Source organism: Allobacillus salarius (genome assembly GCF_007559425.1).
GTDB classification, from domain to species: domain Bacteria; phylum Bacillota; class Bacilli; order Bacillales; family Alkalibacillaceae; genus Allobacillus; species Allobacillus salarius.
In genome coordinates this window covers 1-57,011 of sequence record NZ_VMHE01000014.1, presented here as the reverse complement: position 1 = coordinate 57,011, position 57,011 = coordinate 1, and the positions used below count along the sequence as shown (strand labels likewise).

The following is a 57,011-nucleotide window of genomic DNA, read 5'->3' as shown; positions in this document are numbered from 1 at the left end:
GTCGAACCGCCCGTCAATCGGTTGCAGCCGCCCGACAAACGCGTCGAACCACCCGACAACCGGTTCTAGCCGCTCGACAAGCGAATCAAACCGCCAAACGAGCAGGCCAATCTGCCCCGTAGATCCGTTAAACATGACTCATTTCAAAACTACTCGCCAATTGGCGGGTTTTTTTGGATCATGCTAAAAATTCCTCGCTACGATCGATACGTGTTAAAAGCTTCAGAGTGTGGAAAGTAAGCATATAAGATCATCGACAGGAAAACACTTTAAATAGATTTGTTTTTCACATAAAAAAATAATTTTGATTATTAGGTATTCACCACATATTGTGGTAAAATAGAAAAGTTGAAAAGAACTAGGAGGAATGATATGCAAGTCTCAAAAGATATCCGCAATATCGCAATTATTGCACACGTCGATCACGGAAAGACGACGTTAGTTGACCAATTACTACATTACTCAGGAACATTTAAAGAACATGAGCACATCGATGAACGTGCCATGGACTCCGATGACATTGAAAAAGAGCGTGGAATTACAATTTTAGCTAAGAACACAGCTATTAATTATAAAGATACTCGAATCAACATTATGGATACACCTGGACACGCCGATTTCGGTGGCGAGGTCGAACGGATCATGAAAATGGTTGATGGGGTGCTTCTAGTGGTTGATGCCTATGAAGGCTGTATGCCACAGACGCGCTTTGTGTTAAAGAAAGCATTGGAGCAAAAGCTTCAACCAGTTGTCGTATTGAATAAAATAGATCGCCCGAACGCTCGTCCAGACGAAGTCGTTGATGAGGTTCTTGATTTGTTCATCGAACTAGGTGCAGACGATGAACAATTGGAGTTTCCGGTTGTTTACGCTTCAGCTCTACAAGGTACATCTGGAAAAGAAGCAGGAGAACAACAGGAGACAATGGACCCTGTGTTTGAAACGATTATGGACCATATTCCTGCACCGAAACAGGATGTGGACGGTCCACTTCAGTACCAGATTACGTTACTTGATTACAATGATTATGTCGGGCGAATTGGTATTGGACGAATTTTCCGAGGACGAATTAAAGTAGGCGACAGCGTTTCATTAATTAAAAAAGACGACACAGTGAAAAACTTCCGTGTCACCAAATTATTTGGTTTTCTCGGTTTGAAGCGTACAGAGATTCAAGAAGCACAAGCAGGTGACATCGTTGCAATCGCAGGTGTAGAAGATCTTAACGTTGGGGAAACAGTCTGTGATCAAAATCATCACGACCCACTTCCTGTTCCACGTATTGATGAGCCGACATTGCAGATGACCTTTGTTGTAAACAACAGTCCGTTTGTCGGAAAAGAAGGCAAGAAAGTCACTTCTCGTAAAATTGAAGAACGTCTTTTGACACAGTTAGAGACGGACGTCAGCTTACGAGTAGAGCCTACAGATTCACCGGATGCATGGAAGGTTTCCGGGCGTGGAGAATTGCATTTGTCAATTTTAATTGAGAATATGCGACGTGAAGGGTACGAACTGCAAATTTCCAAGCCTGAAGTTATCATTAAAGAAATTGATGGTGTGAAATGTGAGCCGATGGAACGAGTTCAAATCGATGTACCGGAAGAATATACCGGAGCGGTTATGGAGTCGTTAGGTGAGCGTAAAGGTGAAATGCGCAATATGGAAAACCAAGGAAATGGTCAAGTTCGTTTAGAGTTTAACGTACCATCCCGTGGTTTAATTGGATATTCCACTGAATTTATGACGCAAACACATGGTTACGGAATCATTAACCATTCATTTGATCAGTACGCACCATTTATTTCCGGACGCGTAGGCGGACGACGTTCAGGTGTTCTCGTTGCACAAGAACGTGGAAAAGTAACGAACTACAGTATCTTAGCTTTGGAAGATCGTGGTACGATTTTTGTCGAGCCAGGAACCGAAGTTTATGAGGGTATGATTGTAGGCGAACATAACCGTGAAAATGATTTGACGGTTAATATTACAAAAGAAAAAGCACTCACAAACGTTCGTTCAGCGAACAAAGATAATACGGTAAATATTCGTAGTACACGTACGTTAACATTAGAAGAAGCAATTCAGTTTCTAAATGAAGATGAGTATTGTGAAGTCACTCCAGAATCGGTACGACTTCGTAAGAAAATCTTGAATAAGAGTGAACGTGAACGTGATCAGAAACGTGCCAAAAAAGCATAAACAAACTGGAAAATCTCTTGCTGCATAAGCAAGGGATTTTTTTGTTCAAAAAGAATCAATTTCACACAAATGAAACCATGCCGTTAAATAACGTAAGTCTTTAGTCAGTATAGAGGAGAAAATGTTTTAGTAAAGAGTGAGAGAGGGAAGGGACGTTTGTCCTAATAGACGGTCTCACAACAAGCCTGATGAGGTTTAACTTTTACTGAAAACGAGTACATAGATAAAACAAGTTGAAATACAAAGCCATAAGAAGGTGATACAACATGAACATTCTTATTTGTTCAACAGGATCTAGAGTAAAAATGACTCAATATATAAAAGAAGCTGTCAAATCATCTGGAGGAAAAGTGATTGCAGGTGATTCAGACCCATACTCACCAGCATTGTTTGCTGCTGATGATTATGTATTATTAAAACCAGTTGACGATGATGAATACATGTCGTCCATCATACAAGCGTGTAATCAAAAAGAGATTGATGCCATTATTCCATTGATTGAAGAAGAAGTTCCAAAGCTCGTAAAAAACCAATCTGTTTTAGGTAACATCGGTGTGAAGTTAGCGACGAGTGATCAAGACTTAGTTGATGTGTGTACGGATAAATTAAAAACCTATCAATACATCGATCAGCTAGGGTTTCCTGGAGTGCCGACATTTTCAACGATCGCAGAAACATTAACGTTGCTTAATGAACGAGATTTTGATTATCCACTGGAATATGGATGATGAAGTATTCAGAAGTCATGTTACGTAAAATCGACTCGTCTAAATAAAAATAATAAACCAGCTAGCGCATATGGCTAGCTGGTTTAATGATTAAGATGCTTGTTTTTCCATCCGTTTGAAGAGCTTTTCGATTTCGTGACCAATTTTCTTATAATGCGAATCTTTACCGTTGTTCTGGTATTTGATCATTGCTTTCTCAATATGCTTTATGGCCGACTTGATATGTTGTTCCGTATTACCGTTCGTTTGAATATGCGTAGTTAACTCTTCTTTAAGCTGACTTAATGCTGTTTGCATATCTTTTTCAGAAGCCATCTCGAGAAGAGAGTCAGTCACTTGCGCGATGGATTTTTCACCTGCCACATAGCCATCGAGTAAAGAAACTGCTTCGACTACATCTTGTGAGTTTCTTGGCATCAGTTTGTATTCATCATAGTTATACGTAACGACACCAGTTACAGATTCATATGTTTTTCCTGTTTCGACAAAGCCATCATAGGAGTCGATGACAAATGCTCCTTGATCATCGCTAGCTTGATAGTTAGCATGATTATCAACAGACTCAACAGATACATTGTTCATTTGAACGAGTTGCCCCTCTAAAGATTCACCTAAATCACTAGATGTAACGACTTTAGGAGCTGGGACACCTGAATTTTTTTCAACAATTGTTGTATTCGCAAGCGTTGGTTGAACTTGTAGTAAACCGAAGTACTCTTCCGTTCTTCCTTTTACGCGAACCTTATCTCCAACTTCTACGTCTGAACCAGCGAGACGAACAACAATTCCAGCACTGTCATCTTGAACGTAGTAATTTGTGGAACCACCGACCGCGAAAGCGGCAGTCACGACGCCTTCAAAATGGACACGTGTGTCTAGAGCGGAATCTCTGACCTCTTGTAAGCTTGTTATCGGAAGTTCTTGTAATAAATCATTTTCATCCCTTGGCATTACTTTAAAAGCGCCAAAATTATAGTCGAGGACTCCGATAATTGTGTCATACGTTTCACCGACCTGTAAAAAGCCCGCGTCATTATCAATAATGAATTCTCCGCTAGCATCTTTTACTGTGTAGTCGTTGTATTGATTCACGCTGAGTACTTCAACATCTTCTAACTGAACCAACTGTGCCTCCAGTTCTTCACCGATTTGGTCAGACGTAATGACGGTAGGCTCAACGGTTGTCCCTTCACCAATTACCTCAGCGCTTGATGCCTCTACCTGAAGCATGTCGTAATATTCATTCGTTACACCCGCAGCACGGATGTGATCACCGACATTGGCATTCAGTTGGTCTGTACGTACGACAATTCCAGCCGTTTCATCTTGGACGTAGTAATTTGTTTTACCAGATTGGTTGATTTTGTGTGTAATTGTTCCTTCAATCATTACATTCGTACCAACTGAAGCCGCACGTGCATCAGCGATAATTGGTTCACGGTCGAATGCAGGTTGATACCCTTCGTTCAATGCTGACATTTCATCCGGGAAGAAGATACGCTTATCAATCGGGACGTTTTTCCAATCGTCAGGCATGAAGTATTCTTTTGTTTCTGAATTACCTGGGTATCGATATAATGCTCGTCCATCATAACGAGCTCTGAATTCAAACGGTAGTTCCATTAGTGGGTTTTCTTGAGACCACATATTGTTCCCTTGGTTAATGGCTTCACGTTGAATTTGCTGGTATTCCTCATAAGTTGTTTGATCGCCGATTGGCCAAATAAAGTAAGTCGCTGCATAGCCATTTCTCACCATTTCTTTGTTCGTGTTTAAGCCATCTGATTTACGTACGACTTCAGCGAGCAAACGGCCGTAAGTATCTAATGGTTCTGCACCCATTTTTAAAATAACTTTATCGCCTGGTTGAATATAGGAAGCTAATTGCTTTGTTGCTTGATCACCATGATATTTTTGTGAATGATTGGGGTCTTCGTTTATCAAATTAGAATCATATTGGTCTAAGTGGTAAGTTTCTGGGGTGTCTATGTTTAAAAAACGAATTGTCGTTGTTCCGAGTATCGCTTGTTGAATTTTAATGGTGTCACCATCGACAACGCGTTCAACGGTTGCTTCATACTCTTCTTGAACTTCATTTGACGGAGGCTCAACTTTATTATGCGAACCTAAGTGTTCAAACGTGTCGCTATAAAAAGCAATCCACTCATCAAACGAAAAGGGGGAGGTGAGATCTGTGTTTCCTTGCGTAACCGCAACGTCTCTGACAAGCGTCATATTCTGAGTCTTGGCGTCGTTGTTCCCCCAGTAGCTGCCTGGGTCTTCTCCAACTACGCCAACTCGGTCAATAGCTACACCTTGTCGTGTTGTTTCATCATAATTTTTGAACAAAACAATGGCATCATCACCGTTGAAGCCATAAAAATAAGAGGATCCTGTTAGATCAGCCTTTGCTAAAAGCTCATCAGAACCTCTTTCATTTGCGATGACGAATGTATCTCCTGAATTAAGTGTTCCCGAAAGAGATAATGCGTTTGCATTTCCATCTCCAGGTTCTTGGGAAGCTCCATTCGCGAAATTAACAATTGTGTATTCAGATAAGTCAATTGTACTTCCTGTTCCATTGTACAATTCAATTGCCTTGTTGTAGCTGCTACCTTCTACATACTCAGAGATAATCAAGTCCTCATGACTATCTGCTTGAATAGCAACTGGAACAAGTAAAAAGAGTAATACTGAGACGATTAACATGATTAAACCGGAATTTCTTTTCTTCACGCTCACTTCTCCTCCTTTAATAAAATCAGTTTCATTATATCGCAATTCAAATAAAAACAAATGAAAATTTACAAGAAAAAGAAAATTGCGTCATTAGTCCTATTATAAATAAATTGAAATGGAATAAGTCATTATGTATGCCAAGTTGTAATCTAGGAAAAAAGGGACTCAGCTATTTTATGTTGAGAGTTGAATTAGAAAAAGAAAAATAGAAAAAACCGGAGGAAATCATTCCTCCGGTTTTAATAATCAATAATTATTCACCGATTGTAACATCTTTTAACTGATAGATTCCCAATGTATCAACAGAGAAGTTTTGAACTTCTTCGCGAACACCAGTCAAGTAGTTTTGGTGGTGAATGTAAAGCATTGGAGCTAGTTCAGTTAATTTTTCTTGTGCTTCTTTGTAAATTTCAGCACGTTTTTGTTCGTCAGTCTCACGACGACCTTCGTCAAGAAGCTTATCAAGCTCTTCATTTTCTAAGAATGAACGGTTACCTGGAGAACCGGCCATAGAAGAATGGAATAATGCATATAGGCCGTAGTCAGCATCACCTGTTACAGTGGACCAACCAAGAACGAACATGTCATGCTCACCATTTGCAGTTCTTTCTAGGTAAGCACCCCACTCAAGCTCTTCGATTTCTACAGTAATACCATATTCTTTCAAAGCATCTTGAACGTAAAGAGCAGTTTCTACACGCTGCTCGTTATCGTTTGTCCATAGAGTCGTTTCGAAACCATCACCGTAGCCAGCTTCCTCTAGAAGTTTTTTCGCTTGGTCTGGCTCATAGCCTAAACCTTTAACACTATCATCATATCCGAATACACCTGGTGCCAATGGACCAGTTGCTGGTGTACCATTACCTTGGTAGATTCCTTCGATGATCTCTTCGTTGTTGATAGCTAGGTTAATTGCTTGACGTACTTTTGGATCATCAAATGGTTCTTTCTCAACATTGAATCCAATGTAAGACAAGCTTGTAGACGGTTGGTTATTTACGCGTGTATCTTCATTGCTTTCTACACGGCTAACATCTGTTGGCTGAAGTGGGTTTACAATGTGAGATTCACCAGTTTCCAATTCAGCAATACGAGCAGATGGTTCAGGTACTACTTTAAATGTAACAGTTGATGGTTTGGCAGGCTCACCCCAGTAATCTTCGTAACGGGATAGAACTGTCTTTTCACCAGACTGACGCTCTTCTAATTTGAAGTAGCCAGTACCGATTGGGTTCTGAGCAGAGTGGATACCAGTGTATTCCGCTAGGTCTGCTACATAACCTGCTTCAACCTCTTCACCTTCATCATTTTCTTCCATTCTAGAATACTCTTCGCTACCGTCAGCTCTTGCTTGATAATATTCATCAAGCGTGATGTCTAGGCCTGCTTCTGAGATTGCATTCTCATAGTCAGCGTCGATGACATCCTTACTCATGACACCACCAGCATCGTGAGCTAAGTGAGCTAGAAGTGGAGCGAATGGATATTCCGTCTTAATTTCTAGTTCGTGATCACCAAGTACATTAACTTCTGTAACCATGTCATAAAGGAAAGCACGTGGTGATGCAACTGCAGGGTCAAGTACACGATCAAGGTTCGCTTTTACGTCTTCAGCCGTAAAGTCAGAACCATCATGGAATGTTACACCTTCTCTAAGTGTGAATACCCATGTCGTGTCATCTTTTTGTTCCCAATCTGTTGCAAGACCTTCGACGATATTCATGTCTGCGTCTTGTTCAACTAAAGTTTCATAAATGTTGTCACGAACGTTACTGGAAGGAACGTCGTTTTCTATGTGTGGATCTAATGAAACAACATCAGAAGATACTGCTAGGACGAGGTCATTGCTGCCATCTCCTCCAGATGCTTCTTCACCTTCACTGTCTTCAGAATCAGATTCACTAGAATCTTCTTCAGAACCAGACTCTTCAGAACCGCTTTCTGACTCGCCTTCACTATCAGACTCGCCATCACCGGCACATGCTGCCAATACTAGAGATAGACCTAGCATTAACGCGAAAAGCCAAAGTAGTTTTTTGGACTTCATAGTGCGTGTTACCCCCTTGAGAATATATCGTTTTCCCTATGTAGGATAGGGTTAAAAAAATCATACCTTATTTTTTCACAATTAGCAAGGTTTCATTTAATCAAAAATCCAGCAAACTTCGCACTTTAATTTATAGTGAAATAGTATTGTATAAGATATTTTTCATTCTTTTATCCCTTTTCAGAATAATTTCTATATAAGAAATAATGTTGTCAAAATTTTGTCTAGCGTTTATGATAATCTAGAAACGGTTCAAATATACTTCCTTAACATCCTATATTTCCTTCCAGAAATCTACTAATTACGTAATCGAATAGATTGGTATAATAAGTAGTACTTTCTTTACCTAAAATGTCATACAATTTTGAAAACGAATTGGATGTTTCGGCAAGACAATAATGAGCAGACATATAGTGAGACCGATTTCTCAACAATGAAAAAAGGGGGGCTCCTGGAATGGCGAATCAAAACATAGAACAAAATACTGATCATTCTGAAGTTGAATTACAAGCGATGAACGTTAAGAAACCGTCTCCATGGAAAGATTTCTATAAACGCTTAAAAAGGAACAAAGCTGCATTAATTGGTTTCTATACAATTGTATTTTTATCAATTGTATCCATCGTCGGTCCATTCCTGTTATCAATGGACCCAAGTGACGTAGATGTCATTAACAAATTTAGTCGACCATCCGCTGAACATTGGTTTGGAACAGATCATATGGGAAGAGATATTTTCACTAGAATTGTTTACGGGATGAAATATACGCTAGGTGTAGGGTTCGGCTCTGTATTCTTAGGTGCCATTATGGGTGTACCATTAGGAATTGTTGCTGGATACTATGGAGGGCGAATTGATAGTTTCATCATGCGACTCATAGACATTTTACTAGCCTTCCCAGGAATCTTACTCGCGCTTGCGATTGTAAGTATTTTAGGTGGTAGCTTAGTAAACGTTACGATTGCAGTAGCAATTTATGCAATACCTGGCTTTGCAAGAATTGTGCGTGGCTCAACATTGGCGGCGAAAAAGCTTGAGTATGTTGATGCTATTCGTGCACTTGGTTCATCAGACTTACGAATTATTTTTAAGCATATCTTGCCAAACGTTTCTTCACCGGTGATTGTAAACGCGACACTTTATATTGCTTCAGCAATTCTTACTGCAGCAGGGCTTTCGTTCTTAGGGATGGGTGCTCAGCCACCGATGCCGGAGTGGGGTGCTATGCTGAATGACGGAAGAGATTACATTTTCGATGCTGGATATATTGCGTTCTTCCCGGGTATGGCAATTGTTATCGTTGTATTGGCATTTAATATTTTCGGTGATGGATTACGAGATGCTCTCGATCCGAAATTGAAGAACTAGGAAAGGGGTGCGAAAAGAAAAATGACAACTTATATTATACGTCGTTTATTTCAATTAATACCCGTACTGTTTGGTGTAACATTGCTTGTGTTCCTATTAATGCATTTGACACCAGGGAATCCAGCTCAGCTCATTGCGGGTGAAACAGCATCTCAAAGTACAATTGAACGGATCGAAGTCAGCATGGGTTTAAATGATCCGCTTCCAGTTCAATATGTAAATTTTGTAACAGATGTTGCTCAATTGGATTTTGGTTATTCTTATAGAAATAACACACCAGTTTTTGAGGAAATTAAACCAAGGTTTTGGATAACGATGGAACTGGCGATTTATAGTACGATATTAAGTATTTTTATTGGATTAATTGCTGGTATTGTTTCTGCTGTTCGTCAATATTCTGTGCGAGATGTGACGATTATGATTATTGCATTATTCGGGATGTCTATGCCGAACTTCTGGCTAGGACTTATGTTGATGAACTGGTTCTCTATCCAGTTAGGATGGTTCCCGCCAACCGGTTGGGGATCGGCCTCACAAATCGTGTTACCTGTTATCACATTAGGTACAGCCGGTGCAGCAGTCATTGCTCGAATGACGCGTTCCAGTATGCTTGATGTTATTTCTCAAGACTATATTCGAACAGCACGAGCAAAGGGAGTTCATGAACAAATCGTTATCTATAGACACGCACTGAAGAACGCTTTAATTCCAGTTGTAACGGTCGTTGGTTTGCAATTCGGAACATTATTGGCAGGTACAGTACTTACTGAAACGGTATTTAGTATTAATGGACTAGGCCGATTGGTGATCGATTCAATTATGGCGAGAGACTTCCCAGTCGTGCAAGCTTGTATTTTAATCATTTCAGTTATTTTCGTAGTCGTAAATTTAATCGTAGATATTTCATACACATTATTGAACAAACGTATTGATATGGACTAATAAATGAAAGTGAGGTGGAATCATTGAGTACAAACGAATCCATACTTGAAGTAACAGATCTCCGGACGTCTTTCTTTACTGAAGGTGGTGAAGTCAAAGCAGTCGATGGAGTGACCTTTGATGTACCAGCAGGAAAAACCCTAGGTATCGTAGGAGAATCCGGATCAGGTAAAAGTATTACTGCGATGTCTATTTTGCAGTTGATCAGCCACCCAGGGAAAATTAAAGGTGGAGAGATAAAATTCAGAGGAAAGAACCTCTTAGATTTAAGTGAAAAAGAGATGCGTAAAATCCGCGGAAATCAAATCTCAATGATTTTCCAGGAACCAATGACCTCTTTAAACCCAACATATACAGTCGGACAGCAGATCCGAGAATCATATAAAATCCACCAAGGATTGGGGAAAAAAGAAGGTAGCAAACGAGCGATTGAGATGCTGAAGCTTGTTGGTATTCCTTCACCTGAGAAGCGATTGGACCAGTATCCATTCGAACTGTCTGGTGGAATGCGTCAACGTGTCATGATTGCGATGGCTTTGGCGTGTAAACCAGATTTGTTGATTGCAGATGAGCCGACAACTGCTTTGGATGTGACAATCCAAGCGCAAATTCTTGAATTGATTAAAGAATTGCAAGATGAGTTAGGCATGTCTGTCGTCATGATTACACATGACTTAGGCGTAGTTGCTGAAACATGTGATTATGTAGCGGTTATGTACTGTGGTAAAGTCGTTGAGTATGCTGATGTGAGAACACTATTCAAAAATCCACGTCATCCATATACAGTTGGTCTTTTGAAATCTCTACCACGTAGTGATCGAGACCAAGAGGAATTGACACCAATTAAAGGAACTGTCCCTAGTCCGGATGAAATGCCTGTTGGCTGTCGATTTGCACCGCGTTGTCCGTTTGCAACAAACCTTTGTCATGAAAAATTGCCATCTCTGGATGATGTCGGAGATGGAGAACAAATTCGCTGTTGGATTTACACAGATGAGTGGAACGGCGACCCGGGGGTGAAAGTATATGAGCCAGAAAGAACTACTGAAGGTTAAAAATTTAAAACAGTACTTCCCAATTAAAGGTGGCATTTTTGGCCGGACTGTTAACAATGTTAAAGCGGTTGATGACATATCTTTCACCGTACATGAAGGAGAAACAGTCAGCGTCGTTGGAGAATCCGGTTGTGGGAAATCAACGACAGGCCGAGCTATTTTACGATTGGATAATCCGACAGACGGCACTGTTGAATTCGATGGTGTTAACTTGTTGGACTTAAATAAAAAAGAAATGCGCAAAATGCGTAAAGATATGCAAATCATTTTCCAAGATCCATATGCTTCTTTAAACCCACGCCAAACAGTACGTGAAACATTAAGGGAAGCAATGGCGATTCAAAACGTCGTTCCGAAAGAAAAGAGAGCCGACCGAATTGCTGAATTGTTGGAAACAGTTGGATTGCAGCCATACCATGCAGACCGCTACCCACACGAATTCTCAGGTGGTCAGCGTCAGCGTATTGGGATTGCGCGTGCATTGTCTGTTGATCCAAAGCTAATCGTTTGTGACGAAGCAGTTTCAGCATTGGACGTATCTATCCAAGCACAAGTGCTTAACTTATTGAAAAAGTTCCAAAAAGAAATGAATCTTACGTATCTATTCATTTCACATGACCTTGGCGTTGTACGTCATATTTCAGATCGCGTCATTGTCATGTACTTAGGAAAAATTGTTGAGGTAGGAGATAAGAAATCAATCTTTGAAAACCCTCAACACCCTTATACAAAAGCTTTATTATCCGCTATTCCAGTACCGGATCCAGATCATAATAAAGATCGGATCTTCTTACAAGGAGATGTACCGTCTCCAATCGATCCTCCTACTGGCTGCCGTTTCCATACGCGCTGTCCATTTGCGACAGAACGTTGTAAGGAAGAAACACCTGAGCTAAGAAGCGCAGGCTATATGGCAGAAGGACACCAAGGCGCTTGTCATTACATGGAGTTAATCGAGTCTGGTGAACACCAGCCAACTCGTGAAACAAGTAATGTGCGTATGTTGGACGAGGAACCTGAGAAAGTTTAATAAGAAAACAAGCAGGAGGCCAAATGGTCTTCTGCTTTTATTTAGCAGGCAAATAAAGCGCTTACATACAAATTTGCTATTCCGTTACAATGGATAAAAATCATGTTATGATACTAGTGGGAAATGAAAAAGATTCAGGAGGTAACGAAATGCCTAGTGATACGTTAGATCAATTTTTGAATGAAAATTTACAGGAATTAAAAGACCAAGGTCTTTATAATGAGATTGAAGTGGTAGAAGGTGCTAATGGTCCGAAAATAACGATTAAAGGAAAAGAGTTAATCAATTTATCCTCTAATAACTATTTAGGCCTTGCAACAGATGATCGATTAAAAGAAGTCGCAAAACAACATGTTGAATCACATGGCGTTGGAGCGGGTGCCGTTCGTACGATTAACGGAACATTAGATGTACACGTTGAGCTTGAAGAAAAAATTGCTGAATTTAAAGGTACTGAAGCAGCAATCGCTTATACTTCCGGCTTTAACTGTAATATGGCTGCTATTTCTGCCGTAATGGATAAAAATGATGCAATCTTATCTGATGAATTAAACCATGCTTCCATTATCGATGGCTGTCGTCTGTCCAAAGCGAAAATTATTCGTTTCAATCACTCAGACATGGAAGACTTAAGACAGAAAGCAAAAGAAGCCAAAGAATCAGGTCAGTTTAACAAAATTATGATTATTACTGATGGTGTATTTTCCATGGATGGAGACGTTGCAGATCTTCCAGGGATCGTCGAAATCGCTAAAGAGTTTGATTTAATTACGTATGTTGATGATGCCCACGGATCTGGAGTGATGGGGAAAGGTGCCGGCACGGTAAAGCATTTCGGTCTACAAGATGAAATCGACTTTCAAATGGGTACTCTTTCCAAAGCAATCGGCGTCGTCGGTGGCTACGTAGCTGGTAAACAAAACCTGATTGACTGGTTGAAAGTTCGTTCTCGTCCTTTCCTATTCTCAACATCCTTATCACCTGCAGACGTAACCGCATGTACAAAAGCGATTGATTTGTTGATGGAATCAACAGAGCTTCACGATCGTTTATGGGAAAATGGAAACTATTTAAAAGAAGGGTTGAAAAACTTAGGATTTGATATTGGTGAAAGTGAAACACCAATTACGCCTTGTATTATCGGAGATGAAAAAACAACCCAAGAATTCAGTAAGCGTTTGTACGAAGAAGGTGTTTATGCAAAGTCCATCGTCTTCCCAACTGTTCCACGTGGTACAGGTCGTGTAAGAAATATGCCGACAGCTGCACACACGAAGGAAATGCTGGATGAAGCTATTTCGATTTATGAAAAAGTCGGAAAAGATATGGGAATTATCCAATAGAATAGAGAGAGGAACAGAGGGGGATTCCTGAATGAAAAAGATTTTAGTAACAGGAGCGCTCGGTCAAATCGGATCTGAATTGACCGCGCAGCTAAGAGAAACGTATGGACATTCGAATGTAATTGCCACTGACGTTCGAAAGTCTGAAAACTTAAATGACACGAATGGCCCCTTTGAAGTACTAGATGTTACAGATGAGCGGGCCATGCACGATATCGCAAAGAAATATAATGTAGATACGATTATGCACTTAGCTGCATTATTATCAGCGAAAGCAGAGAATCACCCCCAATTTGCTTGGAACTTGAACATGGGTGGATTGATGAACGCGTTGGAAGTAGCACGAGAACTCGACGCCCAATTTTTTACCCCGAGTTCAATCGGTGCTTTTGGACCGAATACCCCAAAAGATCTCACGCCACAAGACACGATGCAACGCCCGATGACGATGTATGGTGTCAATAAGGTTGCAGGCGAATTGTTATGTGATTACTATTATAATCGTTTCGGTGTCGACACACGAGGAGTTCGCTTTCCTGGACTGATTTCCTATGTAACAGAACCAGGTGGTGGCACGACAGACTATGCGGTTGAGATTTATTATGAAGCGTTGAAGCAGAATAAATATACATCATTTATCGGAAAGGGCACACAAATGGATATGATGTATATGCAAGATGCGATTGACGCAATCATTCAACTGATGGAAGCAAACCCAGAACGTTTGCAACATCGCAATGCCTTCAATGTAACAGCATTTAGTGCTGAGCCAGAAGATTTCAAGCGATCCATCCAACAACATTTACCTACTTTTGAACTGGATTATGAAGTCGATCCTGTAAGACAGAAGATTGCGGAAAGCTGGCCAAACTCTATTGATTGCACAGCTGCAAAAGATGAATGGGATTTTAAGCCGCAATATACACTAGATGACGTCACTGAAGATATGTTGACGAACGTTAAGAAAAAACTAGAAAATGATTAAAAAAACATCCCCTGACCGTTCAATGAGCGGTTTTCGGGGATGTTTCTATTTGTGTATTCCATGCGACCTTCTTACAAACTATTTTAGATAGTTTATGATACGAAAAGTTTGCGAGACCGATTTTAATTGAACGATTCATCAAGTCTGCTCGCATAAAAAGTAAACTCTTGTTTATGTTTCAGTATGTTTTCATCTTTTGTTGTTTCCAATAACTTAGAGAGTACAATTTCCATTGCTAAATCTGATTCATCCATATTATATAAGGTCATGGCAAAATAAATATAAAATTCATTCGCAGCAGGGAACTCACTCATACCAATTTCAAATGCTTCTTTTGCATTCTCATATAAACCGACAGCACGATAACTCGCTCCGAGATGAAATAACGAATTTTTGCGTATGTCTTCAGACAAATCCAATTCAAGTGCTTGGTTAAAGTATGTAATTGCTTGGGGCAGCATTTCAAGATCTTTATGTATTAATCCTGCTTCGAACAGAATTGACGGATCATTTGCTTGTTCTTCTGCTAAACGTGTGATTTCTTTACGCGCGCTTTGAAGATCTCCATTTTGTTTTAAATCAAAAAATGTATGAAGTAATTTCATTTTTCCACTCCTATTCATACTGGTTTTCCGTAGACGTTATTTTGTAGCCCAGCCTTGTTTCTGAACCTTAATGAAATTGTATCAGAAGTTACAAGTAGAAAGGAATCAAGTTGTAAAAGTGGTTTTGAGTGCTCGATAGCTCCCAATGAGCAAAAAAGCATACCGCAAAGCCTTGTCGGAAATAAATTAGACTCAACCACAAACAAAAACGCTGTTCAGACCAAAAGAACACGACAGAGCAAAGAAAAGTAAAGTTTAATTGATAAATTTTTTGAAAATTCCCAGGAATAAACTATATATTAGCGAGGAATACATTGGATTAAGAAGAATTATCTTAGATTATATAGCTTAGTCGAAAAATACTCAAAATAGCTCGCAATTAATCCTATAAAATATATAATATCATTTTTGACTAGTGTTCACAGATTATCTACAATTTAAGATTGAATAGCTAATAATTCAGTAGGTTGGCTTTTCAAAAAAATTGAGAGGATTTTTTTCCTAATGGCAAATGAGAAAAAGAAGCAGTTTACAAAAAAGAAGTATTATTCAGATGAATATCTGGGGACAGGAGTTCAATGGGGATCTTTTATTATAAGTGGCGGATTTCTGTTGTTATTTGTTATTTTGGCATTCTTTTTGCCAGATAAGATGAGTTCATGGGTGAATAATTCATTTGATTTTTCCGCTAAATATTTTGGTCTATATTGGCAAATTCTTCTTTTCGCAACATTTATTGTCGGATTGATTTTAATGTTTTCTCGGTATGGAAGAGTAAAGTTAGGACTTGTAGACAGTCCTCACTACAGTAATTTCCGTTGGGTCGCAATGATTTTAACGACATTACTAGCTTCTGGTGGTGTGTTTTGGGCAGCTGGTGAACCAATGTCACACTTTCTCGACACACCTCCACTATTCGTTGATGGAGAATTAACAGAGTGGGATAAAGCAGTTATCGGTCTCTCCCAATCGTTCTTACATTGGGGATTTAGTGCCTGGGCAATTTTAGGTACGACGGCAACAATTGTATTAATGTACGCACACTATCATAAAGGTATGCCACTAAAACCGCGTACGATCTTGTATCCGATTTTTGGAGACAAGTTATTTAAGAAGAATAATATTATAGGTATTTTAGCAGACGTTACTTCCGCCATTGCAGTTGCAGCTGGTACGGTAGGTGCAATTGGCTTTTTAGGATTACAAGCATCCTATGCTGCTGAACAAATTTTCGGTTTACCGAATACATTAGCAACACAAATTACATTTATCGTTATCTTAATTGCCATTGCTACTGTATCGGCAATCACAGGTGTTGATAAAGGAATTCAGATTTTAAGTCGTTTCAACGTTGGTTTTGCGGTACTTCTTATGATTGTTATTTTAATCATTGGGCCAACAATGTTTTTATTTGATGCATTTGTAGCGGCTGAAGCGTTTCAAATTTCAAACTTCCTCATGATGAGCCTGACCCGTGGAGATCCTCAATGGTTAGCTTGGTGGACGGTTTTCTTCTGGGGATGGTTCATCGGATTCGCACCAATGATGGCAATCTTTATTACACGGATCTCGAGAGGCAGAACAATCCGTGAGTTGATTTTAGCTGCCGGTATTTTTGCACCAGTTGTCAGTAATATCTGGTTTACGGTTCTAGGTGGAACTGGAATTTTCTTTGAAATAGAAAAACCAGGTATCATTTCAGAGCCGTTAAATAACTCCGGCCAAGAAGCCGCAGTGATGGCGATCCTTGAACAGTTGCCATTTACGTCGATTATGGCATTTAGTTTCTTGATTATCACAATTATCTTCGTAGCAACGACAACAGACTCAATGGCTTATGCCTCTGCTGTTTCTGTTACAGGAAATGATAACCCGAAAACGTCTGTCCGTGTATTCTGGGCATTAATCTTTGGGGCGATAGCAATCGCTTTATTGGCAATGGGTGAAAGCAATGTAGGTATGTTCCAAAACTTTATTGTTGCTTCTGCAGTACCTGTATCACTACTCATGCTTCCACCTGTATGGGATTCAGTGAAGATTGCACAAGAGTTAGCGGTTGAACAAGGAATTAAAAAGAAAAAAGAATATTCGTTTGAAGAAGATGACAATTATCCACATGTCTAGATTTCATCGAAAGAATGCTACTATACTATCTATCGTAGCTAATAAGATGGAAGGAGCGCGGAAGAGAGAATGGATTACCGCAAAAAATGATGCGATGATTCAAGAGTTCTTGCGAAAAGATTCGGAATTGATTTTCCGTAGGATTCACCGAATAACAGAAACAAAAGATCACTCGAAATAAAAAAAGGCCCGATGATTTAATAACGAATCATTGGGTCTTTTGATTTCAAGCTCTACTATTCAACTTAGAACCATTAAAATTAGTAGCATAAATTTAACATTAGTGGGGAATACAATTACATAGTGAGGAATTATCTGAAATTAGATAGCTGAGTCAAAAAATACGTTAAATTGCTCGTTATTATTCAAGCATAATATATAACACGTTCTTTGACGATTGTTCACAAATTATCTACAATTTACTATTGGGTAGCTAATAGAACATATTTTTAGTTAACAAAAAAAGTGAGAGGGTTTTTTACGGAATGGCTAAAGAGAAAAAAACGACGCAGTTTACAAAGAAGAAGTATTATACGGATGAATACCTAGGCACGGGTGTTCAGTGGGGTTCCTTTATTATAAGTGGAGGATTCCTACTATTATTCGTTATTCTGGCATTCTTTATACCAGATAACATGAGTTCTTGGGTGAATAATTCATTTGATTTTTCAGCCAAGTATTTTGGTTTATATTGGCAGCTCCTCGTCTTTGCAACGTTTATTGTTGGATTGATTTTGATGTTTTCCAGGTACGGAAGAGTAAAGTTGGGACTTGTAGACAGTCCTCTCTACAGTAATTTCCGCTGGGTTGCAATGATCTTAACGACATTACTAGCTGCAGGCGGTGTGTTTTGGGCAGCCGGGGAACCAATGGCTCATTTTCTCAACACGCCTCCATTGTTCGCAGATGGGGAATTAACAGAATGGGATAAAGCGATTATCGGTCTTTCCCAATCGTTCCTGCACTGGGGCTTCAATGCTTGGGCAATTTTAGGAACAACGGCAACAATTGTATTGATGTACGCTCACTACCATAAAGGTATGCCGTTAAAACCACGTACGATTTTATATCCGATTTTTGGAGATAAGTTATTTAAAAGAAATCATGTTGTTGGAATCTTGGCAGATGTCACTTCAGCGGTTGCAGTTGCAGCTGGTACAGTAGGTGCAATTGGCTTTTTAGGATTACAAGCATCCTATGCCGCTGAACAAATTTTCGGTTTACCGAATACATTAGCGACACAAATTACATTTATCGTCATACTTATTGCCATTGCTACAGTATCGGCAATCACAGGTGTTGATAAAGGAATTCAGATTTTAAGTCGTTTCAACGTTGGTTTTGCGGTACTTCTTATGATCGTTATTTTAATCATTGGACCAACTATGTTTATTTTTGACGCGTTTGTATCAGCTGAAGCTTTTCAAATCTCTAACTATCTCATGATGAGTTTAACGCGTGGAGACCCTGCATGGTTAGCAGGTTGGACAGTCTTCTTCTGGGGTTGGTTTATCGGATACGCTCCAATGATGGCGATCTTTATTACGCGGATTTCAAGAGGTAGAACAATCCGTGAATTAATTTTAGCCGTAGGTATCCTTGCACCAATCGTCAGTAATATCTGGTTTACCGTTCTAGGCGGAACAGGAATTTTCTTTGAAACGAAAAATCCTGGAATCATTTCAGAACCGTTGAATAATTCCGGCCAAGAAGCGGCAGTAATGGCGATTCTTGAACAAATGCCATTTACATCGATTCTTGCTTTCAGTTTCTTGATTATCACAATTATTTTCGTAGCAACGACAACGGATTCAATGGCTTATGCATCTGCTGTATCTGTTACAGGAAATGATAATCCGAAAACGTCTGTCCGTGTATTCTGGGCATTGATCTTTGGTGCGACAGCTGTTGCTTTATTGGCAATGGGTCAAAGTAACGTTGGTATGTTCCAAAACTTCATCGTTGCTTCAGCGGTACCTGTATCGTTTCTCATGTTGCCGCCAGTTTGGGATTCAGTGAAGATTGCGAAAGAGTTAGCGGTTGAACAAGGAATCAAAGGGAAAAAAGAATATTCGTTTGAAGAAGATGACAATTATCCACATGTGTAGAATTCATCTTTAAATGCTACAATAAAGTGTACAGTAGCTTAAAAGATGGAAGGTGTTATATTTGAGTGATCACTTAGAAGCAAAACCATGTTCTCATTCATTAACCGTGAGAAACTCACATGTTTTGCCACCTGATACCAATATGCATGGAACATTGTTTGGTGGAAAGTTGATGGAATATCTAGACGACGTGGGAGCAATCGCTTCAACACGACATGCTCGGAAGCCAGTAGTTACAGCTTCCACAGACTCCGTAGACTTTTTGCATCCAGTCAAAGCAGGCCATACCATTTGTTTAGAAGCTTTCGTCACTTGGACACATCGGTCATCCATGGAAGTTTTCGTTAAAGCCATTACTGAAAACTTGTTGACCGGCGAACGCCAAGTTTGCGCAACGGCTTTTATGACAATGGTTGCGGTTGATGCAGATGGCAGGCCGGTGGAAGTACCACCTGTTTATCCAGAAACCGAAGAAGAAAAATGGCTATATGATGGCGCAGGAGAGCGGATGAATTACCGTAAAAAACGTCGTGATGATTCAAAAGTTCTTGCGGAAAAATTCGGAACTGACTTTCCGTGGGATTCACCGAATAACAAAAACAAACGATAATTCAAAATATAGAAGACCCAATGATGTGATGAACATTCATTGGGTCTTCTTACATCACAAGGAATAACCGTTAATAAGCTCGAATAAGATGTTGATTAAATGGTCGATCTTCATAAAGTTTCAAGGAATTTAAAATTGACAGTAAATATAAAGTAACATACAATTCAGATAATAACGTTTTAAGTGAGGCCAATAATGGAGAAAGACAACCAAGTAGGAATCGGGAAGTTTGCTTTGCAGCTCGTATTAGACTTTAGTGATGAGACAGATGCTGCAAATAAAAACCATTCAAATAGCAATTATGATTTTTGTATAGGCAAGACAGGGGCGATGGATTTAAAAAAAGTCGTTTCAGCAATTGAGACGGCATCCAAACGGAATCAAATAATTAAAGAAGACTTGTACCGGGAAACACACGCGTTATATCACGCTATTTTAGAAGCCATACAAGGTGTTACCCGGGGTCAGTCACAATTAGGAGAAATTATGCGAACTGTCGGTTTGCGTTTCGCCGTTGTAAGAGGGAAGCCGTACAAAAATAAAGCGGAAGGCGAATGGCTTGCCGTTGCGCTCTATGGGACGATTGGGGCACCGATCAAAGGATTAGAACATGAAACCGTCGGCCTTGGAATTAATCATATTTAGAATTTGCCCAGTCGAGTCATAAGTAACTAGGGGGCTTGTATTCAAGATGAATTCTTGGATATAAGCCCCTTTTTGCTTTTTTAGGAAAAAATCGAATTTAACTATTGGGGGTAATGATTATGCAAATAAGTGGTAACGAACTGACAATTGCTGATGTTCAGCGAGTTGTTTATGAAAATGAAACCGTTTCGTTGAAGACTGATCAACTGAAGAAGGTTAAGCAAAGCCGGAAGTTTGTAGAAGAAGTATTATCAACAGAGCAAACGATGTATGGAATTAATACAGGTTTTGGTCATTTAGCAAATGTAACAATCGACCAAGAAGATTTAGAAGAACTTCAGTTGAATTTAATCCATTCCCACGCTTGTGGCGTAGGTGAGCCTTTTTCTGAAGAGATTAGTCGAGCAATGGTTTTGCTCCGTGCCAATGCGTTAATGAAAGGAAATTCAGGTGTTCGACCAGTGATTATAGAACGCTTAGTTGATTTATTAAATCATCAAATCCATCCGGTCATTCCACAGCAAGGTTCATTGGGAGCAAGTGGTGACCTAGCACCATTAGCTCATTTAGCGCTTGTCTTAATGGGTGAAGGAGAGGTTTATTATAAAGGAACAAGACTACCAGCAATTCAGGCATTATTGGAAGAAAATTTGAAACCACTGACATTAAAAGCGAAGGAAGGACTCGCGTTGATTAACGGTACGCAGGCAATTACAGCTGCCGGTTGTATCGCGTATCTTGGAGCTGAGCAGCTGATGCAACAAGCAATCAAAATCGCCGCCATGACGGTTGAAGGATTGGAAGGCATTCGGGATGCATTCGATGAACTGATTCACCATGCGCGTGGTTATCCAGAGCAGATTGAAGTGGCGAAACAAATTCGAGAGCTACTTAAGGATAGCCAACTTACGACAGCTCAAGGAGAAAAACGCGTACAAGATGCTTATTCATTACGATGTATTCCACAAGTATTCGGTGCATCTTGGCAAACGCTGAATTATGTGAAAGAAAAATTGACGATTGAGATCAATGCGGCTACTGATAATCCATTAATATTTGCAGAAGAAGGTAAAATTTTATCCGGTGGTAACTTCCACGGCCAGCCTGTAGCGATTGCAATGGATTTACTGAAAATTGGTGTCGCAGAAATGGCGAACATGTCTGAGCGACGTGTTGAACGTTTAGTAAACCCACAGTTAAATGATTTGCCTGCATTTTTGAGCGCTAAGCCAGGCTTAGAATCGGGAGCTATGATTTTACAATACACGGCTGCTTCGCTTGTTTCAGAAAACAAAACATTGGCTCATCCAGCAAGTGTTGATTCCATTCCTTCATCAGCGAATCAAGAAGACCATGTCAGCATGGGAACCATCGGTGCGAGACATGCTTATCAAATCGTTAGGAACACAAGCAAGGTACTGGCAATTGAGTTGATTTGTGCAATGCAGGCTGTAGAATACCGAGGAGTTGAACGAATGGCAAGCGAAACAAAAGCTTTTTATGAGCAATCCCGAAAGATTGTTCCGAGCATTACAAAAGATCGAATCTTTTCAAACGATATTGAAAAGTTAAGTAATTATTTAATGTAAACTGACCAACGTGGATCGAACAAGGAAAGACTCTGAAACATTGTCTTAAACAGTGAAATAAGAGATTGATAATTTCCATGAGAAAGGTGATGGGTAGAGAACTTTGTGAGCAGATTTTTTATGAAGACTCGGTTACTAGAACATCTAGAGCTACTGGATGTTGATTGTAAACAAATCTCTAGAGAAATCCATATAATACAATAAAGCGAAAAAACCCTTTCTTTAGAAAGAGGATGTATAGTATAATAGTTTTCAGGTAAAGATATAGAGAAAGAAAAGGATTGCGTCACACCGAGGTGAATAAATGAGAGTATTTAGTTGGTGGTTGGTTGTAACGATCATTGTAGTTATTGGTGGACTTGCGAGTTACTTCGTTGTGGAAGCAAACAGCGATGACTCAGTGTTCCGGAGTATCAGTCATACAGGTGCAAACAAAGAACTCTTTAATAATTACGAAGAAGTTTATATCGGTAAAGAGATTAAATGGGACGGAGGAGACTCTCTTCCACTCATCAAAGATATTCAGTTAATTAAGCAAGATGGAGAAGAATTTGACCAGTCGAATAGCTCCATTCAGATTAACCTCTACATAGATGATACTGGCAAAACGAACGTCCATTACCGAGACACTTATGAAAATAAACTATTGAAAGAGTCTTATCAGCCTGTCCAAGATTATCAGATGGATTCAGACCGGTTCACACTTGTTTTCGAGACATCGTTAAAAGACCAAAATTATCAATACCATTTAAAAAAGTTATTAATCACATATATTGATCACGGAAAAGAAAAGCAAACAGAACTACCATTACGTTCTTTTATCTTTAATAATTAATTATACAGACTGCTTCAATGTCTCCACCAATAAGACGGTGGACGATGAAGCAGTTTTTTTATATAAAAATATTCGGAAGATGAACCGAAAATTATTGTCATCTCCCGAACGGTATTGGTTAAAATCTAATCTCTATTCAATTCCTTTTGACATTTCGTGCAAAGCTTACTTTGTATTTCAATTGGTCTTTGTAAGATATTCCCACAGTTCGTGCAAGTATTTAATTGGTCAGGGTTTGTCGGTCCATACTCAACGGAATTCCGAAAATCATCAATCATGTCTTCCACTCCTTTCTGCGAGTAGCATCCTATACACCATCAATAATACCCTCTTTTCCAAAAATTCTAACCTATCATTGAGTTGAGAAATTGTGCTTCCTCTTATACAATGGGAAGGAGAATGGGAGTGAGTAAGATGAAGAAATCAGAACTTGAAACAGAAATCACTCATTTGAAAGCGGATTATATCCGAATTCAAAGTGATCTTGATAAGATGGAGTCCGTTGGAGGGAGTATTACTCCTATTGAAAAAGTGCTCGAAAAAATAGAAATAGAATTAGCCGAAAAGAAAAAACAGTTAAAAGATATGGAAGAATAAATAACGTTTTTGGTATGTAAAAGGACTGAACCATTATTAAATGGATCAGTCCTTTTTTGTGTGCTAAAAAATACTCGTAATATTATTGATGAAGCTAGACACCATCGTTTCGATATAAGTTCTAGCAACGAAGCTTAAAATTAAAACACCGATGAAATAGACTATGAGCAATAAATAAACACGATCGGTTCCACCGCCCTTGTCCTCAACACCATGCTTTGTTAATACAGCTGGTAACATAAATATGACTCCAAGTGTTGCGATGATAAATGCAACGGTTGCCAACCAATTCAGATTCAAAACGGAGAACAATATACCGATTAAGAAAATGGCTGAGAATGGAAATAGATATCCACCGTATTGAGCGGTCAATGCTCGTAAATCTTTTATTTCACCAGAAATCTTAGCTAATATAAAGATAAGCAAAATCATAATAATTTGTAGCGCATAAAACCCAACAAACGGTAAGATGAAATAATCAAAAAAGCTGACTTCCACACTTTGACCAAGTACATTGCCTAATCCAAGGTCATTGAATGAGTTTTGCAAATTAGAAGAAATGCTTTTCATAGAGTAATAGATATAACCTGCAATCAGTAAAGAATAGATCGCAATGGAAATCAAACCAATTGCTAAATGATTCGGTGTTAAATGTTTACTGGCAGACGGCTGTCTAAAAATTTTCTTTAGAACACCGTAAACATTCTCGCTAGGTAATGCTTCATCCGAATGAATCGTAATGATTGAAGCTTCGATATTCTCACCACAGTTAGGGCAAAACTGTACATCATCTTCAATAAAGGTGCCACAAGATGGACAACGCATAAAAAAACTCCTTTCTATCCTACACATCACTTGTAACTATCATATAAGAAAAGAAGTACAGAACACAATCAATCAATAAGTATTTACAAAAAAGATTCCGGTGCTAAGAACTGATCTAGCGAACTCCCTAACCCGGAATCTATTCAATCATTCGTTGTAAGAATGCTCATTAGCAATTTATGGTTGGTTGGTCTTCAAGTGATTATCGTAGGTGACATCATATAAGTCCTTGTAAGCAACATGCTCATCCCTGAATTCAGATGGAGACTCCAAGCCTGCTGCCGCTGCTAAATTAAATAGTCCTTCACGCATGGCAATAACGAAATTGGTAACACGATAAGACTTCTCGTCAATGTCTAATGCCCGTTGCAATTTTGGATCTGTCGTCGCCACTCCGACAGGGCATTCATTCGTGTGACATACTTGTGCCATAATACAACCGACAGTCACCATAAAGGCTCGGGCTACTTGAACGAGATCCGCACCTAATGATAAGGCAATTGCAATTTTATCTGGTGTAATTAACTTCCCAGAAGCTATAATCTTCACACGGTCTCTTACACCCTCGTTTAAGAGTGCTTGATGCAAAATCGGCAATGCTGCCTTTAATGGCAATCCAACACTATCGGCAAGCTCTTGATACGTAGCCCCCGTTCCGCCTTCACCGCCATCGACGGTAATGAAGTCTGGGTGTTTATTAGTCTCCTTAATCGTTTTAGCCAAATCTTCGACGTATTTTTCTTGCCCGACGACGATCTTCATTCCAACAGGTAAACCGGTCGCTTCTCGAATATCAGTAATGAAATCAAGAAGTGTATGCACATCGTCAAATTCGTTAAATCGGTTTGGACTGTTAATCGTTTTATACGGTTCGACGTTACGGATATTAGCAATTTCGGGGGTGACTTTATCACCTTCAACGTGACCGCCTCGAAGTTTTGCACCTTGTGCCAACTTTAATTCGAACTCACTTGTTCAATCTCTGCTTTCTTCTTTAATTCTTCCCACGAAAACTCACCCGCCTCCGTACGAACACCGAACAAACCAGGCCCGATTTGCATGATGAGATCAACATCACCTTTTAAATGATGATTTGAAAGTCCGCCCTCACCCGTATTCATCCATGTACCGGTAGCGCGGCCAAGTCCAATCGATAATGCGGTGATGGCACGTTCTCCAAGCGCTCCATAGCTCATCGCGGACATGCCAATATGACCTTTTACATGAAACGGGTTTGGTGTATCTTCACCAATGACGACTTCATATTCTTCCTCAAGTAAAAAAGGTTCCATCATTTTATCTTCTCGGTGCTCTTTTCTACCGATCAACGAATCCTTATCAATTTGGTAAACGAATGAGCTGATTTGAGGACTTTCTCCAAGTGCTAATTCCTCTACTTGTTTAGGAAACATCGAATTTTTCACGTAATAGCCGGGCTCTTCAAAATCTCTGAGTGAACCGTAGCCAATTAATCGGTGACCATATTTTGCGGGGATGATAATATCATGATAATCCTTTCGTGAAAAAGGCTTACCTTCTGTATCATCTCGGAAAAAGTATTGTCTTAACTCCGGTCCGATCTTTTCAAACATATATCGAATGCGACCAAGTACCGGATAATTCCGAAGTACGGAATGTCTTTTTTGGTTACGGTCGACAAAGTATGCATACACTACGAAGAACGCAGGCAAAACAAGAACAAATAAAATAATAATTAATAAAATGACGCTCACGATATCCGCCATTGACTACCCCCCTAGTGAATTATATAATTGCTAGCGTATATATAAAAAATATCGTATATATGGGTTATACCACATCTATTAGGGAACTAAGCATACTAGCCCATAAGGAGGGAGGCGCACGATGGACAATTTATTGTTTGAACTAATGCTCATCTTATTTTTAGGCGTTAGCTCGCAGTGGGTCGCATGGCGCTATAGATTACCAGCGATTGTCGTGATGTCTGTTGTTGGTTTACTGGCAGGACCTATTTTTGGAGTCATAAATCCCGAGGAAAACCTCGCAGTTGTCTATGGTCCATTGATTTCCATTGCTGTTGGGATTATCTTATTCGAAGGAAGTCTAGGTTTGGATTTCCGTGAGATTAGAGGAATAGGTAAACCAATCTACCGCATCGTGACAATAGGTGCGTTACTAGCCTGGCTTTTAGGCTCATTAGCCGCACATTACGTCGCAGGACTACCGCTTGCTGTATCTTTCGTAATCGGGGCTATTTTAATTGTTACAGGACCGACAGTTATTTTACCTCTCTTGAGGCAGGCTAAGCTAAAGCCACTTCCTTCTGCAATTCTAAAATGGGAAGGGATTATCGTAGACCCTTTAGGTGCCTTGCTTGCTGTTTTCGCATTTGTATTCATCCAATTCATTACCCTTGACGATGTGACATTCATCACTATTTTATTCTTTATCGGTGGATCGATATTAGCTATTCTGATTGGGATTGGATTTGGTTTAGGCGTTGGTAAATTATTCGAGAATGGTTTGGTACCTGAGTATTTGAAATCTCCATTTGTTTTGTCCAGTGTCGTGACTGCCTTTACAATCAGTGATACGATTATGCACGAAACAGGTTTGCTAGCCGTAACGGTAATGGGTATAACCCTTGCAAATATGAGAATTTCATCTATTGGAGATTTACGTCACTTTAAAGAGAATATATCTATTCTGTTGATCTCTGTGATTTTCATTATGTTAACAGCGTCATTGACAAGAGAAACATTGATTGCCATGTTTGAATGGCCAATCATCTCGTTCGTTTTACTAATGCTTTTTGTCATTCGACCGTTAACGATTTTCATCTCAACAATCGGTACAGGTTTACCGTTTAAAGTAAAATTATTGACAGGTTGGATAGCTCCACGAGGAATTGTCGCCTTGACGGTATCTGGTTACTTTGCTGGAGTTCTAATGCTTGAAGGTTATGAGGAAGCTGAAATGTTAACATCATTAACATTCGGACTTGTGTTTGCGACAGTTATAGCTCACGGTTTTTCCATTGGTTGGCTTTCGAAAAAGTTAAATCTATCTACTGAAAGCACACCAGGAATATTAATGGTTGGATCCAGTAAATTCACGGCCAACTTTGCAAAAGTATTGGATGATTATGAAATACCGGTTATGATCATTGATTCATCATGGAGCAGATTATCACATGCACGAAGACTCGATGTGCCAAACAAACATGGAGAAGTCCTTTCTGAACAAACCGATTATCAGTTAGATATGACTCCATATGAGTATATGATCAGTATGACGGAGTTTGATTCCTACAACACATTAATCAGTACGACATTTAAGCCAGAGTTCGGTCGGGAATTTTTATATCAATTACCGATCCAAATGGACAATGGCGATCGTTTAGATGAAGTCAGTAACCATATAAGCGGAAATATTCTATTTAGTGAACAGGCTAACTGGACAGTACTGAATGAGAAGATCAACCAAGGATTTGTATTTAAGAAAACGAAGGTTACAGAAGAGTATACATTTGAAATGCTGAAAAAAGACTTACATCATGAATCGATTTTATTGGCGATTATTAAAGGGAGTGGGAAGATTAGTTTCTTCTCTCCAAATCGCGAGCCAAAAATCGAATCAAATGATATTGTCATCAGCTTATCAAAACCAAATAATCGACAAGGATAAGTCGAACAGTGTTGAACCAGCTAGCGGACTAAAAGCGGTCCCTAGCTGGTTTTTTCTTGTACTTAAATAGAAAGTCTTGATAGCAACGGGAGCCTTTCTCGACGCGCGAATGAGGTGTGCAGCGGTGTGAATTGTCGTAGAGAGACCGTCTCGATACCTTAATGAGAGCGGAATCAGTTATATTTGTCATCGAGCGTGCATCTCAATACCCGAATGAGGGCTGAATCTTTTCGAATCGTCGTTGAGAACGTGTATCAACACCCGAATGAAGCAGAGGAGCATCGAAACTGTCGTCGAGAACGCGTCTCAACACCCGGAAGAAGTGGAAAAGCATTAAAAACGTCGTTGAGGAATGCTCTCAACGACTGAACAGACTAAATATTAGTTGAAAAGGTCATCGAGAATGCAACTCGACGACCGAAATGATTTGGTTAGTGACTTCTTTGACACTTGGATGGTGTTTGTTGATGACGGCATTCGGGACAAGCACCAAATGTTGATCAACCCTTAGCTGTCGAATAGAGATCCGCTTAGGCGAACGGACACTCGGCACCCTCTGTCCCCCTTTGTCAACGAAATTCACTTCTCTTACCAAAACTTTTGAATCAAGAGATAAGTACACATCATTGGTTCCATGCAATTGAATGACGAATTGGTTTTCAGCAGTCTTTCCTTGAATAGTTGCGATACTTTCCCATTTTCCTTCATCCGCCAAGACTCGTTCATTCACAAACAAGTTCTTAACTGCTTTGACTCCGTTTTCAGTTGAAACCATCGAGCCGTTTGGAATTACTTCGGTATTTACTATGTTTTAACAAAAAATCACCCCCTGCTTGCGGTTACACTATGCAAACAAGGGAAATTCGAAAACAAATGCAGTATATCTAGGTTGTTTAACCAACTTAATTATTTCGGTTCTTCGCTATCAAAATCAATAGAACGACCAAACCACATAAAGAAATAATCCCCGCATACAAGAAACCAATCAGTTCCATATCATGCCTTTGATAATTGAAGTACATGAAGAGAAAAAGAATTGATAAAGAAGCAAACATCCAACTGAGTCGTTTCAACACATATATTCACTCCATCCATAAGTTTTACTTTAATCCAGTAAAATAATACCATGTGCAGTCCAAAAGTCCTCAAGAACAAATATTGACACCTAAATGAGTATGAATCAGTGACTATAGCACTAGAGTGAACCAATCTCAAAATAAAATAATATAGGAGCAATGGATTCGTTCAATCTAGGTACGAACACCCCATAAATAACAAAATATTAAATTTATTAAAATGTTTAGCAGGGATGTTCCTGGTCACCGTCGAATGATACATATAAAAGGACACTATACATTTAATTTAGATAGAACGCTTGAAAAATCACCTATTTATCCTCAGAATTTACATCCAATCTAATGAATCCTCATGACACTTTTCATAAAAATCAATCTAAAAAGATGAAATTATCACCTTAAAACAATGATATGAAGGCTTTCTCATAACAAACTTTGAAAAAGCAATCAACTAGTAAATTTGGAGTATACACGATAATCTGCGCGTATTTTCGATTATATTATAGAAATTTGAATTTTATGTTTACTTCCTCGCAAAATAGGTTATTAAACTATAAAATGTGTGTTTTTTTGGAAGTTGAATAAATCCAGCTAAATCATATACGCTTAAAATAGAAGAAATGAACAGTATAAATTATTTACTAATATATACAGATTCTTTCTTTTCGAGAGGGGGCAAGTTTTTTGGGAAGCTTGAGTAACAATGGCTTTATTCTAGGAATAAGAAAAGTCTTTCATATTATTGATAAAGCAATGATGAAATTAGAGGAGTTTATATTATCCTTCTCGATCATTTTAATTTCGATTATGATCGTCGGTAATGTAATCGCCCGAGAAGTTTTTAATTCAGGAGCTTTTTATTTCGCCTATGAGGTGAGTAAATTTGCCATCATTATAGCAACATTCATGGGAATCGCTTATGCAGCTAGAAAGGGACGGCATATCAGTATGTCTGCTTTTTATGACTTTGCTCCTATGAAGGTTCGTAAAGTGATGATGATCGTGATTAATGCAGTAACTGCAATCGTGATGTTTGTCATGGCGTATTATACTTATAATTTTGTTCTTTTTGAATATAACACTGGGGCTATTACGACTTCGTTGGAAGTCCCTAGATACTTAATGGCTGTATTTATCCCAATCGGCTTTTTGACAGCTGGGATTCAATATATTAGAAACACAATTGTAAACTTCACAGCGAAAGCAAAAGATAAAGTTTATTTAGGAATCGATGCCGTAGATTATAACGATCAAAGAGAGAAAGATCTAAAGGTGGAAGATATATCCATCTAACGTCAAAAATCGATTAGAGTAGAGAGGAAAAATCTATGTTAGCGACATTATTATCTATAATGATTATTCTTTTGCTGTTGAACTTTCCAATGATGATTCCGCTGATCTTGGCACCTGTTGTCATTATGCTTATTTACAATCCGAATTTAAGTATGGATATTCTAATGAAACAGTTAATGACGGGAATAGAATCACCCGTATTGTTATGTGTTCCGTTATTTATTTTCGCTGCGGACATCATGACAGCTGGTAAGACCTCACAGCGTTTATTAGATTTCGTCGGTTCGTTCGTCGGTCACATTCGTGGGGGATATGCCGTAACGACTGCAGCAGCCTGTACAATGTTCGGTGCGATATCAGGTTCAACACAAGCAACAGTGGTCGCCATTGGCCGACCGATGAGAGAAAGATTACTTAAAATGGGGTACAAAGATTCGCAGGCAATGGCCTTAATTATTAACTCCAGTGATGTGGCACTATTGATTCCGCCAAGTGTAGGTATGATTATTTATGCGCTTGCAGCAGGGTCAGTATCAGTTGGGGATTTGTTCATTGCCGGGATTATTCCAGGAGTAATCGTATTTCTGGCATTTGCAATCTATAACATTATTCATGCAAAAGTGAAGAACATTCCACTAGGTGAAAAAGCTAGCTGGAAAGAACGATTTGTTCATTTTAGAAAAGCACTTTTACCGTTAGGATTTCCAATTATTATTGTCGGTGGAATCTACACTGGTATATTTACACCAGTAGAAGCATCAGGTATTTCCGTATTGTATGCAATCATTTTGGAAGTATTGATATTTAAGACGATTAAATGGAGAGAACTTCCTGGAATTTCACTCTCAACAGGTTTAGTTACATCAGCCGTTTTCATTTTGGTTGCTGGTGGACAGCTTTTCACTTGGGTAATCGGTTTTGCGGGAATTCCAAGAATGATTACTGAAGCAGTTCTTGGGACAGATCCGAGTGCGTTATTCGTCCTGTTGATGGTCAGTGTGTTTTTCTTCGTTGGATGTATGTTTGTCGATCCAATCGTAGTTATTTTAGTCTTAACACCAATCTTTGCTCCAGCTGCTGAAGCGGCAGGGGTTGACCTGATTCACCTTGGAATCATAGTTACTTTCCAAGCAGCATTAGGTTCTGCAACACCGCCATTTGGTGTAGATATATTTACCGCAAGTGCGGTATTTAACAAACCTTATCTGGAAGTTATCAAAAGTACACCACCTTATATCGTGATGTTGATCGCAATTGGGTTGTTGTTGGTATTCGTTCCAGAGTTATCATTAATGCTTGTTCCTGAATAAAGTGAACTGTTTTAAGCAGTTCCTTTAAATAATAAATACATTACAGGGGGTAATGAACATTTTTAACAAAAAGTATTTGTTAATGTTAGCATCAATTTTTGCATTAAGCTTACTGCTAGTTGCATGTGGCGGTGGCGATGAAGGAGACTCAGGAAGTGAAGGGTCTGACGAAGAATCAGGTTCTGACGAAGAATCTGACTCAGGTTCAAGCGAAGGAAGTGAAGAGGCTTCTGGAGATTTTGAATCCGATCAGTGGCGCATGGTGACTGAAGAACTTCAAGGCGAAGTACAGTTTGTCTATGCACAAGAATTTGCTAAACGAATCGAAGAAAAAACAGGTGGCGCAATTACAGTTGAAGCGCTTGAATATGGTGCCCTAGGTAGTGAAACAGACCAGGCACAGTTACTACAGCAAGGTGGAGTTGAGCTGGCTGTCATGTCTCCAGGATTTACGGGAGGACAAGTTCCAGACGGTCAAATTTTCTCTATGCACTATTTGTTCCCGACAGATCAAGAGCAAATTCACCAGATTTTAAAGGATAGTGAAGCTCTGAACACAGACCTTCGTGAGAAATATGAAGAGCACAGCATCTCTCCATTAGCATATTGGAGTGAAGGTCAGATGGCATGGACAAGTAACACAGCGATTAAATCCCCATCTGATTGGGAAGGTTTAAACGTTCGTGTACAAGAATCACCTCTAATGCGTGAATCTTATGCTGCGTATGGAGCTACTGTTCAGTCATTGAGCTGGGGTGAGTTATACACAGCATTGGACCGTGAAACGGTTGATGCACAAGAAAACCCGATCTTCTTTATTGAATCTGCAAGCTTTAATGAAGTACAGGATTATATGATGATTTCTGGTCATAACAACTATGTTGCGATGACGACTGCGAATACTGAATGGTATAATGGTCTTGACGATAACGTGAAGGCTGTAGTTGATGAGACAGTAAAAGAATTGCAAGACTGGGTATTCGACGAGCAGAAAAAACAAAACGAAGCTGGGCTTCAAGCGATCAAAGATGAAGGAAGCACTGAGGTCATTGAATTTGATGAAGATCAAATTGCTGAATTCAGAGAAGCTATTCAACCAGTTCATGAGTATTACCGTGAAGAGGTTGAAGGAATCGACCCTGAATTATTCGATAAGCTGAAAAGTGAAATCGAAGAAGTTACAGGTGAGTAAGAAAACCATTGAATTGTATTTGAAATTAATAAAGCTAGCTGTGTGAAATTGCAGCTAGCTTTTAATTTTTGTTCTATAGTTGCTTTTATTAAAATGGTAATTCAAATTTCGACAAAAAAAGTGTATACTCGTTACATGTTATTTTGGATAATCCTACCTTATTCACTCCATCTAAAGAATGTGACTGTTAAACGAAGGAAGGTTTGGGGAAGATAAGGATTAGGAAAAGTGTTAGATGTTGAGGAGTGTTTGTCGAAATGGAATGGGGTTTATTACTAGAATATGGCTGGGTACTCCTCGTCCTAATTGGATTGGAAGGAATTCTCGCAGCAGATAATGCGCTTGTTTTAGCCATTATGGTAAAACATTTGCCTGAAAAAGAACGTAAGAAAGCTTTGTTTTATGGTTTGTTTGGTGCTTTTGTTTTGCGACTAGGCTCTTTGTTTATTATTTCTTTTCTCGTCGATGTATGGCAAATGCAAGCAATTGGTGCAGCCTACTTATTATTTATTGCGCTGAATCACCTGTTTCGGAAATTTGTACTTCATAAAGCAGATGAATCTGCAGAAGACTCAGCCATCAGTAAACCGAAAAAGGGTTCAGGTTTCTGGATGACTGTCGTCAAAGTTGAATTTGCGGATATTGCGTTCGCGATTGATTCAATCTTAGCTGCTGTTGCACTGGCAATGGCTTTGCCGAATACGGATTTACCACAAATTGGTGGAATGGATGGAGGTAAATTTCTTGTCATATTAACTGGTGGACTGATCGGTGTCATTATCATGCGGTTTGCAGCGACTTATTTTGTCAAATTGCTTAATGAACGAACAGGATTAGAAACAGCTGCATTTATTATTGTCGGTTGGGTAGGGGTGAAACTTCTTGTTCTTACCTTAGCTCATGAAGACATTGCGTTAATTCCACATGATTTCGCAGAATCAACGATATGGAAACTGACTTTCTATATTGTGCTCGTGTTGATTGCCTTAATTGGTTGGTTTTCCTCTGGACCTTCAAAGGATGCCGATTCAGATCTATCAAAGGAAGAAAAAGAAGCGTTATCTCAATTGGAAAATAAAGATGAATAAGCAATAGGTTGGGACGAATCAAAGTTATTAACTCAAGAAATACGAATAACCATCTAACTTAGCGTAGGAAATATACGGAGACTTCTACAGGAAAAGCCTAGGTGAGACCCCGCAGTGCGTAGCACGAGGAGGCTCAACAGCTGCCCGTGAAAAGCGAAGTATATTTCCGAAGCGGTATTTCCGCCATACTAAATTAGAATGTTCGTATTTGAGTCAACTTTAAAGATTTTGTCCCAGCCTTTTTTGTTCATATACATGTCCCTCGCCCAATTATCTAAAACCACTTGTCCCATGGTCTTTTTCAAAGCTTAAATTCATACAATAAGGGAGACCGGGAGGATGATGATATGTCTGAACATAAGTATTTTATGGGAGGTACTACTGCAAAAGGATACGTCAATTTTTATGAAAACTTAATCGAACAACTCGATTATGTTCTTTACATCGAAGGTGGGCACACATCGCTTATAAGTCCACTGCTCAAAGATGTTGCTGACCAAATGAAAAACCAATTAAATATAGACTATATTTACAATCATATTCAACAAAACGAGCTTGAAGGAATCGTTTTTACAGAATTGAATGCTGGTATTTTTGATCGTTCAAAAATGAATATTCGCCGGATGAAATGGCCACTTATTAAAGAAAGCCTATTATTCTGCGGAGAGGGATATGACAAAGAAGGATTAATTGAAAAGAAGCAATCTTTAGTAGGATTAGAGAAAGAAATAGAAGAAGTCCACACACTTGCTGTTCAAAGTTTCCAAGAAGCGCTAGCGATTCATCATGAAGTTGAAGGCATTTATGGGCCTTACATGAACTTTGCAGAAGCCAATCGGGCAACAGATCATTTGAAGGTCGAAATATTTGAGAATAATATGTTGAATAAACCGTCAAGCGTACATCATCGCTACTTAGGTGCAGCTACACCAGAAGGACCTGTTGATTTTATTCAAAATTTAACAAACCAAGCAAACCGAAGAATTTTTATGAAAGGCACTTCAGGGTCGGGGAAATCAACCATTCTACGAAAAATTGCTCGCGAAGCGCAAGAGCGCGGATTTGATGTCGAAGTGTATCATTGTGGATTTGATCCGACGAGCTTAGACATGGTAATCCTTCCTGAACTAGGGCTGTCTATATTTGATGCGACCGCTCCACACGAGCATCACCCAAATCTGCTTAAAGATGAAGAATATAATCTATCTGAAAAATTTATGACACAACCAGTATCGAAAAAGGATCAGCAAGCGATTAGTATTTTAAAGATTGACTATCGGTTGAAGGTTGACGAGGCGACAGCTTACTTGAAACAAGTCAATAAACTTCACGAGGAGTTTGAAAAGATCTATCAAGACAATATGATTCCCGAATTTTATAATGTAGCAAAAGAGGAATTATTGAACTGGGTGGATGAAAAAAAGTAACTAAACGAGAAACGAATTGAACGTTAACAGCTAGTTAAAAGATGGTCTCAATCAAATTTTAGAGATCATCTTTTTTTAATGTGAAAAATATCTGTCAATAAGTGATACGAATACTTTTTAAATTATTCGGAATATGAAATAATAAGGCATAATAGAAAAAGAAGGAGTGTCGTATGATGCCAACAGAGGCTACATTAAAGAAATATGCCGAGCTTGCTGTGAAGGTTGGTGTAAATGTACAAAAAGAACAGCCAATCTTTATTAATGCACCAATCGAGGCAAGAGACTTTGTGCACCATGTAGTAGAGGAAGCTTACAGAGTAGGTGCAGAAAATGTAACAGTTAACTGGTCAGATGAAGTAATCACAAGAAAGAAATATGAGAACGAACCACTACATGTGTTAGAAAGTATTCCGGATTGGTTGGTCGATAAGCAAACCGGTCACGTCAAAAATGGTGGATGTATTTTGAGTGTTTATGCACCTAATCCGGATTTGTTGGATGGGATTGAACCAGAACGAATTGCCAAAGCAAATAAAGCGGCTGGTGAAGCTCTGGCTGAGTATCGGGAATATATGATGAGCGACCGGATTCAGTGGTCAATTGTTTCGGTACCTACAGAAAAATGGGCAGCAAAAATATATCCTGACAAAAATGAAGAAGACGCGATGAATGAGTTATGGAAAGAAATATTTAAAATTGTTCGTGTCGATCAAGAAGATCCAATTCAAGCTTGGGAAGACCATAATGAAACGTTGCATGATATTCGAGATTATTTAAATGAAAAAAAATATGTCGCACTAGAGTATCATTCAGCTACTACGGACCTTCGCATTCAGTTGCCAAAAGGCCATATTTGGGCAGGAGGAACGGCAAAATCGGAAAAAGGAGTCATTTTCAATCCGAATATGCCGACAGAAGAGGTATTTACAGCACCACATCGGGAAGGTGTAGAAGGTACTGTCCGAAACACGAAGCCTTTAAACTATAATGGTAATTTAATCGATGATTTTAAACTGACATTCAAAGATGGTAAAGTGGTTGATTTTGAAGCGGGTAAAGGAGAAGAAACGCTTAAACATTTGCTGGATACGGATGAAGGGGCAGTTCGGCTCGGTGAAGTTGCTTTAGTTCCTCATTCATCACCTATTTCTCAGTCAGGATTAATCTTCTTCAATACGCTTTATGACGAAAATGCTTCTTGTCACTTAGCACTCGGACAAGCTTATCCCACAAACTTAGAAAACGGTGAAAACATGAGTGCAGACGAACAAAAAGAGGCTGGCATCAACAAAAGTTTAATTCATGAAGATTTCATGATGGGTTCTAGTGACTTAACGATATACGGTGTCACCGAAAGTGGTGAAAAAGAAGAGATTTTAAAAGACGGAGAGTGGGCAATTCATTCATAGCTAACATTTTGCTGTGATTCCTTGGTAATTTTTGATAGTTTTTGTGGAAAATCTAGTCAAAAAGAACTATAATAGAACAATAAGTTGGAATAGAAGGTGGAGATTGGATTGTCGCTTATTGGTCAAACAATCAGATGGCATCGCATGCGCCAAGGAATCACACAAGAGCAGTTAGCAGAAGGTATTTGTTCTAGCGCTTATTTAAGCAAATTAGAAAACAACCAAATTTCTTTGAACAAAGAGATTGTCAGCCAATTATGTGAGCGAATGGAGCTTCCTGTTGAAAAGTTCATCGGTTCTTCAGATGAGCATGTAAGAAAGCTGTTGGAAAATTGGTTAGATACGTTACATCAATATGATGTAAAAAAAGCAGAATCTTTATTCCAGGAAATTCAGTTGTTAGATGAAAAAAAGATATCTATTGAATTGAGTTATTTGTATGAATTGTCGTTATTCGCTCATTATTTGTACACGGGTCAACATGAAAAATTAGATGAAAAGTTCACGTATTTACAAAGTTTTTCATGGATTTTGGAGGAGCATTATCCATATAGCTATCACAAGTTTGTCGGTTATTATTATTTGACGAAATTTTATTGCGCGAATGCAATTAAGCATTTTAAATTGGCAGAGAAATTGATAAAAGAAACATCCGATCCTAATCTTTATTTGATGATTGCAAGTGCATACACGCGTATGGAAATGATTCTACGTTCCAATAAATATGCATTAAAGGCCTTTCAAACGTTTCAGGCAAATTTGGACTATACACGTGTAATCAGCTGTCAAATTATTCTGGGTTTGAATTATTGTTTAATTGCAGACCTAGAAACAGCTGAAAGTTATTTTGGAAAGCTTAGAAATCTGGATGAAGCTCAAGTAGGCGGGTTAATAAAATCGGTCATTTATATGTGTGACGGTATTATGTCCATACAAAAGCATGAGTATGAAGCGGCACGTGAATACTTTGAAAAAGTGATTTCACGACAAACAAATCATGAAGTTGAGTTGATCTCGAGTCATTATTTGGCTATGACTTATTTTTATCTCGGTGAAAATAATCGTGCGATTCAAGAATTGAACAGAGGATTAGAAATAGCTGAAACGTGTCGTAATGCTCGCTACCAATATAAGTTGAAATCTATTTTATATTATTTTCGTGGCGAACATGAACAATTGCATCAACTACTGACTAAAGACGCAATCCCATTTTATCAAAAGTTAGAAGAGGAACATGAATTATGCAGTTATTATTTATTGGCTGGAAGTGTTATGAACGAAATGAAGCGATATAAAGATGCAACGAAATATTTGATGGCTGCTTATAGAGTTAATCGTACGGAAGATTCTTTTTTGCCGAACCTGAAATCAGCAAAAGCAAAGCCAGGTTTACCGTTTTTAACTTATTAACATCATACAAAAAGCGATCCCAAAGTCACTTCCATGACAGCGGGATCGCTTTTTTAATTATATATTATAGATTAAAAGATTAAGTGTGCAATACCGACGATGATTGGCAATGTAATTGCCGTACGCATTAAGAAGATGACAAGTAGGTGCCAGAAGTTCACAGGAACTTTAGAAGCTAACAGCACACCACCGACTTCGGATAGGTAAATCAACTGTGTCACACTTAAAGCAGCAACGATGAAGCGTGTCATGTCGTTGGCAACGCCTTCGATAATGATTGCGGGTAGAAACATATCCGTGAAACCGACGAGCAATGTTTCTGCAGCCGCTTTTGCTTCAGGAACTTGCATTAATTCTAAGATCGGTACGAAAGGTGCACCAATCCAAGTGAAGAAAGATGTAAATTCAGCAACGATAACACCTAATGTTCCAATTGCCATAACAATTGGCAAGACCCCGATCCACATATCCAGAACATTTTTAACCCCAATTTTTAAATAGTTAATGAGATTAGGAGCTTTGCTCGCTCGATCGACCGCTTGTTTATACCCCCAAGTAATCGCTGTATAATTTTCAGGAACGGACTCATCCAATGGCTCTTGGTCTTCTTTCAAATACGTATCAGCGAACTTAGACAATGGCGGAATCCGTGGCATAATGACCGCTGCAACGAAACCAGCTAATACAACTGTACCGTATAAAGGCAAGAACATGTGCATTAAATCAACTTGACGAACGATGGCAATCGTGAAGGTGATGGAAACAACGGAGAAAGTCGTTCCAATAACTGCAGCCTCACGTTTCGTGTAATAGCCATCCTCATATTGCTTACTCGTCAATAATACACCGATTGTCCCATCACCTAACCAAGAAGCCAAGTTGTCGACTGTCGATCTTCCAGGTAGTGTGAAGACAGGGCGCATGACTTTCGTTAGCAATGCACCGATGAATTCTAACAAACCAAAGTTCAACAGGAGTGGCAGTAAAAGGCCTGCGACTAAAAAGACAGCGATTAGAAATACGAGCAGGTCATTTAAAATCATACTACCTGTAGCACCAGAGTATACAGCTTCCCAACCGACTTTGAAATAAGTAAATAATACAAACACCATGGCAATCACACGAACGATTGTCCAAAATAAATTGACCCGGAACAATGAACCGAAAAAAGAGTTCGGATTTATTTTATTAGGATTTAATAATGTTATGATGTACACAATGACAGACAATATAGCAGCGACAGAAATTAATAGAACGACCAATATAAGTGCAAAATCACCTAGCAACTTTAAAAATTGATCGGCTAAAAAGGCGACTGCAATTGTCGTTTCTCCTTTAATTGGAATAGGGATCATGAATAATCCGATTCCAATTAAAGATAAAACAATAAACTTCAAATGATGAATACCAGCATACTTTTCTTTCAACGAAAACTCCCCCCTAATAATGAATTTATTTTAAACCCTTATGACTATTTATGCAATAACAAGTATAAATATTTTGTAGAATAATGCAGATAAAAAATTATTTAACAATTTTGAAATATTACTTAACATTTAGTGGAAGTTCGTGTATACTAAAGATGGAATCAATTAAAAGCGTATACATAAACAGATATCATACACAGAGATGGTTGTAACAGGGGAGGTAACGTTCTTAATTATGATGCATTTCGAAGAGTTGGTCGGAAGATTTGAAGGAAAGCTTGGAAGAAACTTATGCAATAAAGAACGGGATTTAATATCGTGGATGGTAAATCAACAAACCCGTAAACAACATTTCTCACCAGAGAAAAAACACCTTCGTCAAAAAACACTGCTCTTTTGAGTGGTGTTTTTTTAATATATTCCAAACGATTTAATTGTATGAAAAAATAAATTTTCTCTATTCCTTTAATCAATAACTGTGTTATAGTGATAAAAAGTTATTTCTTAACATACATATGATGAACTATACGTTAAAAGATAGTGAATGTGGATAGCGATAAGGCTGGGCATTCTCTATAAAAAAAGAGGTGGATGAGTTGGATCAAGGAATGAAAAAAGACGAATGGAAATCAAGACTTGGGTTTATGTTAGCTGCCATGGGATCGGCTGTCGGTTTAGGGAATATTTGGCGCTTTTCTTACGTGGCTGGTGAAAATGGTGGCGCTACATTTTTGCTTATCTATATCTTTTTTATTTTAGCGTTCGGTATACCGCTACTACTTGCGGAATTCAGTGTCGGGAAAGCGGGTAAAAAAGATGCGGTAGGCTCCTTTATGCGATTAGCACCAGGAACAAAATGGCATTGGACAGGTGTCATGGGTGTGATCGGCGGCACACTTATTTTAAGTTTTTACAGTGTGGTATCTGGTTGGTCATTATATTATTTATTTCATTATTTAATTGGGGACTTTTGGACAGAGCCTACGGGTGGATTTGGTCAAGGTTTCGAAGATTGGACATCAAGTACTTGGGGACCGTTGATTTGGCAATTTCTATTCATGGTCGCAGTTGTATTTGTTGTCATTCGCGGCATTAAACGAGGTATTGAACGTGCAAATTTAATCGCAATGCCGGCATTAGCCATTTTGATGGTTGTTTTAGCCGTGTATTCATTGACATTGGATGGAGCAAGTGAAGGATTAGCCTTTTTATTTACACCGGATTGGAGTCAGCTCAGCAATCCACAAGTCTATTTAGCTGCAATGGGGCAAGCCTTTTTCTCACTTAGTCTAGGGATTTCAGGGATGCTGACATACGCGAGTTACTTGAAGAGCAAGGACCGCTTGCCTGCAGCAACAGTCGGTATCGGTGTAATGGATACGGTATTTGCCATTATTGCAGGGATTGTGATCTTTCCAGCGGTATTTAGCTTTGGCGTGGATGTGCAGTCTGGTCCGAAATTAGTGTTTATTACGTTGCCGAGCATATTTGCTAGTATTCCAGCTGGCGGATTAGTCGGAATTGCTTTCTTCGTTTTATTAGTTATGGCTGCCTACTCTTCCGCACTTTCTATGCTAGAGATTCCAGTGGCATATTTTCACCGAACACTAGGGTTAAGCCGGAGAGCGGCCTCGATTCTTTGTGGATCGGTCATATTCGCAATTGGCATTACCGTTTCTTTAGGTCACGGCGTTTTGAGTCATGTAACGATTGTTGGCGATAAAGGTATTTTAGATTCAATTGACTATGTTACCGGAAACTTTATTTTGCCATTAGGTGCCATGTTGATTGCTATCTTTGTAGGATGGTACTGGACGAGAGATCAAGCGATTAAGAATAGTGAAATCAATAATCATTCACTACAATCGATTTGGTACTTTATCGTTCGTTACATCGCTCCAGTGGTCGTCTTGGTCGTTGCGTTAACAAGTATTTTTAGTAAATAGATTCATTTAATTGAGGCTGGGACATAACTAGCCAAAATTAAGTAAAAAAATGTACCAATCATCAATTTTTGATGGTTGGTACATTTTTGGTTTAAATGTTTGTCATCATTTAGGGTAGGGTTTGGCTTTTTGGCGATGTACTTTCTCAAGTTCACCGCCATGAATGCAAATCCTAATTCATTTTCCACGTTGTCTTGACCTCTTACAGACATACGTGTGAAACGCAAATTAGCCTTCAGAAATCCGAAGACTGGTTCCACATCAATTTTACGTTTGCCGTAAATTTCACCAGTTTCTTCCTCCGAAAGCTGTTGTCTTGTGTATGCTTTTTGGCTTTCCCACTTCGCATTATAATAAATTTTTCGGTTATTCCCTTCCTTTGCTTGGGTGCATTGGGAACGCAGTGGGCACCCTGAACAGTCCTCTGCCTCGTAAACTCGGAAGGTTCGTATATAGCCATACCGGTCTGCTCGGTGGGATAGGTAACGAAATGTGACTTTTTGGTCATTCGGGCAGATAAAATAATCGTTTTCCTCGTTATATTCCCAATTGGCGGAATGGAAAGGGTTATCTCTGTATTTCTTTTTCTTTTCTTTCCGATATTGGTTGTATGTAATCAGGGGCGTGCGTTCTCGGTTTTCTAGGACATCTTCGTAATTTTGTTCACTGCCATAGCCTGCATCAGCCACGATATACTTAGGCAGCTCAAAGTAATTTTCTTCAATGTGATCCAGGAAAGGAACGAAAGTACGTGTATCTGTCGGGTTCGGGAATACATCGTAAGCGAGCGCGTATTGCCCCTCTGTCGCAAGCTGCACATTATAGCCAGCTTTCAGCTGCCCGTTCCGCATATGGTCATCTTTCATGCGCATAAACGTGGCATCATGGTCGGTCTTGGAATAACTGTTGCGCTGGCCGAATATTTCCATGTCCTGCCGATATTTCTGTTTGCGCGCCGCAAAATCCCTGAACTTTTTGCGGTATTGTTTCGGTACTTTACGTTCGAAACGAAGGTGTTTCCGTTCGCTCCCGCTTTCGCGTGCTTCGATTGCTTTGTCATACGCTTCGACTTTTTCATCCAATTTCTCAACTATTTGACTGAGTTCATCGATGGATAATTCATCCTCGCTTTCCCGTTCAATCTCAGGGATAATCGCGTTTTCCAGTAATTCATCATACATTTGATTGGACTTTGCCACCAATTTAGCACTGTATTTCTCAACAGCCCTGCGCCACACAAATGTGTATTTGTTGGCATTCGCTTCAATCTTGGTCCCATCGATGAAAATTGCTTCTTCATCAATCTGTTTTTCCTGCACAAGCTGGCAGCGAAATTGGACGAAACATTGACGCAGTATCTCTTTAACCTCCGGATGCACACGAAACCGATTAATCGTGCGATACGTTGGTTCATATCCTTGAGCTAGCCACATCATGCGGACACTGTCACGGAGTAATCCTTCAATCTTTCTGCCGGAGAAGACAGATTGCGTATAGGCGCACAGGATAATTTTCATCATCATGCGTGGATGATAAGCTGGACAGCCTGTGTCACGCTGAAAACCTGCGAATGCATCATCCGGAATTGTTTCCACCACGTCATTTACAGCGTAAGCAATATCATTTTCTTGTAATTTTATTTCCAAATCTAAAGGTAAAACCACTTGATTCATGTTATAATGTTTAAACATAAGGATCCCTCCGATAGTTATTGTGTGGTTACTTTAATTTTATCAGAGGCGATCCTTTTTGTTTACTAAAAATAAACGATAATATAAAAAGCGTGGTACCTGCCTAATCGGTAAGTACCACGCTTTTTCAATTTACTGAGTTTTGTCCCAGCCTCTTTTTGTTATTAAAAATATCATTTTTATGAACATAGCCTTCATAGAAGAAATTCGATGCTTATCAATGATATACTATTTAACTGAGAAATGAATACAGGAGGAACACCATGTCAGTTTCTTATCAAGCAATTATTGAAAAGATGATCAAAGAATTGCAATCCATTGATGCGACCACATCAACAGATCAATTGATGGCAAAAATGTATTCCGTTCAATCAATGGCAACGTTAATTACAGGGTCAGATCGTTCAACTAACGAGGCGCAAGGCAAGTTCAGCATGCCTGTATCTGATCAACCCCAAAACTTCTCGATTGAAGAAGCCGAGGCCAAAGTGATGGAAGTTTCACCAAAAGTTGAAAAGAAGCAGCATGATCTGGAGCAAGGGAAAAGACTGGATGAAGACGATGCCAACGGAGACTCCATCTTTGACTTTTAACAACATAAAAAAGGAGAAATAAATATGAAAGCATTACTGCTAATCGGAGCAATAAATGGCTTTATTGCAGTTGCACTCGGTGCATTCGGAGCGCACGGTTTGGAAGGAAAGCTATCAGAAAAATTAATGGGCACTTGGGAGAAAGCAGTCCAATATCAAATGTTTCATACGATCGCGATTTTCGCAACAGGCATTTTAGCATTGAAAACAGGACTCGGGAACTACATGACTGCAGGTTGGTTCTTTTTCGCCGGAATCATTATTTTTTCTGGAAGCCTATATTTATATAGTCTGACTGAAACGAAGACATTCGCGATGGTTACACCAATCGGTGGCGTTGCGTTTTTGATAGGCTGGATCGTATTGGGCTACGCCATCATGAAGATGGTTTAGGTTAGGGGGGTAAGAAATGAAAAAGAAGATACTCATCATAACACTTATTTTATGGATGATTCCGTTTGCGTCTTATGCAATGGAAGAAAACGATTATCGCATAGATGTTGAAAATCATTTTCGTGAGGTTGGAGACGAATATGAATTAATCGATTTGCATTTCGTTTTATATACAATGGATGCTGCATTTACCGATAAAGAAAATATCCGTAACGAATGGACGAATCAAATCGATGACCAGATTGCCAGTGAATTACATGACTTTTTCAGTCGAGATGAGCTGACTGGTTCAGACTATAATCAACAAGTACTAGACTATTTAGAACAAAACTTTGAGATTGAAGAGCCAGAAGAAGGTGGTTTCTTCGCTGCAATCGGAAATTTTTTCAAAAGCATTTTTAATTTCTTCGCAAACCTATTCTAAAAGCGGTTCTGTTTTGTAACAGTTACGAAATATGGCACAATAGAAATGACTACTTAATAAAAGAACAGAACTCGAGGAGGTCCATGGTGATGAAATCATTTGATCAAAATAAAAAATCAACGGGAAAAAAGAGTAATCAATTTACCATCATGAAAGATGATCCGATTGACGGCCATCCCGGATTCTCTGGTGGAGGTGCCATCAGTTTAGAGAATATGTCGCCATTGATTGTCGATCCGAATGAGAATCGGGTTTGGGTGGACATGGGTGCCATGCATGCTCGAAGTGAAGTGGAGAAACGAATTCGGTTCGTTACGGATAAAGAAGAAGTACCAAATGGAAAACCGTACTGGATTGTATGGACGACGGTTGAACGAAGTGAAGCGGGACCATTCTATTATGGAATTGCTGCAAGTTTCTTGGAAGTCGACCGGGAAGCTCGCCGTGGCTATAAAATCCTTGCTGAACATGTTAATAGTATGGACAAGTCGCTAAAAGGTAGAGTTGTCATTGATAAAATGGATGACCATTCGAAAAAATTACTCAAAGACTTTTTGATTGAATTCAACCCACAGTACTGGGAAAATGCAGAAGATGAATTGAAAGCGGCGTTCGATTAATTTTGAATGAATTGTGAACAATGTTTTTTCTGATTGTACTTTTGTGAAATCCTCGTTACAATAGGGTTAAACATGGGTCTTTACATGTTTATTAGGACAAAAAAGCGGGATTGGTCACTAGACGAGTGATCAGTCCCGTTTTTTTATCATTTTATAGTGAGATGTCCATTGACATGTATGGAGTGAAGCGCTACTCCGTACACACATTTTTAGGAACAGTTCCTTTAATGAAATACATCAGGCGCGTCCGATCTTCACAAGCTGGACCTTGTAGATAGCCTGTATCAGGATCGATATAAGACCCTGTGACACCGTCTGGAACTTTGAAAGGTTGAGCCGGTTTGTTTTCATGAATTTTTTCCATATATTCAGCCCAAATCTGTTTTGCTGCAACGAGATCTTCTCGTTTCACGATTTCTTGATTATCATCATATCCTGTCCAAACGGCAGTCGTATAATATGGACTATAGCCAATCATCCAGCTGTCATTCGGTGTCGTCCCGGATTTCCCTGCATAATGATGAGTAAGCATCGGGGCAATCGTTGCACCGGTAACTCGACTATAGCTGTTTAACCGTTCATCAAAAATCCCCGTTAACATGTGAGTAAGCACAAAAGCATAATCCTTGTCGAGAACTCTTTCGGATGGTTCTGGCTCATGCTCATACAATACTTCCCCATCTTCGTTCGTAATTTTTTTGACGATGTAAGGATCGACCGATAGACCTCCATTCGCCAACAAGCCATAAGCTTCTGTCATGCTCATCACCGACGTGGAACCTGAACCTAACGCTAATGAAGGAACACTTGGCAAATCGTCCTCAATACCAAATGTACGCGCCGCTTCAATTAAGTTATCCGATGTTAAAAATTGATTCGTTTTCACTGCATAAATATTATCAGAAATCGCTAAAGCTTGTGCTAACGTGATCGGCCCGTTGGCGTAGAGGTCACCATAATTGGATGGCTTATACGTCTTGCCGTTTTCTAGTTGAAAAGTCGTTTCAGTACTCTCTAATGTCGTTGCAGGTGTGAAGCCATACAATAGTGCAGCATAATAAAGGATTGGTTTAAAGGTTGAACCAGTCATTCGGCTCGCATGAGTCGCCCGATTATAAGATGATTGTTTATAATCTCTTCCACCTTGAAGGGCAACGATTTCACCCGAATGGTGATCAATTGTTACTGATCCAACTTGTAGTTCTCCTTCAGGCAAATTTTCTTTAACTGTTGCACTCAAGTGCTCTTGTGCTTGTACGTCCATCGTGGTATAAACATTATAGCCCCCGTGTTTCAGCTCCTCGCGACTAATACCCAGTAACTCGGCTGCTTGCTTCATGGCAGTGTCCATGAAATACAATGAATCTTTGTTTGCATCACTCGCAACAGTTGTCACAATTGGCACATCTCGATTCTTTATTGCGTCAAATGTTTGTTGATCGAGTAAATTGAGTGACACCATTCTACGCAAAATCCATCGTTGCCGTTCGAGTGAGCGTTCATAGTCGTTGAGTGGTGAATAAATCGCTGGGCCTTTCGGAATTCCAGCTAAAAGAGCGGCTTCATCAGCCTCTAAATCTCGAGCACTTTTATCAAAAAAATATTGGCTTGCTGCTTCGACGCCATATTGCCCGTGGCCAAAATAAATGGTATTTAAATAGCCTTCAAAGATCTCATCTTTGGTTAAAAACATTTCTAAACGCATGGAAGCTAAAGCTTCTTTGAATTTTCGTGTCCATGTTTTTTCATTCGTAAAATAAAGGTTTTTGGCATACTGTTGGGTAATTGTACTAGCACCTTGTCTTTTGTCTTGATGAATGACATTTTGATACAGAGCCCCGCCAATCCGCTTGAGATCAAATCCGTGGTGATTATAAAAATGTTGATCTTCTGCAGCCGTAAAAGCATTTTTTAAGTGCTGAGAAACTTCTTCAATAGCAATATATTCCCGTTGATCGACGAGTGCCTGCGTTTCAAGCAAATTCTCATCACGGTCGAAAAATTGTGTTTGTTGATGAAAATTCGTATCCGGAGGACCTAATAAATAGGTGAACAATACAATGACAGCAAAGGCGGATAGCATAAAACTACCGACGATTATAATTGAGAAAAATAGTTTTTTGAACATGTCGATAACCCCTGAAGTTACGCGAATTTTGGCCGATATTATCTTTATTAGTATGGAAAAGTTGGGAAGAATATAAACATCGAGATGAATTTTTTGATAGGAAGGTTGTCTTGCGTTAGACTGAAAAAGGTTTTGCGTGTTTCATAATAGAAATTTTCACTAGAAAAAAGCGGCATGAGTCAATGCTAGCTAGGCTTATCAAACCAGTTCTCTATAACATAAGAGTTAAACGAAGATACATAATACCGTTACACCATGAGAAAAAGTGAAAGGGGAATGGCTATGGTCGATCCAATTCGAGTAGATATCGAAGTTAATGCAGAAATAATAGATGAAGACGGAGAAGAATCAATCAAAAAGCAAGAAAAGGGTGAATATATCCACAAAAATGACTTGCATGTGATAAAATATGACGAACAGATGGATGATTTCGGTAAGGTAAAAACGACAATCATCATTCAAAAAGAAAAAATTGTTTTGAAAAGAGAAGGTACACTAAAGCTCCACCAAGTTTTTCGAATTGGCAATAAAACAGAAGCGCTATATACCCATCCTTATGGTAGTTTTCGTTTAGAAACGACAACCCACCGAATGGAATTCTATAAAGGGATGAATCAGCGTTCTGGTCGAGTTTACGTTGATTATGATGTTGTCATTAATGACCAAGAGTCACGTAGACATACATTGCAGGTGAACTTTCAAGAGGAGGATTAACACGTGAATATCGTCGCTGAAGTAGAACAGCAATTGAAAAGTGAAATTAAAGCAGCTATTTTAAAAGCGGAATTAGCAAGTGAAGAAGAGATTCCAGAAATTATATTGGAATCACCGAAGGAAAAGGAACACGGTGATTATGCGACAAATATGGCGATGCAGCTAGCGCGGATTGCGAAAAAAGCGCCGCGACAAATTGCAGAAGAGATCGTAGAACAGATTGATACGGGTCAAGCATCGGTGAAAAAAATCGAAATCGCTGGGCCAGGCTTCATCAATTTCTTTATGGATCAATCCTTTTTAACAAAAGTCGTTACAGAAATTAACGAAGCGAAAAGCCAATATGGAACGACGGACCATGGCAAAGGGAAAAAGGTTCAAATCGAATTTGTTTCTGCTAATCCGACCGGCACACTTCACTTAGGTCATGCACGTGGTGCAGCTTACGGTGATGCATTGGCAAACGTCATGGAAAAAGCCGGCTACGAAGTTGAACGCGAGTATTATATCAACGATGCGGGAAATCAGATCAACCTGTTAGCTAAATCAATCGAAGTCCGTTACTTCCAAGCGCTCGGTCACGACGTTGAAATGCCTGAGGATAGTTACCGTGGAAAAGATATCATTGAACTTGCGAACAATTTATATAAAGAGCATGGGGATCAGTTTGTCGACGTGACAGAAGAAGAGCGGCTAGAAGCTTTCCGTCAACATGGACTCGATCACCTGCTTGAGCGTATTAAAAAAGACTTGGAAGAGTACCGTGTTCCATTCGATACATGGTTCTCTGAAACGTCTTTATATGAAAAAGGTGTGATCGGCCTCGTCGTCGACCAGCTACGAGAAAACGGCTATGTTTATGAACAAGATGGCGCAACTTGGTTCAAGAGTACCGATTTCGGCGATGACAAAGATCGGGTACTTATTAAACAAGATGGAACGTATACGTATTTAACACCGGATATTGCATATCACCAGAATAAAATTGACCGTGGATTTGATGAACTCATTAATGTTTGGGGAGCCGACCACCACGGATACGTCAACCGAATGAAAGCAGCAATCCAAGCATTAGGAAACCCAAAAGATATTTTAGACATTAAAATCGTTCAAATTGTTCACCTTTACCAAGACGGTGAAAAAGTGAAGATGAGTAAGCGGACAGGAAAAGCCGTTACGATGCAAGAATTGATCGACGAAGTGGGCTTGGATGCAACACGTTATTTCTTTATCATGCGTTCCAATGACTCTCACCTTGATTTCGATATGGATTTAGCGACAAGCGAATCCAACGAAAACCCGGTTTATTATGTTCAGTACGCACACGCAAGAATTTGCAGCATGCTAAAGCAAGCTGAAGAAAAAGGCATTGATGTGGAAGCTGATGCGGACGTATCTCTACTGACATCCGAAAAAGAAATTGATTTATTGAAGCGGTTAGGAGATTATCCGCAAGTAATCACAGAAGCAGCCAACAAAAAAATGCCACACCGCATTCCACAATACGTCTTTGAATTAGCCGGCGACTTGCACAGCTTTTATAACGCTGAAAAAGTTATCGATTTAGAGAACGAAGAACAAACACACGCCCGTATCGCATTGATCAAAGCCGTGCGGATCGTTATTCAAGATGCATTGAACTTAATCGGTGTTCACGCACCAGAGCAAATGTAAATAGTCGCGTAAACTGGCACTGACTTCGGTCGGTGCCTTTTTGTGTGTGCGTTAAAGCAATTAACCCTGAAGCCGGGTCGATAAACCCTGAAGGATGTTGAAATAACCCTGAAGCCAAGCGAATTAACCCTGGCCGAAATAGCCCTGAAGCCAAGCGAATTAACCTTGAAGGTTGCAAAAATAACCCTGAAGCTGAGGAAATTAACGCTGAAGAATTCCTAAAAAACGCTGAAGGCAGGAATTCTCTGTGCCAGAATGAAAAACGAAAATGAGTAATCGCCATTAAAAAACACCCCTAACTTAATCTTTGAGTAAGGGGTGGAGTTGAGAACGGTGAGCTGTACGATTAAATTAAATCTTTTCCATTTTCCCACCGTTCACGCATATACGTTTCGTTTTCTCCAGTGTTTGCGTTAATATAAAATGTCTCGTCATTCGAGCCAATATTCAATGTGACTCTCCAAATCGGTAGATAGACTAAAAATAAATCAACAATTTCATGCTTCGGTTTCTTCAAAATATATGAGCGGTCAATTTGCTGAGCTTGAACGTCCTTAATGTATTTACTCTTACACTCATCCATCCTAATTTTATTTTTCACCACGTTTTCTTGACTGATCTCAATCTCTTGCACGACAGGAATTCGTTGAAAAACGCCCCGATAACCGGACACTGCATCGACAAAAATAATATTAGGCAATTTTTTTGGAGTGAATGGTGGCCGTTCAGCAATTATGATTGTTTTCGCTAACCACATCGGGTGATAAATTAATTCATAATTAGCCAAATGCTCTTTCACATACGCTTTGTTTACCTTTGTTTTCAGTTTACTTTTCAACCCAATATTTTTATAGACAAACTGATAAAGGTTATCTTCACTAACTACCTGTCGATCACCAATTTGTTTCACGGTCATTTTTGTTTTCGTCAACACATCAATCACCTTTTCCTCATCAGTTCGTATCTTCTAAATGTGTATGATAAAACTCAACCAAATCCTGTTTTTCTTTCGGCGGCGGTGAAGTCATTAAACTAACGACAATCATAAGAAACAATGAAATCGGAGCAGCAATGATTGGTTCAGCGTTCGTCGGCAATACACCAGATGTGATGAGGATGACAAACGTAATCGCTCCACTCAGCATACCAGCCAATGCGCCTTGTGTATTCGCTCGACTCCACCAGATACCCAACACGATCGGAAATCCGAAAGAAGAGAGCAGGAAGCCACCGACCCAGCCGACCATGATTGCAATCAAACCAGGTGGATCAATCGCAATGATCACACCAACGACACTCGCTAAAATCATAATGATCAATCCAAGACCTGTAACAAATCGCTCACTCGCCTGTTTATTGATATACCCTTTATAAATATCATGAGCAATTGCCGCAGAAATCGCGAGTAGCATTGCATCAGCTGAGGACATAATTGCTGCAAGCAACCCAGCTAGCATGATTCCGCCAAGTATAGCCGGTAAATAATGGTCAATCACCGATACGAAAATCATATCAGTATTGTCCAATGTATCTATAATGCCAAGGCTTGCACCTGCTGAAGTAACGATGAAACCTGAAACAAATAACGTTAAATAAATCAAACAAGCCCACATCGAAGTGCGGCGGGCAATTCTTGGACTTTTCGAAGCGAAATTCCGCATGACGACTGACGGAGAAATGATTCCGAACCATAAAAAAGCAATGAATAAACCGAAATAAGACATCCATGGCTGAGTTATATCACCAAATTCCGGATCAGTACTTAGCGCATCACCGATTAAGGCTCCAATCCCGTTATGATTCATTAAGATGGCTAAGGCTAATATGACGATTCCAACAATCATAATGATGCCCTGAATCAAGTCCGTGTACGTAATCGCCCACATGCCACCTAGTGCTGCATACAATGTAAAACCTAATCCTAGTACAATGACTGCGGTTGTATAATCGATGCCTAAAACATATGAGCCAATGATTCCTGAAGCAGTTAATTGAGGAACCATATAAAATGTCATGCCAACACAAACAATTACGGCAGCCACAATTTGTACAGAGCTTCCAAATCGTTGATTAAAAAACTCTGGAACCGTTTTCACACCAGAGCGACGAATTTGTCCGGAAATCAAAAACATCGCAAATGGCATAATGGCGATGACACCAAAAGCATACGTAAAGAAATAAGGAACACCTAACGCAACACCCGAGCCAACTGCACCAAGTAGTGAACTAGAACTGGCTACTGCCGCGAAAATAGCAAATGCGCCAACAAACGTGTTGATGCTTTGTCCAGCGGTAAAGTAATCACTTTCAGATTGTCTCGCTCGACGATAGAAATATATTCCGATTATTGTCAGCACAACTAGATAAATAACCATAATAATAGATTCAGTGACTTGCATAGCTTACCCTCCTCACTACGATCTAGGAATTGTTGCGATCTTCAATCTTCTCAATCCAAATCACATAGACAATTGCTAATAAAAACCAGAAAAATAACCCGGCAAACATGAGCCAGCCTACTAAAGAAATTCCATATACATATACATCTGCAGGCCACCAAACAAAGACTAATAAGGCATAAAGAACCAAGAAAATCATTAAGATTAAACCAGGATCTTTAAGTTTTGATCTGGATGCCATGGTTTCACCTCCCTTCGGATGATGCGTTCTTAACTTCGTGACACTAAAACCTATGAATTAGGATGAAAACCTATTAACCATTAGATGACTTTCAACAAAATGAAAAATAAAAAAATCAAGAGTTGCTATGTTTTATAAAATTTCGGTATATTTCGACTTATTTTTCAACTTCTATCTATAATCTAAAAATCCTTTTATAAATTAAAAATTTACTTTGTTCTATAGGTCATGCCTTGCGATAGATAGACTGCGAACTGAAAACGAGAAGATTGAGATTCCTCAACGATAGAATCACATTCCTTAAAGTTGCTCAAATTGTTATTCAAGATAATTCGTTCTTGCACCACAGCAAATGTAAATAGTAACGTCAAAAGACGCCGATTTCGATCAGTGCTTTTTGTCGTGCGCGTACGTCAAAGCAATTAACCCTGAAGCTGCGCAGATTAACCCTGAAGCCGAGCGAATTAACCCTGAAGGATGTCGAAATAACCCTGAAGCCGAACGAATTAACCCTGAAGGATGCCGAAATAACCCTGAAGCCAGGCGAATTAACCTTGAAGAATACAAAATTAACCCTGAAGAATTACCAAAAACGCTGAAGGCAGAAACTTTCTGTACCAGAATGGAAAACGAAAATGAATAATCGACATAAAAAAACCCCCTCACTTAAACTTTGAGTAAGGGGCAACAGCGGAAAGATTTGTTAAGACAAGAAAACGAGGAATAGCGAGAAAAGCTTTCTTCTTTTGTTTTAAGGTGACTCAAATTTTATGTTCTCAAGCCGGAAAGGAAAAAGCGCGTCCTTCCGTGCTCGAGAAGCACTCTCAAGCACGGAACAAATGAAATTATGTGTCCTTCCGTGCTCGAGAACCGCTCTCAAGCCGGGAAGGAAAAAACGCCTTCTTCCGTGTTCGAGGAGCGCTCTCAAGAACGGAACAAATGAAATTATATGTCCTTCCGTGTTCGAGAAGCCCTCTCAAGCCGGGAAGGAAGGAAAAAACGCCTTCTCCCGTGTTCGAGAAATGCACACCCCCCGTAAAATTCCTAGAGCCCGTCGATCACCAGAAAGACAGGGCCTGATGCGTTAGCGCGACCCCTAAACAATTGGCTGAAAATAAATAAATCGATTGACTGAATGCTCATTCATTGTATAATAGAGCTAAATAATACTTAATTTGTGAGCATCTCAAAACGGGATGCTCCTTAATTAGACGAAATAATTCAGATTATTCCTTTTTTAAACAACTTTTTTTGTTAAGATAGTGATAAGGAATAATCAATTGTCAGTTCATCATAAGAATATGGGGGGAAAAGAATGGAGACGTTGTTGATCATTAATGCGCTTGCCTTTCTTGCTGTAACGGCCTACGCGATTTTCTTATTCGTACAAATTGTCCGAACAAGAATTGCTTATATTAAGCTCGGTCGAAAAACAGAGTTTGATGAAGGGATCAAACAGCGCCTGAAAGATGCTTGGGTATATGTGTTTGGACAGAAAAAGCTGTTGAAAGATAAAAAATCCGGTGCCATTCACGTTATGTTTTTCTATGGATTTATTTTAGTGCAGTTTGGTGCAATCGATTTCATTTGGGCAGGACTCGTGCCAGGCTCCCATTTACCACTCGGATTTTTATATCCAGGCTTTAAGTTTTTCCAAGAGATCGTAGCATTAGTTATTTTATTTGCGGTCATTTGGGGTTTCTATCGCCGTTATATCGAAAAGCTTGTCCGCTTGAAGAAAACATTTGCAGCGGGTCTTGTGTATTACTTTATCGGATCACTAATGTTAACTGTTTTAGCAGGTAACGGAATGGCGATTATTTGGCATGGACATGATTTAACATGGACAGAGCCTGTCGCATCCTCCATCGCTTGGGCATTCGGCTGGATGAGTCCAACCGCTGCAGCAGCTGTGTTCTTCGTCATGTGGTGGATTCACTTGCTCGTGTTGTTGGCCTTCTTAGTGTACGTGCCACAATTCAAGCACGCTCACTTAATTGCAGGTCCAGCAAACGTATTGTTCACGAAAGATAAGAAGCATGGAAAATTGAAAAAAATTGATTTCAACATTGATGAAATGGAAGAATCCGATGAAGAACCAACATTCGGAGCAGGAAAAGTAGAAGATTTAAGCGATCTTCAGCTACTAGATTTATATGCGTGTGTTGAATGTGGCCGTTGTACAAACGTTTGTCCAGCATCCGGCACAGGTAAAATGCTTTCTCCGATGGATTTATTACTAAAAATCCGTGACCACTTGTCTGAAAAAGGGGCTGCAGTGACTGGACGTTCCGCTTGGGTTCCAACGTATGCATTTGCAGGACGCACTGGAAATCAAGTAGCAGATGAACCAAACGGTACGCTAGCTCAACAAGTTATGGAAAAAAATCTAATCGGTGACGTTGTAACAGAAGAAGAGCTTTGGGCTTGTACGACATGCCGTAACTGTGAAGATGCTTGTCCGGTTATGAACCAGCACGTCGATACAATTATCGATCTTCGTCGTTACCTCGTAATGACTGAAGGGAAAATGGACCCTGAAGCACAGCGTGCAATGATGAACATCGAGCGTCAAGGAAACCCTTGGGGACTTTCCAAGAAAGACCGTGAAAATTGGAGAGACCAAGATGATACGCTTAAAGTACCTACAGTTAAAGAATTGAAAAAAGAAGACGAAGAATTTGAATACTTATTCTGGGTTTCTTCCATGGGCTCTTATGACAGCCGTAGTCAGAAGATCGCATTAGCGTTCGCTCGCTTGATGAACAAAGCAGGCATTAAGTTCGCGATTCTTGGAAACAAAGAGCGTAACTCTGGTGATACAGCTCGTCGTTTAGGAAACGAATTCTTGTTCCAAGAGCTTGCGGAGAAGAATATTAAAGAATTCGAGAAAAACGATATTAAGAAAATCGTTACAATCGACCCACACGCTTATAATATCTTTAAAAACGAATATCCTGATTTTGGTCTAGAAGCGGAAATATTCCACCATACAGAGCTTCTGGCCGAGTGGATTCAAGAAGGTCGCTTGAAGCCACAAAAAGCAATTCATGAGAAAATTACGTACCACGATTCTTGTTACCTTGGACGTTACAACGACATTTATAACCCGCCGCGTTACATCTTGGAGCACGTACCAGGCGTTGAAGTCGTTGAAATGGAGCGTAGTAAGGAAAACGGAATGTGCTGTGGAGCTGGTGGCGGTTTGATGTGGATGGAAGAAACAACTGGAAACCGCATCAACGTCGCTCGTACAGAACAAGCTTTACGTACAGAAGCAACGACAATCTCCAGTGCTTGTCCATTCTGTCTAACGATGATCAGTGATGGAACAAAAGCAAAAGAAGTCGATGAAACGGTTCAAACACGGGACGTTGCTGAAGTACTGGAAGAATCAATCTTTGGAGTTCCAGAGAAAGAAGATCAACCAGCGTAATAGTTTCGAAAAATATAATTCCCTAGAAAGGTAGCGAGAGACTATCTTTCTAGGGATTTTTGTTGTTGCTGCATGTCATTTGATTGTAAATACTTCTGAATCGGTATGCTCGTATAAAAAAACATTCCCATAATCATACCACCGAAAATCCACCCAGCCACTCGTAAGTAAATTAACATGGCCTCGTATCCATCAATCCCGTACTTTTGAAGTAGCCACATTTTTAAAAAAGCTAAAGTGACTCCCCGGACAACAAAGAGAAGTTGAATCCGTTGAAACCACTTGAATATTGGCGGTTGGTTAAAAAGAATCTTGCTTTCGGCAGGGTCAAACCCTTGTAAGGAAACAAAATCGACAGCAAAGTATAGCGCTAATGGCTTTCGAATCAATAAAAAGATTGCATGAAATCCGGCTATTGCAAAACCGAAATAAACTTGATACCAAAGCATTTTTTCCGCAGATCCTGCAAGCAAGTCAAGCGAAGTACCAATCAATAATGTGGTAATGATGAAAATCCCGGTAATATTCACCCGTCGTTCATGCCAAAATCGATAAAGCGTATAGATGAATCCAGGAACCGTTGATAGTAGCATCGCTGGATAATCACCGATGAGCTCCCTGCCTTGATTCCAAATGAGTAACGGTAGGCCAACATAAAATATTAAATCCAACAAAGCTATCTTTCTATTCATTTTTTCGACTCTCCCGATAGATTATGGTGGCTCTTTCCATGAGTGAAATCACTTCTTCGTTCAGTCGCTTGAAAGCAAATTGTTATATTGTACCTCTGTAAATATTCTGCGTTTTTAGATGAGCTCGTGATTTGACTGTGAAATTCTCTCAATATTCTCGTGAGCGTTCTTTTAGGTCTCGAACACTATTTAATAGTATCTATACGTATTTTAATTACTTTTATTTATTTTTGTCCATAAAAGAAGTAGTTAGATATATTTATACCATTTTATATTTCTCCGAAGAATCATGAAGAGGCTGGTGTAAACGCTAGAATAAAGTTGACAGTTTTTGCTCGATAAGATTTTACACTTTTGCTCAATCAACCTACTAATTTAG

General features: G+C 39.4%; 44 protein-coding genes and 1 pseudogene. 32 read left to right on the top strand and 13 right to left on the bottom strand.

Annotation, left to right across the window (positions count from 1 at the left end):
• Positions 1–372: 372 nt before the first annotated feature.
• Positions 373–2,202, top strand: coding sequence for a translational GTPase TypA (gene typA, locus FPQ13_RS08800; RefSeq protein WP_144088969.1), 1,830 nt, complete (start codon positions 373–375; stop codon positions 2,200–2,202).
• Between the two features lie 266 nt (positions 2,203–2,468).
• Positions 2,469–2,930, top strand: coding sequence for an ATP-grasp domain-containing protein (locus FPQ13_RS08795; protein ID WP_144088968.1), 462 nt, complete (start codon positions 2,469–2,471; stop codon positions 2,928–2,930).
• 90 nt (positions 2,931–3,020) lie between these two features.
• On the opposite strand, the gene FPQ13_RS08790 is transcribed toward FPQ13_RS08795, so the two are convergent.
• The gene (locus FPQ13_RS08790; RefSeq protein WP_144088967.1) at positions 3,021–5,666 is read right to left on the bottom strand and encodes a thermonuclease family protein; all 2,646 of its coding nucleotides are present in this window, start codon (positions 5,664–5,666) and stop codon (positions 3,021–3,023) included.
• 256 nt (positions 5,667–5,922) lie between these two features.
• Positions 5,923–7,716 (bottom strand): glutathione ABC transporter substrate-binding protein, encoded by a 1,794-nt coding sequence (locus tag FPQ13_RS08785; RefSeq protein WP_144088966.1) that lies wholly within the window; start codon positions 7,714–7,716, stop codon positions 5,923–5,925.
• A gap of 456 nt (positions 7,717–8,172) precedes the next feature.
• On the opposite strand from FPQ13_RS08785, the gene FPQ13_RS08780 reads away from it, so the two are divergent.
• The 6 genes from FPQ13_RS08780 (at position 8,173) to FPQ13_RS08755 (ending at position 14,439) form a co-directional block, all read left to right on the top strand.
• Positions 8,173–9,084, top strand: a complete 912-nt coding sequence (locus FPQ13_RS08780) for an ABC transporter permease (RefSeq protein ID WP_377863165.1) — start codon at positions 8,173–8,175, stop codon at positions 9,082–9,084.
• A 21-nt stretch (positions 9,085–9,105) separates the two neighbouring features.
• The gene (locus FPQ13_RS08775) at positions 9,106–10,026 is read left to right on the top strand and encodes an ABC transporter permease (protein WP_144088965.1); all 921 of its coding nucleotides are present in this window, start codon (positions 9,106–9,108) and stop codon (positions 10,024–10,026) included.
• Between the two features lie 23 nt (positions 10,027–10,049).
• Positions 10,050–11,081 carry an ABC transporter ATP-binding protein gene (locus tag FPQ13_RS08770; protein WP_144088964.1) on the top strand — a complete coding sequence of 344 codons (1,032 nt, stop codon included), beginning with the start codon at positions 10,050–10,052 and terminating at the stop codon, positions 11,079–11,081.
• Positions 11,053–12,111, top strand: a complete 1,059-nt coding sequence (locus FPQ13_RS08765) for an ABC transporter ATP-binding protein (protein WP_144088963.1) — start codon at positions 11,053–11,055, stop codon at positions 12,109–12,111. Before FPQ13_RS08770 ends, FPQ13_RS08765 begins: the two co-directional genes overlap by 29 nt.
• Positions 12,112–12,260: 149 nt before the next feature.
• Entirely contained in the window at positions 12,261–13,454 is a 1,194-nt protein-coding gene (locus FPQ13_RS08760; protein WP_144088962.1) for a glycine C-acetyltransferase, read from the top strand.
• A 31-nt stretch (positions 13,455–13,485) separates the two neighbouring features.
• Positions 13,486–14,439 (top strand): NAD-dependent epimerase/dehydratase family protein, encoded by a 954-nt coding sequence (locus FPQ13_RS08755; RefSeq protein ID WP_144088961.1) that lies wholly within the window; start codon positions 13,486–13,488, stop codon positions 14,437–14,439.
• A 122-nt stretch (positions 14,440–14,561) separates the two neighbouring features.
• Here FPQ13_RS08755 and FPQ13_RS08750 read toward each other — a convergent pair whose 3' ends face one another.
• Positions 14,562–15,044, bottom strand: a complete 483-nt coding sequence (locus FPQ13_RS08750) for a tetratricopeptide repeat protein (RefSeq protein WP_186279622.1) — start codon at positions 15,042–15,044, stop codon at positions 14,562–14,564.
• A gap of 504 nt (positions 15,045–15,548) precedes the next feature.
• On the opposite strand from FPQ13_RS08750, the gene FPQ13_RS08745 reads away from it, so the two are divergent.
• From FPQ13_RS08745 to FPQ13_RS08715, 7 genes are all read left to right on the top strand, one after another.
• Positions 15,549–17,168 (top strand): BCCT family transporter, encoded by a 1,620-nt coding sequence (locus tag FPQ13_RS08745; protein WP_144088959.1) that lies wholly within the window; start codon positions 15,549–15,551, stop codon positions 17,166–17,168.
• 485 nt (positions 17,169–17,653) lie between these two features.
• Positions 17,654–19,276, top strand: a complete 1,623-nt coding sequence (locus FPQ13_RS08740; RefSeq protein WP_144088958.1) for a BCCT family transporter — start codon at positions 17,654–17,656, stop codon at positions 19,274–19,276.
• Between the two features lie 61 nt (positions 19,277–19,337).
• Entirely contained in the window at positions 19,338–19,886 is a 549-nt protein-coding gene (locus tag FPQ13_RS08735; RefSeq protein WP_246065446.1) for an acyl-CoA thioesterase, read from the top strand.
• 195 nt (positions 19,887–20,081) lie between these two features.
• Entirely contained in the window at positions 20,082–20,531 is a 450-nt protein-coding gene (gene hutP, locus FPQ13_RS08730) for a histidine utilization transcription antiterminator HutP (protein WP_144088957.1), read from the top strand.
• 116 nt (positions 20,532–20,647) lie between these two features.
• Complete coding sequence (gene hutH / locus FPQ13_RS08725) at positions 20,648–22,120, top strand: histidine ammonia-lyase (RefSeq protein WP_186279623.1); 1,473 nt, start codon at positions 20,648–20,650, stop codon at positions 22,118–22,120.
• 304 nt (positions 22,121–22,424) lie between these two features.
• Entirely contained in the window at positions 22,425–22,955 is a 531-nt protein-coding gene (locus FPQ13_RS08720) for a hypothetical protein (protein WP_144088955.1), read from the top strand.
• 414 nt (positions 22,956–23,369) lie between these two features.
• On the top strand, positions 23,370–23,552 hold the full coding sequence (locus FPQ13_RS08715) for an SE1832 family protein (RefSeq protein ID WP_144088954.1): 183 nt from the start codon (positions 23,370–23,372) through the stop codon (positions 23,550–23,552).
• A gap of 63 nt (positions 23,553–23,615) precedes the next feature.
• Here the strand turns inward: FPQ13_RS08715 and FPQ13_RS08710 are convergent, their stop codons facing one another.
• Both FPQ13_RS08710 and FPQ13_RS08705 read right to left on the bottom strand, forming a co-directional pair.
• Positions 23,616–24,377: a zinc ribbon domain-containing protein gene (locus tag FPQ13_RS08710; RefSeq protein WP_186279621.1), complete on the bottom strand. Its 762-nt coding sequence runs from the start codon at positions 24,375–24,377 to the stop codon at positions 23,616–23,618.
• Positions 24,378–24,554: 177 nt separating this feature from the next.
• Positions 24,555–26,122: pseudogene (locus FPQ13_RS08705) on the bottom strand (FMN-binding glutamate synthase family protein).
• 121 nt (positions 26,123–26,243) lie between these two features.
• Here FPQ13_RS08705 and FPQ13_RS08700 point away from each other — a divergent pair.
• Positions 26,244–28,046 (top strand): cation:proton antiporter, encoded by a 1,803-nt coding sequence (locus FPQ13_RS08700; RefSeq protein ID WP_144088952.1) that lies wholly within the window; start codon positions 26,244–26,246, stop codon positions 28,044–28,046.
• A 394-nt stretch (positions 28,047–28,440) separates the two neighbouring features.
• On the opposite strand, the gene FPQ13_RS08695 is transcribed toward FPQ13_RS08700, so the two are convergent.
• Entirely contained in the window at positions 28,441–28,782 is a 342-nt protein-coding gene (locus tag FPQ13_RS08695; RefSeq protein WP_144088951.1) for a hypothetical protein, read from the bottom strand.
• Between the two features lie 1,024 nt (positions 28,783–29,806).
• Here FPQ13_RS08695 and FPQ13_RS08690 point away from each other — a divergent pair.
• The 7 genes from FPQ13_RS08690 to FPQ13_RS08660 all read left to right on the top strand — a co-directional run bounded on the left by FPQ13_RS08690 (position 29,807) and on the right by FPQ13_RS08660 (position 38,254).
• Entirely contained in the window at positions 29,807–30,415 is a 609-nt protein-coding gene (locus tag FPQ13_RS08690) for a TRAP transporter small permease (protein WP_342778586.1), read from the top strand.
• 35 nt (positions 30,416–30,450) lie between these two features.
• A complete protein-coding gene (locus FPQ13_RS08685; protein ID WP_144088950.1) occupies positions 30,451–31,725 on the top strand; it encodes a TRAP transporter large permease in 1,275 nt (424 codons plus the stop codon).
• 52 nt (positions 31,726–31,777) lie between these two features.
• Positions 31,778–32,917 carry a TRAP transporter substrate-binding protein DctP gene (dctP, locus tag FPQ13_RS08680; RefSeq protein WP_144088949.1) on the top strand — a complete coding sequence of 380 codons (1,140 nt, stop codon included), beginning with the start codon at positions 31,778–31,780 and terminating at the stop codon, positions 32,915–32,917.
• Between the two features lie 257 nt (positions 32,918–33,174).
• Entirely contained in the window at positions 33,175–34,005 is an 831-nt protein-coding gene (locus FPQ13_RS08675) for a TerC family protein (RefSeq protein ID WP_144088948.1), read from the top strand.
• A gap of 347 nt (positions 34,006–34,352) precedes the next feature.
• A complete protein-coding gene (locus FPQ13_RS08670; protein ID WP_144088947.1) occupies positions 34,353–35,432 on the top strand; it encodes a hypothetical protein in 1,080 nt (359 codons plus the stop codon).
• 176 nt (positions 35,433–35,608) lie between these two features.
• A complete protein-coding gene (locus FPQ13_RS08665; protein ID WP_144088946.1) occupies positions 35,609–36,844 on the top strand; it encodes an aminopeptidase in 1,236 nt (411 codons plus the stop codon).
• Positions 36,845–36,952: 108 nt separating this feature from the next.
• Entirely contained in the window at positions 36,953–38,254 is a 1,302-nt protein-coding gene (locus FPQ13_RS08660; protein WP_144088945.1) for a helix-turn-helix domain-containing protein, read from the top strand.
• A gap of 71 nt (positions 38,255–38,325) precedes the next feature.
• Here the strand turns inward: FPQ13_RS08660 and FPQ13_RS08655 are convergent, their stop codons facing one another.
• A complete protein-coding gene (locus FPQ13_RS08655; protein ID WP_246065444.1) occupies positions 38,326–39,681 on the bottom strand; it encodes a YjiH family protein in 1,356 nt (451 codons plus the stop codon).
• Positions 39,682–40,268: 587 nt separating this feature from the next.
• On the opposite strand from FPQ13_RS08655, the gene FPQ13_RS08650 reads away from it, so the two are divergent.
• Positions 40,269–41,627 carry a sodium-dependent transporter gene (locus FPQ13_RS08650; protein WP_377863172.1) on the top strand — a complete coding sequence of 453 codons (1,359 nt, stop codon included), beginning with the start codon at positions 40,269–40,271 and terminating at the stop codon, positions 41,625–41,627.
• A gap of 2 nt (positions 41,628–41,629) precedes the next feature.
• Here the strand turns inward: FPQ13_RS08650 and FPQ13_RS08645 are convergent, their stop codons facing one another.
• Positions 41,630–43,318: an IS1182 family transposase gene (locus FPQ13_RS08645; RefSeq protein ID WP_144088944.1), complete on the bottom strand. Its 1,689-nt coding sequence runs from the start codon at positions 43,316–43,318 to the stop codon at positions 41,630–41,632.
• A gap of 263 nt (positions 43,319–43,581) precedes the next feature.
• Here FPQ13_RS08645 and FPQ13_RS08640 point away from each other — a divergent pair, with 263 nt between their 5' ends.
• The 4 genes from FPQ13_RS08640 to FPQ13_RS08625 all read left to right on the top strand — a co-directional run bounded on the left by FPQ13_RS08640 (position 43,582) and on the right by FPQ13_RS08625 (position 45,348).
• Positions 43,582–43,911: a DUF5327 family protein gene (locus FPQ13_RS08640; protein WP_144088943.1), complete on the top strand. Its 330-nt coding sequence runs from the start codon at positions 43,582–43,584 to the stop codon at positions 43,909–43,911.
• A 24-nt stretch (positions 43,912–43,935) separates the two neighbouring features.
• A complete protein-coding gene (locus FPQ13_RS08635) occupies positions 43,936–44,304 on the top strand; it encodes a DUF423 domain-containing protein (RefSeq protein WP_144088942.1) in 369 nt (122 codons plus the stop codon).
• A gap of 16 nt (positions 44,305–44,320) precedes the next feature.
• Positions 44,321–44,728 carry a hypothetical protein gene (locus FPQ13_RS08630; protein WP_144088941.1) on the top strand — a complete coding sequence of 136 codons (408 nt, stop codon included), beginning with the start codon at positions 44,321–44,323 and terminating at the stop codon, positions 44,726–44,728.
• An 89-nt stretch (positions 44,729–44,817) separates the two neighbouring features.
• Complete coding sequence (locus FPQ13_RS08625) at positions 44,818–45,348, top strand: YwhD family protein (protein ID WP_144088940.1); 531 nt, start codon at positions 44,818–44,820, stop codon at positions 45,346–45,348.
• A gap of 190 nt (positions 45,349–45,538) precedes the next feature.
• On the opposite strand, the gene FPQ13_RS08620 is transcribed toward FPQ13_RS08625, so the two are convergent.
• Positions 45,539–47,476: a transglycosylase domain-containing protein gene (locus FPQ13_RS08620; RefSeq protein ID WP_144088939.1), complete on the bottom strand. Its 1,938-nt coding sequence runs from the start codon at positions 47,474–47,476 to the stop codon at positions 45,539–45,541.
• Positions 47,477–47,758: 282 nt separating this feature from the next.
• On the opposite strand from FPQ13_RS08620, the gene FPQ13_RS08615 reads away from it, so the two are divergent.
• Positions 47,759–48,190, top strand: coding sequence for a YwiB family protein (locus tag FPQ13_RS08615; protein ID WP_186279620.1), 432 nt, complete (start codon positions 47,759–47,761; stop codon positions 48,188–48,190).
• Between the two features lie 3 nt (positions 48,191–48,193).
• A complete protein-coding gene (argS, locus tag FPQ13_RS08610; protein ID WP_144088937.1) occupies positions 48,194–49,864 on the top strand; it encodes an arginine--tRNA ligase in 1,671 nt (556 codons plus the stop codon).
• A gap of 346 nt (positions 49,865–50,210) precedes the next feature.
• Here argS and FPQ13_RS08605 read toward each other — a convergent pair whose 3' ends face one another.
• From FPQ13_RS08605 to FPQ13_RS08595, 3 genes are read right to left on the bottom strand one after another with little or no spacing between them, the layout of a single operon-like run.
• On the bottom strand, positions 50,211–50,795 hold the full coding sequence (locus FPQ13_RS08605) for a hypothetical protein (protein WP_246065443.1): 585 nt from the start codon (positions 50,793–50,795) through the stop codon (positions 50,211–50,213).
• Positions 50,796–50,817: 22 nt separating this feature from the next.
• The gene (locus FPQ13_RS08600; protein ID WP_144088936.1) at positions 50,818–52,263 is read right to left on the bottom strand and encodes a sodium:solute symporter family protein; all 1,446 of its coding nucleotides are present in this window, start codon (positions 52,261–52,263) and stop codon (positions 50,818–50,820) included.
• 22 nt (positions 52,264–52,285) lie between these two features.
• Positions 52,286–52,504, bottom strand: a complete 219-nt coding sequence (locus FPQ13_RS08595; RefSeq protein WP_144088935.1) for a hypothetical protein — start codon at positions 52,502–52,504, stop codon at positions 52,286–52,288.
• A 397-nt stretch (positions 52,505–52,901) separates the two neighbouring features.
• On the opposite strand from FPQ13_RS08595, the gene FPQ13_RS08590 reads away from it, so the two are divergent.
• Positions 52,902–53,147: a hypothetical protein gene (locus FPQ13_RS08590; protein WP_144088934.1), complete on the top strand. Its 246-nt coding sequence runs from the start codon at positions 52,902–52,904 to the stop codon at positions 53,145–53,147.
• A 672-nt stretch (positions 53,148–53,819) separates the two neighbouring features.
• Complete coding sequence (locus FPQ13_RS08585; protein WP_144088933.1) at positions 53,820–55,940, top strand: (Fe-S)-binding protein; 2,121 nt, start codon at positions 53,820–53,822, stop codon at positions 55,938–55,940.
• Positions 55,941–55,981: 41 nt separating this feature from the next.
• On the opposite strand, the gene FPQ13_RS08580 is transcribed toward FPQ13_RS08585, so the two are convergent.
• Positions 55,982–56,632 carry a VC0807 family protein gene (locus FPQ13_RS08580; protein ID WP_144088932.1) on the bottom strand — a complete coding sequence of 217 codons (651 nt, stop codon included), beginning with the start codon at positions 56,630–56,632 and terminating at the stop codon, positions 55,982–55,984.
• Positions 56,633–57,011 lie beyond the last annotated feature (379 nt).

What these genes read in the sequence shown, in the direction of transcription:
- FPQ13_RS08585 (WP_144088933.1), top strand. Translation starts at nt 53,820, where the DNA reads ATGGAGACGTTGTTGATCATTAATGCGCTTGCCTTTCTTGCTGTAACG.
- FPQ13_RS08775 (WP_144088965.1), top strand. Translation starts at nt 9,106, where the DNA reads ATGACAACTTATATTATACGTCGTTTATTTCAATTAATACCCGTACTG.
- FPQ13_RS08715 (WP_144088954.1), top strand. Translation starts at nt 23,370, where the DNA reads ATGAAGAAATCAGAACTTGAAACAGAAATCACTCATTTGAAAGCGGAT.
- FPQ13_RS08710 (WP_186279621.1), bottom strand. Translation starts at nt 24,377, where the DNA reads ATGCGTTGTCCATCTTGTGGCACCTTTATTGAAGATGATGTACAGTTT.
- FPQ13_RS08665 (WP_144088946.1), top strand. Translation starts at nt 35,609, where the DNA reads ATGCCAACAGAGGCTACATTAAAGAAATATGCCGAGCTTGCTGTGAAG.
- FPQ13_RS08760 (WP_144088962.1), top strand. Translation starts at nt 12,261, where the DNA reads ATGCCTAGTGATACGTTAGATCAATTTTTGAATGAAAATTTACAGGAA.
- FPQ13_RS08780 (WP_377863165.1), top strand. Translation starts at nt 8,173, where the DNA reads ATGGCGAATCAAAACATAGAACAAAATACTGATCATTCTGAAGTTGAA.
- FPQ13_RS08720 (WP_144088955.1), top strand. Translation starts at nt 22,425, where the DNA reads ATGAGAGTATTTAGTTGGTGGTTGGTTGTAACGATCATTGTAGTTATT.
- FPQ13_RS08600 (WP_144088936.1), bottom strand. Translation starts at nt 52,263, where the DNA reads ATGCAAGTCACTGAATCTATTATTATGGTTATTTATCTAGTTGTGCTG.
- FPQ13_RS08700 (WP_144088952.1), top strand. Translation starts at nt 26,244, where the DNA reads ATGGACAATTTATTGTTTGAACTAATGCTCATCTTATTTTTAGGCGTT.
- FPQ13_RS08795 (WP_144088968.1), top strand. Translation starts at nt 2,469, where the DNA reads ATGAACATTCTTATTTGTTCAACAGGATCTAGAGTAAAAATGACTCAA.
- FPQ13_RS08630 (WP_144088941.1), top strand. Translation starts at nt 44,321, where the DNA reads ATGAAAAAGAAGATACTCATCATAACACTTATTTTATGGATGATTCCG.
- FPQ13_RS08595 (WP_144088935.1), bottom strand. Translation starts at nt 52,504, where the DNA reads ATGGCATCCAGATCAAAACTTAAAGATCCTGGTTTAATCTTAATGATT.
- FPQ13_RS08750 (WP_186279622.1), bottom strand. Translation starts at nt 15,044, where the DNA reads ATGAAATTACTTCATACATTTTTTGATTTAAAACAAAATGGAGATCTT.
- hutP (WP_144088957.1), top strand. Translation starts at nt 20,082, where the DNA reads ATGGAGAAAGACAACCAAGTAGGAATCGGGAAGTTTGCTTTGCAGCTC.
- FPQ13_RS08670 (WP_144088947.1), top strand. Translation starts at nt 34,353, where the DNA reads ATGTCTGAACATAAGTATTTTATGGGAGGTACTACTGCAAAAGGATAC.
- FPQ13_RS08745 (WP_144088959.1), top strand. Translation starts at nt 15,549, where the DNA reads ATGGCAAATGAGAAAAAGAAGCAGTTTACAAAAAAGAAGTATTATTCA.
- FPQ13_RS08625 (WP_144088940.1), top strand. Translation starts at nt 44,818, where the DNA reads ATGAAATCATTTGATCAAAATAAAAAATCAACGGGAAAAAAGAGTAAT.
- FPQ13_RS08645 (WP_144088944.1), bottom strand. Translation starts at nt 43,318, where the DNA reads ATGTTTAAACATTATAACATGAATCAAGTGGTTTTACCTTTAGATTTG.
- FPQ13_RS08615 (WP_186279620.1), top strand. Translation starts at nt 47,759, where the DNA reads ATGGTCGATCCAATTCGAGTAGATATCGAAGTTAATGCAGAAATAATA.
- FPQ13_RS08685 (WP_144088950.1), top strand. Translation starts at nt 30,451, where the DNA reads ATGTTAGCGACATTATTATCTATAATGATTATTCTTTTGCTGTTGAAC.
- FPQ13_RS08635 (WP_144088942.1), top strand. Translation starts at nt 43,936, where the DNA reads ATGAAAGCATTACTGCTAATCGGAGCAATAAATGGCTTTATTGCAGTT.
- dctP (WP_144088949.1), top strand. Translation starts at nt 31,778, where the DNA reads ATGAACATTTTTAACAAAAAGTATTTGTTAATGTTAGCATCAATTTTT.
- FPQ13_RS08785 (WP_144088966.1), bottom strand. Translation starts at nt 7,716, where the DNA reads ATGAAGTCCAAAAAACTACTTTGGCTTTTCGCGTTAATGCTAGGTCTA.
- FPQ13_RS08675 (WP_144088948.1), top strand. Translation starts at nt 33,175, where the DNA reads ATGGAATGGGGTTTATTACTAGAATATGGCTGGGTACTCCTCGTCCTA.
- FPQ13_RS08620 (WP_144088939.1), bottom strand. Translation starts at nt 47,476, where the DNA reads ATGTTCAAAAAACTATTTTTCTCAATTATAATCGTCGGTAGTTTTATG.
- FPQ13_RS08580 (WP_144088932.1), bottom strand. Translation starts at nt 56,632, where the DNA reads ATGAATAGAAAGATAGCTTTGTTGGATTTAATATTTTATGTTGGCCTA.
- FPQ13_RS08765 (WP_144088963.1), top strand. Translation starts at nt 11,053, where the DNA reads ATGAGCCAGAAAGAACTACTGAAGGTTAAAAATTTAAAACAGTACTTC.
- typA (WP_144088969.1), top strand. Translation starts at nt 373, where the DNA reads ATGCAAGTCTCAAAAGATATCCGCAATATCGCAATTATTGCACACGTC.
- FPQ13_RS08640 (WP_144088943.1), top strand. Translation starts at nt 43,582, where the DNA reads ATGTCAGTTTCTTATCAAGCAATTATTGAAAAGATGATCAAAGAATTG.
- FPQ13_RS08740 (WP_144088958.1), top strand. Translation starts at nt 17,654, where the DNA reads ATGGCTAAAGAGAAAAAAACGACGCAGTTTACAAAGAAGAAGTATTAT.
- FPQ13_RS08755 (WP_144088961.1), top strand. Translation starts at nt 13,486, where the DNA reads ATGAAAAAGATTTTAGTAACAGGAGCGCTCGGTCAAATCGGATCTGAA.